General features: G+C 43.9%; 56 protein-coding genes and 1 tRNA gene (1 of these 57 cut by a window edge). 46 read left to right on the top strand and 11 right to left on the bottom strand.

Translation table 11 applies throughout. The features are described from left to right. Both AC58U0_RS22225 and AC58U0_RS22220 read left to right on the top strand, forming a co-directional pair. A protein-coding gene (locus tag AC58U0_RS22225; protein ID WP_497381142.1) for an aminotransferase class V-fold PLP-dependent enzyme crosses the window boundary here: on the top strand, positions 1-2 show a 2-nt sliver of it. Its footprint begins 1,159 nt before the window's first position; just 2 of its 1,161 coding nucleotides fall inside the window; the start codon falls outside the window, past its left edge; the stop codon is cut by the window's left edge — 2 of its three bases fall inside, at positions 1-2. Positions 3-17: 15 nt separating this feature from the next. Beyond that, complete coding sequence (locus tag AC58U0_RS22220; protein WP_497381141.1) at positions 18-509, top strand: DUF4446 family protein; 492 nt, start codon at positions 18-20, stop codon at positions 507-509. On the opposite strand, the gene yyaC is transcribed toward AC58U0_RS22220, so the two are convergent. Next, entirely contained in the window at positions 484-1,107 is a 624-nt protein-coding gene (yyaC, locus tag AC58U0_RS22215; RefSeq protein ID WP_060645518.1) for a spore protease YyaC, read from the bottom strand. The genes AC58U0_RS22220 and yyaC overlap by 26 nt on opposite strands. 97 nt (positions 1,108-1,204) lie before the next feature. On the opposite strand from yyaC, the gene AC58U0_RS22210 reads away from it, so the two are divergent. From AC58U0_RS22210 to AC58U0_RS22195, 4 genes are all read left to right on the top strand, one after another. After that, positions 1,205-1,441 carry a putative Se/S carrier protein gene (locus AC58U0_RS22210; RefSeq protein WP_057304396.1) on the top strand — a complete coding sequence of 79 codons (237 nt, stop codon included), beginning with the start codon at positions 1,205-1,207 and terminating at the stop codon, positions 1,439-1,441. An 18-nt stretch (positions 1,442-1,459) separates the two neighbouring features. Continuing rightward, positions 1,460-2,299 carry a mechanosensitive ion channel family protein gene (locus AC58U0_RS22205; RefSeq protein ID WP_497381140.1) on the top strand — a complete coding sequence of 280 codons (840 nt, stop codon included), beginning with the start codon at positions 1,460-1,462 and terminating at the stop codon, positions 2,297-2,299. Between the two features lie 47 nt (positions 2,300-2,346). After that, complete coding sequence (locus AC58U0_RS22200; RefSeq protein WP_497381139.1) at positions 2,347-2,562, top strand: DUF951 domain-containing protein; 216 nt, start codon at positions 2,347-2,349, stop codon at positions 2,560-2,562. Positions 2,563-2,631: 69 nt separating this feature from the next. Further along, positions 2,632-2,719: transfer RNA gene (locus AC58U0_RS22195), tRNA-Ser, on the top strand. A 208-nt stretch (positions 2,720-2,927) separates the two neighbouring features. Here the strand turns inward: AC58U0_RS22195 and AC58U0_RS22190 are convergent. Continuing rightward, entirely contained in the window at positions 2,928-3,206 is a 279-nt protein-coding gene (locus AC58U0_RS22190) for a transporter (RefSeq protein ID WP_497381138.1), read from the bottom strand. A 367-nt stretch (positions 3,207-3,573) separates the two neighbouring features. Here AC58U0_RS22190 and AC58U0_RS22185 point away from each other — a divergent pair, with 367 nt between their 5' ends. Beyond that, positions 3,574-4,005 carry a hypothetical protein gene (locus AC58U0_RS22185; protein ID WP_497381137.1) on the top strand — a complete coding sequence of 144 codons (432 nt, stop codon included), beginning with the start codon at positions 3,574-3,576 and terminating at the stop codon, positions 4,003-4,005. A 152-nt stretch (positions 4,006-4,157) separates the two neighbouring features. Here AC58U0_RS22185 and AC58U0_RS22180 read toward each other — a convergent pair whose 3' ends face one another. The 3 genes from AC58U0_RS22180 to AC58U0_RS22170 form a co-directional block, all read right to left on the bottom strand. Further along, a complete protein-coding gene (locus AC58U0_RS22180) occupies positions 4,158-5,516 on the bottom strand; it encodes a right-handed parallel beta-helix repeat-containing protein (protein ID WP_497381136.1) in 1,359 nt (452 codons plus the stop codon). Positions 5,517-5,658: 142 nt separating this feature from the next. After that, on the bottom strand, positions 5,659-5,931 hold the full coding sequence (locus tag AC58U0_RS22175) for a hypothetical protein (protein WP_171644215.1): 273 nt from the start codon (positions 5,929-5,931) through the stop codon (positions 5,659-5,661). Between the two features lie 33 nt (positions 5,932-5,964). After that, a complete protein-coding gene (locus tag AC58U0_RS22170; RefSeq protein WP_057304405.1) occupies positions 5,965-6,153 on the bottom strand; it encodes a YjzC family protein in 189 nt (62 codons plus the stop codon). 241 nt (positions 6,154-6,394) lie between these two features. On the opposite strand from AC58U0_RS22170, the gene rpsF reads away from it, so the two are divergent. From rpsF to AC58U0_RS22115, 11 genes are all read left to right on the top strand, one after another. Next, positions 6,395-6,682 (top strand): 30S ribosomal protein S6, encoded by a 288-nt coding sequence (rpsF, locus tag AC58U0_RS22165; RefSeq protein WP_028557223.1) that lies wholly within the window; start codon positions 6,395-6,397, stop codon positions 6,680-6,682. A 34-nt stretch (positions 6,683-6,716) separates the two neighbouring features. Continuing rightward, positions 6,717-7,202 carry a single-stranded DNA-binding protein gene (ssb, locus tag AC58U0_RS22160; protein WP_029196140.1) on the top strand — a complete coding sequence of 162 codons (486 nt, stop codon included), beginning with the start codon at positions 6,717-6,719 and terminating at the stop codon, positions 7,200-7,202. Positions 7,203-7,225: 23 nt separating this feature from the next. Beyond that, positions 7,226-7,513 (top strand): 30S ribosomal protein S18, encoded by a 288-nt coding sequence (gene rpsR, locus AC58U0_RS22155; RefSeq protein WP_029196139.1) that lies wholly within the window; start codon positions 7,226-7,228, stop codon positions 7,511-7,513. An 81-nt stretch (positions 7,514-7,594) separates the two neighbouring features. Continuing rightward, positions 7,595-7,933: a cupin domain-containing protein gene (locus tag AC58U0_RS22150; RefSeq protein ID WP_497381135.1), complete on the top strand. Its 339-nt coding sequence runs from the start codon at positions 7,595-7,597 to the stop codon at positions 7,931-7,933. Between the two features lie 73 nt (positions 7,934-8,006). Beyond that, positions 8,007-8,318 carry a MazG-like family protein gene (locus tag AC58U0_RS22145; RefSeq protein WP_029196137.1) on the top strand — a complete coding sequence of 104 codons (312 nt, stop codon included), beginning with the start codon at positions 8,007-8,009 and terminating at the stop codon, positions 8,316-8,318. A 6-nt stretch (positions 8,319-8,324) separates the two neighbouring features. Continuing rightward, positions 8,325-9,239 carry a DUF2232 domain-containing protein gene (locus tag AC58U0_RS22140; protein WP_497381134.1) on the top strand — a complete coding sequence of 305 codons (915 nt, stop codon included), beginning with the start codon at positions 8,325-8,327 and terminating at the stop codon, positions 9,237-9,239. Between the two features lie 18 nt (positions 9,240-9,257). Continuing rightward, positions 9,258-11,228 carry a DHH family phosphoesterase gene (locus AC58U0_RS22135; RefSeq protein ID WP_497381133.1) on the top strand — a complete coding sequence of 657 codons (1,971 nt, stop codon included), beginning with the start codon at positions 9,258-9,260 and terminating at the stop codon, positions 11,226-11,228. Then, positions 11,225-11,674 (top strand): 50S ribosomal protein L9, encoded by a 450-nt coding sequence (rplI, locus tag AC58U0_RS22130; protein ID WP_056838752.1) that lies wholly within the window; start codon positions 11,225-11,227, stop codon positions 11,672-11,674. Before AC58U0_RS22135 ends, rplI begins: the two co-directional genes overlap by 4 nt. Positions 11,675-12,459: 785 nt before the next feature. Further along, complete coding sequence (dnaB, locus tag AC58U0_RS22125; protein WP_029196133.1) at positions 12,460-13,824, top strand: replicative DNA helicase; 1,365 nt, start codon at positions 12,460-12,462, stop codon at positions 13,822-13,824. A 440-nt stretch (positions 13,825-14,264) separates the two neighbouring features. Continuing rightward, the gene (locus tag AC58U0_RS22120) at positions 14,265-15,551 is read left to right on the top strand and encodes an adenylosuccinate synthase (RefSeq protein WP_029196132.1); all 1,287 of its coding nucleotides are present in this window, start codon (positions 14,265-14,267) and stop codon (positions 15,549-15,551) included. A gap of 173 nt (positions 15,552-15,724) precedes the next feature. Beyond that, positions 15,725-16,387 (top strand): hypothetical protein, encoded by a 663-nt coding sequence (locus AC58U0_RS22115; protein WP_497381132.1) that lies wholly within the window; start codon positions 15,725-15,727, stop codon positions 16,385-16,387. 21 nt (positions 16,388-16,408) lie between these two features. On the opposite strand, the gene AC58U0_RS22110 is transcribed toward AC58U0_RS22115, so the two are convergent. Further along, positions 16,409-16,669: a hypothetical protein gene (locus AC58U0_RS22110; protein WP_497381131.1), complete on the bottom strand. Its 261-nt coding sequence runs from the start codon at positions 16,667-16,669 to the stop codon at positions 16,409-16,411. A 272-nt stretch (positions 16,670-16,941) separates the two neighbouring features. Here AC58U0_RS22110 and AC58U0_RS22105 point away from each other — a divergent pair, with 272 nt between their 5' ends. The 6 genes from AC58U0_RS22105 to AC58U0_RS22080 all read left to right on the top strand — a co-directional run bounded on the left by AC58U0_RS22105 (position 16,942) and on the right by AC58U0_RS22080 (position 24,268). Next, on the top strand, positions 16,942-18,486 hold the full coding sequence (locus AC58U0_RS22105) for a peptidoglycan DD-metalloendopeptidase family protein (RefSeq protein ID WP_497381130.1): 1,545 nt from the start codon (positions 16,942-16,944) through the stop codon (positions 18,484-18,486). 212 nt (positions 18,487-18,698) lie between these two features. Beyond that, complete coding sequence (gene yycF / locus AC58U0_RS22100) at positions 18,699-19,418, top strand: response regulator YycF (RefSeq protein ID WP_029196128.1); 720 nt, start codon at positions 18,699-18,701, stop codon at positions 19,416-19,418. 2 nt (positions 19,419-19,420) lie between these two features. After that, a complete protein-coding gene (gene walK, locus AC58U0_RS22095) occupies positions 19,421-21,253 on the top strand; it encodes a cell wall metabolism sensor histidine kinase WalK (protein ID WP_497381129.1) in 1,833 nt (610 codons plus the stop codon). Next, complete coding sequence (locus AC58U0_RS22090; RefSeq protein ID WP_497381128.1) at positions 21,250-22,539, top strand: YycH family regulatory protein; 1,290 nt, start codon at positions 21,250-21,252, stop codon at positions 22,537-22,539. The genes walK and AC58U0_RS22090 overlap by 4 nt, the downstream gene beginning before the upstream one ends. 35 nt (positions 22,540-22,574) lie before the next feature. Next, positions 22,575-23,402 (top strand): two-component system regulatory protein YycI, encoded by an 828-nt coding sequence (gene yycI / locus AC58U0_RS22085; RefSeq protein ID WP_497381127.1) that lies wholly within the window; start codon positions 22,575-22,577, stop codon positions 23,400-23,402. Between the two features lie 65 nt (positions 23,403-23,467). After that, positions 23,468-24,268 (top strand): MBL fold metallo-hydrolase, encoded by an 801-nt coding sequence (locus tag AC58U0_RS22080; RefSeq protein WP_497381126.1) that lies wholly within the window; start codon positions 23,468-23,470, stop codon positions 24,266-24,268. On the opposite strand, the gene AC58U0_RS22075 is transcribed toward AC58U0_RS22080, so the two are convergent. Then, the gene (locus AC58U0_RS22075) at positions 24,237-24,446 is read right to left on the bottom strand and encodes a hypothetical protein (RefSeq protein ID WP_029196124.1); all 210 of its coding nucleotides are present in this window, start codon (positions 24,444-24,446) and stop codon (positions 24,237-24,239) included. The two genes, AC58U0_RS22080 and AC58U0_RS22075, sit on opposite strands and share 32 nt — an antisense overlap. 354 nt (positions 24,447-24,800) lie before the next feature. On the opposite strand from AC58U0_RS22075, the gene AC58U0_RS22070 reads away from it, so the two are divergent. The 6 genes from AC58U0_RS22070 (at position 24,801) to AC58U0_RS22045 (ending at position 30,070) form a co-directional block, all read left to right on the top strand. After that, positions 24,801-26,024, top strand: a complete 1,224-nt coding sequence (locus AC58U0_RS22070; protein ID WP_497381125.1) for a S1C family serine protease — start codon at positions 24,801-24,803, stop codon at positions 26,022-26,024. A 130-nt stretch (positions 26,025-26,154) separates the two neighbouring features. Further along, positions 26,155-26,322 (top strand): CxxH/CxxC protein, encoded by a 168-nt coding sequence (locus tag AC58U0_RS22065; protein WP_063860151.1) that lies wholly within the window; start codon positions 26,155-26,157, stop codon positions 26,320-26,322. Positions 26,323-26,584: 262 nt separating this feature from the next. Further along, entirely contained in the window at positions 26,585-27,064 is a 480-nt protein-coding gene (gene rlmH, locus AC58U0_RS22060) for a 23S rRNA (pseudouridine(1915)-N(3))-methyltransferase RlmH (RefSeq protein WP_057303636.1), read from the top strand. A 54-nt stretch (positions 27,065-27,118) separates the two neighbouring features. Then, positions 27,119-27,721, top strand: a complete 603-nt coding sequence (locus AC58U0_RS22055) for a class I SAM-dependent methyltransferase (RefSeq protein ID WP_497381124.1) — start codon at positions 27,119-27,121, stop codon at positions 27,719-27,721. 136 nt (positions 27,722-27,857) lie between these two features. Next, the gene (locus AC58U0_RS22050; protein ID WP_497381123.1) at positions 27,858-28,319 is read left to right on the top strand and encodes a DUF8821 family protein; all 462 of its coding nucleotides are present in this window, start codon (positions 27,858-27,860) and stop codon (positions 28,317-28,319) included. 359 nt (positions 28,320-28,678) lie between these two features. Beyond that, the gene (locus tag AC58U0_RS22045) at positions 28,679-30,070 is read left to right on the top strand and encodes an amino acid permease (protein ID WP_497381122.1); all 1,392 of its coding nucleotides are present in this window, start codon (positions 28,679-28,681) and stop codon (positions 30,068-30,070) included. Positions 30,071-30,213: 143 nt separating this feature from the next. Here AC58U0_RS22045 and AC58U0_RS22040 read toward each other — a convergent pair whose 3' ends face one another. Next, the gene (locus AC58U0_RS22040) at positions 30,214-31,056 is read right to left on the bottom strand and encodes a YhfC family intramembrane metalloprotease (protein ID WP_497381121.1); all 843 of its coding nucleotides are present in this window, start codon (positions 31,054-31,056) and stop codon (positions 30,214-30,216) included. Between the two features lie 217 nt (positions 31,057-31,273). Between AC58U0_RS22040 and AC58U0_RS22035 the strand changes: the two genes are divergently transcribed. The 10 genes from AC58U0_RS22035 to AC58U0_RS21990 all read left to right on the top strand — a co-directional run bounded on the left by AC58U0_RS22035 (position 31,274) and on the right by AC58U0_RS21990 (position 46,793). Next, positions 31,274-31,915, top strand: coding sequence for a MarC family protein (locus AC58U0_RS22035; RefSeq protein ID WP_497381120.1), 642 nt, complete (start codon positions 31,274-31,276; stop codon positions 31,913-31,915). A gap of 123 nt (positions 31,916-32,038) precedes the next feature. Further along, positions 32,039-32,704, top strand: coding sequence for a TetR/AcrR family transcriptional regulator (locus tag AC58U0_RS22030; protein WP_497381119.1), 666 nt, complete (start codon positions 32,039-32,041; stop codon positions 32,702-32,704). Between the two features lie 110 nt (positions 32,705-32,814). Further along, complete coding sequence (locus tag AC58U0_RS22025; protein ID WP_497381118.1) at positions 32,815-33,492, top strand: pentapeptide repeat-containing protein; 678 nt, start codon at positions 32,815-32,817, stop codon at positions 33,490-33,492. Between the two features lie 122 nt (positions 33,493-33,614). Continuing rightward, complete coding sequence (locus tag AC58U0_RS22020; protein ID WP_497381154.1) at positions 33,615-34,841, top strand: MFS transporter; 1,227 nt, start codon at positions 33,615-33,617, stop codon at positions 34,839-34,841. Between the two features lie 139 nt (positions 34,842-34,980). Next, positions 34,981-36,210, top strand: coding sequence for a serine hydrolase domain-containing protein (locus AC58U0_RS22015; RefSeq protein ID WP_497381153.1), 1,230 nt, complete (start codon positions 34,981-34,983; stop codon positions 36,208-36,210). 429 nt (positions 36,211-36,639) lie between these two features. After that, the gene (locus tag AC58U0_RS22010; RefSeq protein WP_497381117.1) at positions 36,640-39,441 is read left to right on the top strand and encodes an S-layer homology domain-containing protein; all 2,802 of its coding nucleotides are present in this window, start codon (positions 36,640-36,642) and stop codon (positions 39,439-39,441) included. 193 nt (positions 39,442-39,634) lie between these two features. Then, a complete protein-coding gene (locus AC58U0_RS22005; RefSeq protein ID WP_497381116.1) occupies positions 39,635-41,437 on the top strand; it encodes a sensor histidine kinase in 1,803 nt (600 codons plus the stop codon). Then, complete coding sequence (locus tag AC58U0_RS22000; RefSeq protein ID WP_497381115.1) at positions 41,434-42,570, top strand: response regulator; 1,137 nt, start codon at positions 41,434-41,436, stop codon at positions 42,568-42,570. The genes AC58U0_RS22005 and AC58U0_RS22000 overlap by 4 nt, the downstream gene beginning before the upstream one ends. Positions 42,571-42,851: 281 nt before the next feature. Further along, positions 42,852-43,868, top strand: coding sequence for an SDR family oxidoreductase (locus tag AC58U0_RS21995; protein ID WP_497381114.1), 1,017 nt, complete (start codon positions 42,852-42,854; stop codon positions 43,866-43,868). A 495-nt stretch (positions 43,869-44,363) separates the two neighbouring features. Then, the gene (locus tag AC58U0_RS21990) at positions 44,364-46,793 is read left to right on the top strand and encodes an EAL domain-containing protein (protein WP_497381113.1); all 2,430 of its coding nucleotides are present in this window, start codon (positions 44,364-44,366) and stop codon (positions 46,791-46,793) included. A gap of 96 nt (positions 46,794-46,889) precedes the next feature. Here the strand turns inward: AC58U0_RS21990 and AC58U0_RS21985 are convergent, their stop codons facing one another. From AC58U0_RS21985 to AC58U0_RS21975, 3 genes are all read right to left on the bottom strand, one after another. After that, positions 46,890-48,629 carry a glycine betaine ABC transporter substrate-binding protein gene (locus AC58U0_RS21985; protein ID WP_497381112.1) on the bottom strand — a complete coding sequence of 580 codons (1,740 nt, stop codon included), beginning with the start codon at positions 48,627-48,629 and terminating at the stop codon, positions 46,890-46,892. After that, positions 48,629-49,831: a quaternary amine ABC transporter ATP-binding protein gene (locus AC58U0_RS21980; RefSeq protein ID WP_497381111.1), complete on the bottom strand. Its 1,203-nt coding sequence runs from the start codon at positions 49,829-49,831 to the stop codon at positions 48,629-48,631. The genes AC58U0_RS21985 and AC58U0_RS21980 overlap by 1 nt, the downstream gene beginning before the upstream one ends. Before the next feature lie 298 nt (positions 49,832-50,129). Next, the gene (locus tag AC58U0_RS21975) at positions 50,130-50,684 is read right to left on the bottom strand and encodes a DUF3231 family protein (protein ID WP_497381110.1); all 555 of its coding nucleotides are present in this window, start codon (positions 50,682-50,684) and stop codon (positions 50,130-50,132) included. Positions 50,685-50,785: 101 nt separating this feature from the next. Here AC58U0_RS21975 and AC58U0_RS21970 point away from each other — a divergent pair, with 101 nt between their 5' ends. The 6 genes from AC58U0_RS21970 to AC58U0_RS21945 all read left to right on the top strand — a co-directional run bounded on the left by AC58U0_RS21970 (position 50,786) and on the right by AC58U0_RS21945 (position 57,547). Continuing rightward, complete coding sequence (locus tag AC58U0_RS21970; RefSeq protein WP_497381109.1) at positions 50,786-51,493, top strand: response regulator transcription factor; 708 nt, start codon at positions 50,786-50,788, stop codon at positions 51,491-51,493. Then, entirely contained in the window at positions 51,490-52,491 is a 1,002-nt protein-coding gene (locus tag AC58U0_RS21965; protein WP_497381108.1) for a sensor histidine kinase, read from the top strand. Before AC58U0_RS21970 ends, AC58U0_RS21965 begins: the two co-directional genes overlap by 4 nt. A gap of 92 nt (positions 52,492-52,583) precedes the next feature. Continuing rightward, a complete protein-coding gene (locus AC58U0_RS21960; protein WP_497381107.1) occupies positions 52,584-53,348 on the top strand; it encodes an ABC transporter ATP-binding protein in 765 nt (254 codons plus the stop codon). Beyond that, a complete protein-coding gene (locus AC58U0_RS21955; RefSeq protein ID WP_497381106.1) occupies positions 53,323-55,206 on the top strand; it encodes an ABC transporter permease in 1,884 nt (627 codons plus the stop codon). Before AC58U0_RS21960 ends, AC58U0_RS21955 begins: the two co-directional genes overlap by 26 nt. Before the next feature lie 159 nt (positions 55,207-55,365). Beyond that, positions 55,366-56,679: an ATP-binding protein gene (locus AC58U0_RS21950; protein ID WP_497381105.1), complete on the top strand. Its 1,314-nt coding sequence runs from the start codon at positions 55,366-55,368 to the stop codon at positions 56,677-56,679. Further along, positions 56,654-57,547, top strand: a complete 894-nt coding sequence (locus AC58U0_RS21945) for a response regulator (RefSeq protein WP_497381104.1) — start codon at positions 56,654-56,656, stop codon at positions 57,545-57,547. The genes AC58U0_RS21950 and AC58U0_RS21945 overlap by 26 nt, the downstream gene beginning before the upstream one ends. Positions 57,548-57,671: the final 124 nt, after the last annotated feature.

Here is a 57,671-nt window from a genome sequence, read left to right as displayed (position 1 = left end):
AGAAAGAGGGATAAATCATGGGGGAACTGTTTGGCCTTGATGGTGGGGTCATCGTATTAGCTTGTTTCGCATTAATTGTAGTGCTATTTATTTTCATATTAGTTGTATCCATTAAATTAGCTTCCCTGCGTAAACAATATACACAAATGATGAACGGCTCAAAAGCAGAGAATATAGAACAACTCCTTATTGACATGCAAAAAGGATTGAACGAGCAAAAGGCCGAATCAATAGCGACTTCAGCCAAGGTTGAAACGATTCGTCAAGCATTGATGAAGACAAAGTCAAAAATCGCGATTCATCGCTATAATGCGTTCAATGAAGGTGGAAGTGATTTAAGTTTTACAATTGCTATATTAGATGATTATCAAGATGGAGTCATTCTAACGGGAATACATAGCCGCGAGCAAATGTATTTATATGCTAAGCCGATTCAGAATGCACAATCAACGTATACGCTAAGCCCTGAAGAAAAAGTAGCGATTAATCAAACTTTAAAGCAGCTGTAGCATTAGGTGTATAGGATTGCGTGCGACGCAAAGCTGAATGAAGAGCGTCACCAATAATATTCGCCATATTCATGACTAAGCTAAGCCGCGTGTTCTGCAGGACGAAATACTCCATAAATCCACCGACATTTACAATTCCGGTTACATGGATGTTACCAACTGGTGGCAAATCTTTATTAACACCGGCGCCCGGTTTAAGAGGTCCATCTGCAACCTGAATGCAGCCTACGCTGGATACTTGACCAAGGCAAGCATCGATGGCAACGATGAAGGGATTTTGAAACTGGTTGTTGATTTTATCCACGGTTTCAGCTAAATTCATGGCATGGACAGGCTCATCTAAAGTACCGAAAAGATGGAGGTTGCGGAGGTTGGTCGTTCGATTCAAATGAGAACCAACTAATGGTCCTAAGGAATCACCAGTCGAACGATCGGTCCCTACACATATGACAACGATTGGTTGATAGGTTGGTAGTTTGCTAAAGATGGTGTGTAAATGCTTTGAGAGAAGATAAGGAGTATCGGCATCTGTATGTTGAATCTTCAGTGGTTCTAGAACCGTATTTTTCACTCCATCGAAACCAAATTGGAATTTCATCGTATCCCTCCAAATGTTACTACTTTTTTTACTAGTATATGGAGAGATAGGGACATTTATACGTAGAAGAGGGGGACTTTCCCTGAAACTTTCAATCATGTTGCTAGCGTTCGATTCTACTCAACAAGCACTGAGGGCAGAAATGCTGCTAGAGTATGCAGATATCGAGATCGACATAAGACCAACTCCAAAAGAAATCACTGCAGGCTGCGCACTGTCTATTGAATTTCCGGGAGAGAATTTAGAACAAGTAAGAGATATTATTCATTCTGAAAGTGTTGAAATAAGAGGCATCTATTTTAAAAATGACGATAAATATGTTACGATGGAATGAAATTAAGGGGGGCTGCACATGGCCTTTGTAACTAAGTTTTTTGCAGATTTAGGTCAATGGATAAACGAACATATAACGAAACCGGAAATGATAGCTTCGATATTTTGGATTGTTGTTAAAATTATATTAATCTATGTAGTAGCTAAAATTTGCATAAAAATCGCTGACAAAACAATTGCGCATATGATTTCAGCAAGAGATAAGTCTCCGTTGAAATTTGATAGAAGAAGAACGAACACAATAGGAAGTCTCATACATAATCTAATAGCTTACACGATCAATCTCATATGCATAATGCTGATATTAGGGCAAGTGGGGTTAAATATAGGTCCTTTACTAGCTGGAGCAGGTGTACTCGGACTAGCAATTGGTTTCGGGGCACAGAGTTTGGTCAAAGATGTAATAACAGGTTTCTTCATCATCTTTGAGGATCAATTCGGAGTGGGGGATGTCATTCAGATTGATTCATTCAAAGGTACGGTGGAGGAAATCGGGATTAGAGTAACCCGGATTAAGAGCTGGACCGGTGAAGTGCATATTATTCCGAATGGGAATATCAAACAGGTCACCAATTTTTCCACTTACAATTCACTGGCCGTAGTTGATGTGACGATTCCTCTTCATTTGGATATTGATAAAGCCACTGAAATCCTCAAGGAAACGGTGAAGCAAGTTCAGCTGCTTACCGATGATATTGTGAAAGAACCTGAGGTGCTTGGTGTTCAGATGGTGGGTACGACGGATTTGAAAATTCGTATTATCGCGGAGTGCAAGCCGACAAGACAATTTAATGTCACTAGACTTCTAAATATCGAGATTAAGAAGCAACTTAATATCACACAAATAGAAGTGCTATAACCCAAGAAGATCATGTCCATAAATTCGGAAAAGGCGGTGGCAGACGAATGGAGAAGAAGCAGTATCAACTTGGCGATATTGTGCAAATGAAAAAGCCCCATCCGTGTGGCACCAATGAAATGGAAATCATTCGGATGGGCATGGATATTCGGATCAAATGTGTAGGATGTAAACACAGTGTATTAGTGCCGAGAACGAAGTTCGAAAGTAAGCTGAAAAAAGTACTCCGATCCAATACAGAGATGCAAGAAGAGTCCTCCTAAAGGGTTCAGGAAAAACACTTGCGAGAGCCTGACTTTTTTGATACAATAAGTCCTGTTCTCGCTTTTCATGGAAAGGTACCCAAGTGGTCCAAGGGGGCTGACTCGAAATCAGTTAGGCGTCGCGAGGCGTGCGTGGGTTCGACTCCCACTCTTTCCGTACAAGCTTTAAATGAAGTGGCTCCAGGATGGAGCCATTTTTTATTTCTCAAAACGAGAAAATTTCATCGGAAAAGTACCTGACTGATCCGGACTTAGAAATAATATATGTTGTTTCCAATGGAGTTTTTATATAAGTCAAAAAAGGAACAAATGCCTGAGCTTATTCAAGGCGGTTGTTCCTTTTGTGTTTAGTGCGATGTTAACTTTTAGTATAGAGTTGGGATTGGAGGACATGAAACAGCATCAATTAAGTTTGAATCGAATCCGTAAAACATCCAATATGCGCCATTCCATCGATAACCTGAAATTTCACCATATTCAACCCGAGTTGGGTAAAACCAAAAGTTATCTCCAGTCCATAACCACACATAAGTGTATTGATATTGGCAGTCAATAATATAGGATGTAGAAGGTTTTGCTGGGACGAACATAGGTGGAGGAGATTGTGGCTTTGCGGTTGCTCCTTGAGACGGCATAAATGCCATTTGATTCACTCCTTATGATGAGATATTTATTCCAGACTGGTCGCCTTCCTTTATACAATATGTAGGTGAATAACTATACGATACAGTGTAGATGCCTAATTCAGGAAGGTTGCCGCGCACATCTAGGGTATGTTACTAAGGCTAATCTTTGATAAGACAAATCAGTTAGGGGTCGCGAGCCTTGTGGGTTCGACTCCCACCCATTCCGTACTCTAATGGAACAAGATCGTGAAACAAATTAAGAGCTTTTTACGTCTATGAAGACGTAGAGAGCTCTTTTGCTTGTGTAGGTAGGGAATAAAAGGCAAGGAAAGGAAGCAAAATAACCCCATATCTAGGCATAGGTAAAATGAGGAGGCAGATCGATATGAGAATTTGGGTGATGATGCTTCTGGTGCTGGCTGTGGTCGTCACAGGGTGCTCCAAGAAGAATGAGGGGGGCATAGCAAGTCCAACTGCTGGAGTGACTGTACAGCCTTCTCCAGGGGCTTCTGCAACGCCGAGCGGGACAAGCAGTCCAACTGGGGGAACAGCAGCTACTGCGACACCAAAGGCCGGCGACAATGCGACGAAGGATGAGCCGCTTCCTAAGATAACGAAGGAACAGGCCGATAAAATAAGTATGACAGGCACCTACGATGACGTAGTGAAGCTGACAGGATCCAAAGGCAAGCTGGTTAAAGATGAGAATGGAAAGAAAACGTATGAGTTCGAGATATCCAATCAACCTGGTTATTATGTGCAGCTCGTTTTCTTTGCGGATGGGAAGATATCGGAGAAGCGAGTTTATCAGAAATAACGAGAGTAAAAAGGCCGCACACCTATTGGTTGTGTGGCCTTTTTACTTTCTTATTGGCGATAAAAACCTAATGTAGGGATCTTAGGTCGGAGACCAAAGTCTTACTTATTTAACGCGGTCGTTCATCTTTGAATGGCCTCGAAAAGGTTTTCTTATAAGGTAGAAGTGGTTGTATTAGTCCCTTTATCGAAAATTTTCTCACCGTTGCCTGAACCCACATTGCCAAAGAGAATGGTTTCTCGGCAATTGAAATCCGAGATGCGGATCGGTGCTTTGGTGCAGGTGTTTAAGCTATTACCCGTTAACTGATTGTTATCCGAGTACGAACCGCTATCTTTGCCTTCGGCAGCTAGTAAAATGCCGTCTGCTTTACAATTTCGAATAGAATTCTGACGAATTTGATTATCATAAGCATTAATGAGGACAATACCGTTATTATCTATAGCCTGGAGCTGATTATTGGATATGATATTGTGATGAGGGCGTTTTTGTTGGATGTCCGCTTGTCCTACCAACTGAATACCAATATCATCGATATCATTTATCATATTAGCAGTAATCATATTGGAGATGCAGTGACCCTTGAGGCGGATGCCGTAGGTATACCCTTTATTTCCACTTGAATTTGTAAAATTCTCAATGATGTTATCGGAAAGGGTATTATACTGACAAGGTTCTTCCTTGGGACCGGATATAAGGTCAATCCCAGACTGATAGCACTTCTGCATGCGATTTCTCGCGATGACAGAATGGCTGCTGCCATTAGACAATGTGATGCACGGTTGAAACAGCATGTTGAATTGATTTTGCACAAAATGGTGATTCTTAACATTACTGCACCAGATGCCATAACCTTGGGTATCGTAATCTAGTGTTCCGATAATGTTATCGAAGGTACAGTTCTCGACAACTACTCGGTTAGAATCAACAGATTTTATGCCATTATCAATCATCGAAAAGGTGCAATCTATGATGGTAATGTCGGCAGCTTGGTCGAGTGCAATTCCGCATTCAATGCGTGGAACCGAGGCATTTCCGAAGGATCCAATTCCTTGGAAGGATAACCCCTGGATATGTACATGTTGAACTGCAGATAAATTAAGTAGACCAAATTTATGAGTGGATGACCGAAGGATGCTGCTGCTGCCGGCCCCCATTAAGGTTATGTTCGCGCTCACGCGTAAGGGTATCTTGAGGAAGTACATGCCTGGCGGGATGTAAACTATGCCCCCTGATAGAGCAGCAGTATCAATTGCGCTTTGGATGAAAGGAGCATCGTCTTCATCATAGCGTCGGTTGCCGCGGGCTCCGAAGTCTTTGACATTATAGAAAAGAGTGGAAGAGGTTGCCGCATGCGCCTTATTGCTAGGCATGAACAAGTCCCCGGCTGCTAAGGCTATGCCTGCTGCACCAAGTGTAGATAAAAGCTTTCTGCGGCTAAAAGAGGATGTGGGAGAGGGGGTTAGATCACTAGAGCGAGACTCACGCTGCGTATATCTATTTTCGTCCAAAAAGTTCACCTCGTACGTAGATTGGTAGATATAGTAAATTATAAAGCATAGCAAGCTAGCCGGAAAGAGCAGCATACAAAAATACAAAAAACCCCTGAACATATTGTTCAGAGGTATTTCCAGTACATAAGAGTCGTTACGTTTAATGACTCCTATCCCGCCGTCTGTAGCTGACAGAGAAACGGTCAATGATATACCCAACCAAGGCCCATGAGGCGATCGTTAACGCATAAATGATGAGCATTCGAAACATGGAAATCTCATAGATGTTCGTAAATGTTGATGCAAACCATGCTGGTACACTGAGCGCGTAGAACAGCATATAGAAGGCATCATGATCATGAAATAAATAATGAACCAAGCACAAGGCAGCACCTAGGAAGGTAAACAGCCAGGTAAACGTGGTAGTTCTCATAGCTCATTCTCCTACTCATGTTGAACTTCAATTTTACTGCCGTAGATGTTTCCGATGCCATTTCCGATTGTGGTTGCTCGTTTCAGGGAAGGTATCACCCTTTTTCAGTGTCACGATTTTGGGGTTATTAATCCCCATGTGAAAAGCATTTTCGCCAACTTCGATATACTGACCGTCGTTAGGAACATGATCGCCAGCATTGAATTGTGTCCATTCACCCATGATGATCACCTCTTCTTAAGAATAACATTCATGTTTAGATTACCCCTTTGGAGGGGAAGCATGTATGAATCCCATTACCAGCTTCCTCCTTCGCAGTTTGTTAGAGAAAAACTTGTAATATGTCGCTCGATTTGCTATAGTATTCAGGTGCGAGTTTTGAATAAGAATCCTCGCTCCTTGCTCCTTCGCTTGTCTGACAAGCTTAAAGAGGAGCCGCTTAGTCCAAAAGGAGGTGAAATACATGCGCAAATATGAACTGATGTACATCATTCGTACAGACGTTGAACAAGAAGTTGTTCAATCTACGGTAGAAAAGTTCCAAGGCATCATCACGAACGGTGGGGGAGAAATCTCCAAACATGACCTGATGGGCAAACGCCGTCTTGCGTATGAGATCAAGAAGTTCCGTGACGGGCACTATGTGCTGGTACACTTCAACGCAGAACCTGCTGTTGTAACTGAACTTGATCGCGTACTTAAGATTTCGGACGAAGTTATTCGTCACTTAATCGTAAACGACGTAGCTTAATACATGCCAGTATTTTCGTCAGGAGGGTTGTTCCATGTTGAACCGTGTTATTCTTATCGGTCGATTGACCAAAGATCCAGAACTTCGTTATACGCCAGCTGGCGTAGCTGTTACACAATTTACACTTGCAGTAGACCGCCCTTTCACGAATTCACAGTCGAAAGAACGGGAAGCGGACTTTATCAATATCGTCACGTGGAGGCAGCTTGCTGAAACTTGCGCGAACTATTTGCGTAAAGGTCGTTTAACAGCAGTGGAAGGACGTATTCAGGTACGGAATTACGACAACAATGAGGGCAAGCGCGTTTATGTGACCGAAGTTATTGCCGATAATGTACGTTTCCTTGAATCCAGCAACAGCGGCGGTAATCGCGAAGAAGGCGGATCATCTAACGCAAACGCAAGCTACGGCGGCGGAAGCGGCAGTGGCAATCGTGGCGGTGGATCGCGCGAGCAGCAGGATCCTTTCATTGATGACGGAAAACCGATCGATATTTCCGATGATGACTTGCCATTCTAAAGTAGAAAGGACTGAACAAACTAATGGCTTTCCAAAAAAGAGATAACAACAGTGAAGATCGCGGCGACCGCAAATTTGCTCCTCGTGGTAAAGGCGGTAAAGGTAAACGTCGTAAGGTTTGTTACTTCACAGTAAACAAAATCAAGCACATTGACTATAAAGATATTGAAACTCTTAAAAAGTTCATCAGTGAGCGCGGGAAGATTCTTCCTAGACGTGTAACTGGTACTTCCGCTAAGTACCAACGTGCATTGACGATCGCTATCAAGCGCTCCCGTACAATCGCATTGTTGCCTTACACAACGGAATAGGGTTAAACCAAGAAGGCAGCTGTATCTAACGGCTGTCTTTTTTGTATGCCAAGAAGCAAACGACGAGGGGAGAAACCAATCGTGAAAATCCACAAAGAGCAGGCGGATCACTACATATGGGGCGATGCTTGCGACGGCTGGTACCTAGAGCGGGATGCGGATAGGACCATTATTCAAGAGCGTATGCCGGCGGGCGCGAGTGAAGTTAAGCATGTGCATCAAAAAGCGAAGCAGTTTTTCTTCATTTTAAGTGGAGAAGCTAAAATGTGGATTGATGGTACGGACATCATCCTGAAGCCGCAGGAAGGTTGCACAATCTTGCCAGGTATTCCGCACAAAATTCGTAACGAATCCTTGGAAGATGTCGAATTTCTAGTTATATCAACACCTTGGGCGCAAGGAGATCGAACAGCGCTGTAGAGGCTTTCTTTTCTTGTGCCTATTTGTGGTATAATTGACACAATAGTCATTGCTGAATGAGGAGAGATGACGGTTGCTGAATAGGGAAAAGGATGTTGACCTAGCCAGACGGGCCAAAGTCATTGAATGGCTCAAGACAGAAGTCGTAGATCATGTGGCTCATCTGCTCAAAGGTATATGGGAAGGCAGCCATGTGAAAATTGTAGATGGATTAGCCAGCTTAATTTCGAGCGGTTACATCTTAGGCAGAAGACTAGGCATTTCCTTTCACAGTTTAGACGAAGCTATTGTAGAGAAAATGAAGAAGCACCGCCAAGAGGGCCATCAACTTGAGGACTGGTACGGCGACATTTCATCGTTAGAAGAACATTTACGTAAGAGGTGAGCCCGGTTGGGGAAACGAAGTTGGCAAAGCATCATATGGAGCGCAGTGACGATCGTCTCATTGCTATCCCTAATGACGCCTTTTATTATTTTCACATTTAGTTTTCTCATGATTCCAGTTCTAATGTTATATGTAAAATCAAGCACAAGGCGTTTCGTCATTAGCTATGTGCTCAGCTTGCTCGTTGTTTATATTCTTACCCAATGGCAGGGAATATTCCTTATGTCGGTATCCCTGTTCTTCTTACCGCCTGTTCTGGTCATGGGTAACTTATATAAACGTAAAGCAGCGGCAAGATCCGTGTTGACGGCAGGAATTATCACGATTCTGGCAGAGTCTCTGGTGAGTCTTGTTATCGGGTATGCGTTCGGATTTGATCCAGTTGCCAGGTTCAAGCAATTCATGATGGAAAGTATAGCGGCCATGCCACCAGGGATCCGCGATATTTTGCCAAAAGATCAGGATTGGTATGTCAATTTCATCGTGCAAGTGATTCCTTTATATTTAATTTTTGTTGCCCTATTCTACACGTTTGTCTCCCACGGCATTAGCCGCTGGCTGCTCAACAAAACAGGAGAAGGGATTCCAGGACTGCGCCCGATGAGGGAGTGGATGCTGCAGAAATCGCTTGTCTGGATCTATTTAGTTGTATTTGTTTTAGATTTATTTATTAATCCGGCTTCCATTTCGCTGATTTCTACGCTACTAATGAATGCGATGCCGCTGCTTATGCTAGCCTTTGCTATTCAGGCGATTTGTTTTCTATTCTTTGTTGCCCATGTGAACAAGTGGAAGCCAATATTACCCATCGTGGCGATTGTTTTACTTTGCTTCATGCCTCCTTTATTTATCGTATACAGCTTATTAGGGGTATTTGATGTTGCGTTTCCAATCCGAGAACGGTTCAAGAAAAATATATAGGATTAGGAGCTAGTTCGAATGCCGAAGTTCCTTTTAAAGCGGTGGCACGGTCAACATATCGTGTGGATTTTCGTCCTACTTATCATTCTGACAGCCATTATTTATATGTTCAAATGGTGGCTGGGCCTCACAGCCTTTCTGATCTGCGGTGTATTGGCCTACTTTACGCTGCAAGCGGAGACTGCTTTTCGTAGAGAGTTAAATACGTACGTTGGTACGATTACACATCGAGTGAAAAAAGCGGGCAATGAAGTGATGAGCGGCCTTCCCATCGGAATTATTTTATATAATGAAGAGAAGCGCATCGAGTGGCACAACCCTTTTGTGGCAAAAATGCTTGAGAAGGATTCGGTCATTGGCGAGTCGCTATTTGAATTCTTCCCTGATTTGAAAAACAAAAAGGATAAAAGCGACAAAAGTGACAAGCTGGAACTGTCGATTGGGAAGTTTATTTATCAAGTGTGGATTAAGCCTGAGGAGCGGTTGCTTTATTTCCGTGAAATAACGGAGCAAGCGATTTTGGCGAAGAAGTACGAAGATGAGAAAACAGCGATCGGCATCGTAATGATGGATAATCTGGAGGAATCGACACAAGGTCTCGATGATCAGACCCGCAGTATTATGCTGGCTAAGGTGACTGGTGAGATTACCGAATGGGCTCAGAAGTACCAGCTCTATTTGCGCCGGACGTCGTCGGATCGATTCCTTATTCTTATGGATCAGAAGGCTTTGCGCCAACTGGAACAAACGCGTTTTGAAATCCTGGACGAAGTGCGGGATTTAACGATTGAAAATAAGCTTCCATTGACGCTTAGTATTGGGATCGCTTCAGGAGCTGAGCAGCTCATGGAACTTGGCCAAATGGCACAGATGGGACTAGACATGTCACTCGGCCGCGGCGGCGATCAGGTCACGGTCAAAGTCGGGCAGCGACTTTCCTTCTATGGCGGAAGAACGAATGCGGTTGAGAAGCGTACGCGGGTTCGGGCTAGAGTCATTTCTCATGCCTTGCGTGATCTCATGAAGGATAGCGATAAAGTGATCATCATGGGTCATCGGTTTCCTGATATGGACTCCGTTGGCGCAGCGATTGGTGTCTTGAAGGCTGTACAGGTAGTCGGCAAGGAAGGCTATATTGTATTGGAGGGCGTTAATCCCTCGATTCAGAAAGTCATGGAGACGATTGCTGCCGATGAGCGGCTGCATCGTTGGTTCATTACGCCGGAACAGGCGATGCAAATTACGACACAGCGCTCGCTGGCGGTTGTTTTGGACACACATAAGGCGTCCATGGTAGCCGAGCCTAAGCTGCTGCAGCAGACGCACAGGGTCGTAGTTGTCGATCACCATCGACGTAGTGAGGAGTTCATCCATGACGCGACACTCGTCTATATGGAGCCGTATGCGTCCTCAACGTGTGAGCTTGTGACGGAGCTGCTTCAATATATCAATGAAAAGCTAACCATGGAAGTGTTGGAGGCAACGATGCTGCTGGCTGGGATCGTTGTTGATACGAAGAGTTTCAGCCTCCGAACTGGAGCAAGAACCTTCGAAGCGGCATCCTATTTGCGCCGAAATGGTGCTGATTCCGCCTTAATTCAGCGATTGCTGAAGGAAGATCTCGATTCGTATATCGAGAGAGCGGAAGTCATTAAACATACAGAAACGATTTACGAACACATTGCATTGGCAGTTGCTGAGCCAAATCGCAAATATTCTCAGTTGATGATTGCGCAAGTAGCTGATACATTGTTGAATATGACGAATATTATGGCATCCTTTGTCATCGCCGAACGACCGGACGGATTGATCGGGATTAGCGCAAGATCGCTAGGACAGATGAACGTTCAGATCGTGATGGAGCGTCTGGGCGGAGGCGGGCATTTAACGAATGCAGCTACGCAGATAGATGGCACCTTAGAGGAAGCAACGAACCGATTGAAGAAAGTATTAGAGGAAATGCAGGAAGAGGAGGGACTTTTCGAATGAAAGTCATTTTACTAAAAGACGTAAAAGGCCAAGGTAAGAAGGGCGAAGTGAAAGAAGTATCTGAGGGCTACGCACAGAATTTCCTAATCGCGCAGGGACTTGCTGCTCCAGCTACACAAGGAACCGTTAAGGTGCTGGATAATCAGAAAAAAGCCGAGCAGCGCCGCAAGGATCAAGAGAAAGCCGATGCTCAGGCACTCGGTGAGAAGCTTGGTGAAATGACGGTTCAAATCAAGGCGAAAGCCGGTGAAGGCGGACGTCTATTCGGAGCTATACCAAGTAAGCAAATCGCAGAGATTCTAGAAAAGCAGTACAAGATTGTAATCGATAAGCGCAAAATCGTGCTGGAAGATCCAATTCGTACGCTTGGTGTTACGAAGGTTGCTGTGAAACTGCATAGTGAAGTAACAGCTAGCTTGAACGTACACGTGACGGAAGAGAAGTAAGAGGTAGAGTAACAGAACGTAGGTAGCGTGTTCTGGAGCAAGAGAAACAGCGTTATTGAGAAAGAACATGGATGAAGGTAAGAGTCCCTTGGAGGGGCTCTTATCTATTGTGAGGTAATACCGCGGTTGTAGAGTCTACGATCCCGGTATTTCACGCGGTTTGCTTTAAAGGACTTTATTAGATGGATGTAGAGATGTTTAAGAGATTTGTGAGCGTAAAGAGTTAAGAGATTGAGAGTAAGAGTAAAGAGTAAGCCTCCAAACCTTCTAAATTGTTTGATTGTGCTGGAAATGATAGGTTGACTAACTGTAAGTATTTCTGCATCAACATAAATGCCCACTTTGGCAGCGAAGATGTAAAAGGTGCAGTAAATTCAGTCTATACCAGTATTTCTCAGGCGATTTGATGCAGAACGTGCAGCTAATTGTTCAAACATGAAACCAATTCAGTCCGAATTGTGGATATTTGATGCACTAAATACATCATTTCTGCTCAAAATGCGAATTTAGCGGGGATTTGCTGCACTTTTTGCATATAGTTACTTTTAGCTCAAAGAGTTGTAGCAGAATGCTGTATGATGTATGACCAGTCCAATGTATAGAGTACTTGCTCTGGAGTAGCAGCCCTATGACCTTGCGAAGGAACTTAGCAATCGGTGAGGTTATGAAAGAGTAGCAGTCTAAGTAGAAGACTAAGATGAACCATGGATGTTACAGAACGATTGGAAAGCTTCTCATCCAAGACTAGTAAACTAACTAACGAAAAGAAAGGCGGGTACAGCAGCATGAGCGGAGATAATATGTTTATGGATCGTGTACCCCCACAAAATATAGAAGCCGAGCAAGCCGTACTCGGTGCTATTTTGATTCACGGCGAAGCCTTGATTACCGCCATGGAGCGGATATCAAGCGACGACTTCTATCGTGGTACACATCAACGCATCTTCGAGGCGATCGTAGAACTCGCAGAAGAGCAGGAGCCTGTTGACCTGATCACGCTTACGTCGCGCCTACAGAACAAGCAGCAGCTTGAAGAGATCGGCGGCGTGACGTATCTTTCTGAGTTGGCTAATGCGGTGCCAACAGCAGCAAACATTGACTACTACGCGGCTATCGTCGAGGAGAAGTCGATGTTACGCCGTCTTATCCGCACGGCGACCCAGATCGTCTCCAATGGCTATGCCAATGAGGACGATGTTGGGTCGATGCTCAGCGAAGCGGAGGCGAAGATCCTTGAGATCTCGCAGCGCCGCAGCTCCAGCGGCTTCGTGGTTATTCGCGATGTGCTCATGGAAGTATTCGAGAAAGTGGAGCAGCTTTACTCGAATAAGGGAGGGTCAACGGGAATCCCTTCGGGCTTCATTGACCTCGACAAGATGACGTCCGGCTTCCAGCGCTCGGACCTTGTCATCTTGGCCGCCCGTCCTTCGGTCGGTAAGACCGCGTTCGCGCTGAACGTTGCGCAGAACGTGGGCGTGCGGGCCAAGGAAACCGTCGCCATCTTCTCCCTGGAGATGGGCGCGGCGCAGCTCGTACAGCGTATGATCTGCGCGGAAGCGAACGTCGACGCGAACCGCATGCGGACGGGTTATCTCGAGGGCGACGACTGGGAGAAGCTGACGATGGCGATTGGCGCCTTGTCCGAAGCGAACATCTACATCGATGATTCACCATCGATTACGGTCGCGGACATCCGCGCGAAGTGCCGTCGTCTGCAGCAGGAGAAGGGGCTCGGCATGATCCTCATCGACTACCTGCAGCTGATTGCCGGCCGAGGCAAAGGCGATAACCGTCAGCAGGAGGTCTCTGAGATCTCCCGTACGCTGAAGCAAATTGCGCGTGAGCTCAACGTTCCGGTCATCGCGCTCTCGCAGCTGAGCCGGGGTGTTGAGCAGCGGCAGGACAAGCGACCGATGATGTCTGACCTTAGGGAATCGGGATCCATCGAGCAAGATGCCGACATCGTAGCGTTCCTTTACCGGGACGATTACTACGATAAGGAATCCGAGAAGAAGAACATTATCGAGATTATTATTGCTAAGCAGCGGAACGGTCCTGTAGGAACCGTAGAGCTGGCATTCTTGAAGCAATTTAATAAGTTCGTGAATATGGATCGAAGTCACCAGGAAGCAGCAGCCGCGCAGTATTGACGGCTGCTTTTTTTTATTTTCGCAAAGCTAACCTATTAGTTTGCACAATATCCGAACGATTATACAGGCACCTGTGTAATTGTTCGTTTTTAATTGACTTTGCTCAGGGGGACTGCTACACTAGAGACGGTGAAAAAACCTTGGTCGAATGCCTGCTTATCGTAAGGCAACTTCGAAATAAGGTCGTTTTTCATGCCGTAAGGTAGGTTCACTTCCTGCAGATGACTGCCGAAGAAACCTGGATGTTCCTTTGCGGTGAGTAAGCCCTCTGAACCGGTTCACTAAGTGTGTAACGGTATAGAGGTATTTGCATCGCCAGAGGGAAAGTACGATGGACGCTAGACGCTTTAGCGCTTTAATGAAGTCCAACTTCTCTCTGTGGTACTAAAGCCATAACGGCTCATTATGGGTGATTCGTCACCGTACGGAGGTAAGTGCATATGTCAACGGTTGTTGTTGTCGGTACGCAATGGGGAGATGAAGGGAAAGGGAAAATCACGGATTTCTTAGCGGAATCTGCTGAGGTCGTTGCTCGTTATCAAGGTGGTAACAATGCCGGCCATACGATCATTATTAGCGGGAAGAAATATAAGCTAACGATGATTCCTTCAGGTATTTTTTACAAAGATAAAGCTTGTGTAATCGGGAATGGCATGGTTATTAACCCGGCTGCGCTCATTGAAGAAATTAACTACATTCATGATAATGGTTTTACGACGACGAACCTCAACATCAGTGACCGCGCGCATGTCATTATGCCGTATCATTTGCTGATGGATGGTCTGGAAGAAGATCGCAAAGGTGATAGCAAAATTGGCACGACCCGCAAAGGGATCGGACCTTGTTATATGGATAAAGCAGCTCGTAACGGTATTCGTATCGCTGACTTGATGGATGCGGAAGAGTTCGAATTGAAGCTTAGACGAATCGTTGCAGAGAAAAATGTTGTGATTGAACAAGTTTATGGTTCACAGGGGCTTGATGTAGAGCCGATTCTTAAAGAGTACCTCGCATACGCAGAAGTCATTCGTCCATATGTAACGGATACGTCTGTTGTATTGAACCAATACATTGATCAAGGACGCAGAGTACTATTCGAAGGTGCACAAGGTGTTATGTTGGATATCGACCAAGGTACATACCCGTATGTTACCTCCTCGAACCCAACTGCAGGCGGTGTATGTATCGGTTCCGGCGTAGGCCCAACGAAGATCCACAACATCATTGGTGTGGCGAAAGCTTACACGACGCGTGTTGGTGATGGTCCGTTCCCTACGGAGTTGGACAATGAAATTGGTGCTTGGATTCGTGAAAAAGGCTTTGAATACGGTACGGTAACGGGTCGTCCACGTCGTGTTGGTTGGTTCGACAGCGTTGTTGTACGTCACGCAAGACGCGTTAGCGGAATTACAGGCTTGTCCCTTAACTCCATAGACGTTCTGACAGGACTTGAAACGGTGAAAATTTGCACAGGCTACATGTACCGCGGCGAGTTAATTGAGCACTACCCAGCTAGCCTGAAAGCTATCTCCGAGTGTGAAGCAGTATACGAGGAGCTTCCAGGTTGGACAGAAGACGTATCTGGCGCACGTACGCTGAGCGATCTGCCTGAGAATGCCAGACATTATGTGGAGCGTGTTTCCCAGCTGACAGGTATTCCAATCGCGATCTTCTCTGTAGGTCGTAATCGCGAACAAACGAACCTGGTTCGTCCAATCTACGCATAATCAAAAAAGAAATGAAGCGTAATGTTCGCTTCTTCCTGAATAACTTTAAGAAATCCTTTGGGCTGTTTTGCAGCTTAGAGGATTTCTTTTTTATCAAAAAGGGATTTAATGGAGATGATTTCGTCAATACTGGAAGGGAGGAACATGATTATGCGCCAGGAGTGATAGCGAGAATGAAATTAATAGCATGGTTAAGTAAAATCGTCATTGGAACAGTCCTAATTACATCGATAACGATGTTTACGACATGGTATGTTGTAAATATGTACGTGGAGGATATATTTCGACAATATCAGATCCCAGCTTTGGGTAAAAAGGTTCAATTTAACGAATTTGCTGCAAGATTGGCGGGGGAGCTGAATATAGTTATGCGTAGAGACGGGGGGAAGCAAGCTGCCCCAGCTGAAAGCCCTGCACCTACGAAGCCTGTTCCTAGTCTCAACCCGTCTGGAAGCCTATCTAGCCCTAGTCCAAACGATCAACTTCCCACAAGTGGAGTTAGTTCAATGGGCGGCGGAGATGCTTCCCAAGGAGCCAAGGATGATGCCATAGCCGTTATGGGAAGAGCGCGAAGTGAAGCGAACGAGCAGAAAAAGGAACTCGTCATGTCGACGGAGGATTTTGCCAAAAAGAAAGAAGCACTGTCCAGCGACGATAAGATGAAAATATTTTCTTTAGTTGTTGCCAAGCTGCCGCAAAGTGACGTGCAGAATCTATCCGTTTTGCTCGAAGATGGGATTACCACAGAGGAGTTGAAGCAAGTCAATGACACGCTTAAAAAGTACTTAAGTGAGAAGGAATTGAAGCAGCTTACAGATATCCTTAGCAAGTATTAATCCTTTCCTTACTTGGATGTATTAATGGAGCTGCCCGCCGTATTTGATAATCGTATCCTCAGCTTGGCGATAGCGTGACTTCTCAACACTTACCATGAGTGCAAAGGAGGGCTCAGCAGCAAAGCTGTCTACGGATTGAATGAAGCTGTCCGCTTGTTGATCAGAACTAGGTAATATGCCATTATCGAATTTGAGATCTATTACACCTTGCAGTTTAAGTACTTCAGCCGCTTGTTCCAAATTTTGTCTATTTAGGAATGTGGCTGCCAAATTAATTTCCATCGTTGATATCCCCTTTCAATTTTTCATGCAAATTCGTCAATCCTTGTAGTTGTGCGCATAATCTCTTGGATTTCCATACAAAAAAATGAATGTTTAGCGCCTTCTTTTGGTGATGGACACGAATCTATCACATGGATATCGAGTATTTTGTTGAAATAGGCAGAGAAAGTGTGTTAAATTTAACAAAAGGAAGACATCCTTTATGGATATTATGTCTAATCAAGGTTTATTTATGTATCTACGGATGCAAAACCGTTCAAAGGGAGAAGATCATGACAGGTTTCAGGGGAATGCGCTTTGTCATGGATCTCATCAAGAGATTCACGCCTAAGCGAGAAAGCTTGACCGGAAATGAATCAATATCAGACAAGCAGCTGGAAGAATCAACGACAACAACGACACTAACGGTAATGAAACGACATAAATGGTCCCTTGCTCTGGGAGTTAGTGCAATTGCTCTAACTGGGATAATTACGTTTACTGGACATCAATATGTAGAAGCGGGCATGGTGAATGTGTATCATGTGAAGCTGGATGGCCAAGAAATAGGTATTGTAAGTGACAATAAGATTATTGATGAATATAAGCAAAGAAAACCGCAAGAGGTTCAACAAAAATTCCCAGATGTGCATGTCGTGCTGAAAACTAACGGAGTTACCTATGAGTCTGAAAAGGCTTTCAACGTAAAATCCGATGATTCAGCTGTTTTGGCAACACTTGATAAGCTGCTTGTGCCGCAACCGGTCGGCATTGAATTGAAGGTAGATGGGAAAACCATCGCCATTGTGAAGGATCAGCAGACGGCTGATCGTATTCTTGAACAGGTAAGTGCACCCTTCGCGCCTAAAGCCAAGGAAACCGCTAAGGTAGCTGCGCTATCAACAGAGTTGGGTGAGGATATCACAACAGCACCATCGGAACTCGAGAAAGTAGAGTTTATTCAGCAAGTCGATACTAAGGAAGTTCCTATCGAACCAAATGATTTGGCTAAACCGGAGGATGTTGTTAAGAAGCTCAAGACCGGTGATGTACAGCCTGCCAAGTATACAGTTGTCGAAGGAGATTGTGTCTCCTGTATCGCGAAGAAATTAGGGATTACGAAGCAATTCATTTATGATAAGAACCCCGGCCTTCAAGATGATAAGCTGAAAATTGGCAACCAACTTGATGTAACGGTGCTCAAACCTACGCTCTCTGTTAAGACAACAGAACGGGTTGTACAGAATCAGGAGATTCAATACGACACTGAGTATGTGAAAGATGATTCACTTCGTGTAGGTGTAGTTCAACCGATAACGGCCGGAAAGAATGGGCTGAAGAAGGTTACGATTCAAGTGACGAAGGTCGACGGTTTAATGACCGAAGAGAAGCTTGTGAATGAAGAGATCATTGATAAACCTGTTATGGCTAAGGTGAAAAAAGGAACGAAAGTGGTTCAAGGTGAAGGCTCAGGGAAGTTCGCGTGGCCTGTCATTTCCCCAAGTATTTCAAGTACGTTCGGCGTGCGTTGGGGCAAGCTTCACAAAGGGATTGATATCACAGGCAACAAGAATATCATGACGGCCGATAACGGCAAAGTCACGGAAACCGGTTATAAATCCGATTACGGCAATTATATTATTATTAATCATTTGAACGGTTACGAGACGCTATATGGCCATTTGAGTAAAATTACTACCACCGAAGGTACAATCGTCGAAAAAGGCGATAAAATCGGTATTATGGGAAGTACAGGCGACTCCACGGGTGTTCATTTACATTTTGAGATTCACAAAAGTGGTAGTTTAGAAAATCCTTTAAAGTATTTAAACCGCTAATTATAGATAGAGGCAAGGCCAAACCGGACAACTCGGGGGGGCCTTGTCTCTTTTTTCCACAATAGAAAGAATAAGTTTTGATTTGCCACAGGTAGAGGGCTTCTTACTTGAATGTATGATAAAATAGAGGGTAGTATGCTGGAAATAGACTGACTTTACATGCTCGTCCCTATAGGACGAAGTCATTTATCCTTGAGTAGGCGGTGGTAGGTTTGTTTGGTAAAATTCTCGTGGTGGATGACGAACAACCGATTGCAGATATTTTGAAATTTAATTTGGAAAAAGAGGGCTACCAGGTCATCTGTGCTTATGACGGCGGAAGTGCTGTAGAGCTTGCTTTCTCTGAGCAGCCGGATCTGATATTGCTGGATCTCATGCTGCCTGTGAAGGATGGGATGGATGTGTGCCGAGAGGTTCGCTCGAAGCTGAATACTCCTATCATTATGCTCACAGCCAAAGATACAGAACTGGATAAAGTGCTTGGCCTAGAGATGGGTGCTGACGACTATGTGACCAAGCCTTTCGGCACTAGGGAGCTGCTTGCAAGGGTGAAGGCGCATCTGCGCAGACAGACGAAAGCGCAGTCGGCTCCAAGCGAGTCTGACACGCAGCGGAATGGGATGCGTATTCATGCCCTGTTTATCGATAACGACATGTACATGGTGTATAAAGATGGCACACCGCTCGATTTGACGCATCGGGAGTTCGAGCTTATTCAGTATTTGGCCAAAAACTCAGGCAAAGTCATGACACGCGAGCACCTGCTGCAGGCGGTGTGGGGCTTTGAATATTTCGGCGACGTACGAACTGTCGATGTAACGATTCGGCGCTTACGCGAGAAGCTGGAGACGGACCCGAGCCGTCCGGAGTATATTATGACGCGCAGGGGCCTCGGCTACTTAATGCGCAGTCCTAAGGCCGGAGGCTTCTGAGCATGAAGGGCATCCGCTTCTTCCAATCGATTCAAGCGAAGCTGATTATTATTTATGTCTTACTCATTCTGATCGCGATGCAGCTCATTGGCGTATATTTCTATAAGACGGTAGAGACGTATTTCAAAAATGACTTTTTGGCTTCACGCAATAGTCAGGTGACGCTGCTAGCCGGCTTTGTGGGGTCATACCTCACAGGGGATCAGGACAGCAAGAACGCTGCTGAAGGCAAGAAGACGTATGCGGATTTGAACGAATTCGTCAGCAATTTATTTTCCATTAATAATGCGGAAATTCAAATTATAGATGCGAACGGTAACGTCATTAGCACATCGGTTCCTAATCATTTGAAACAGAAGAACACGCAGCCGGAAGTTATCAGGGCGCTCCAGGGGATTAAGGATAACCAACGGATCTTCACGGATGAGGATGGTTATCGGAAGGTTATTATCGCCAAGCCGGTAGGCAGCGGTGCCCGTGTACTGGGTGCGGTATACATTATTGCTTCGATGGAAGATGTCTATAAAACGATTCGATCGATTAATCGCATCCTTATTTCGGGAACATTGATCGCTCTAGGGCTAACCGCTATTCTTGGTGTTCTTCTTACAAGTACGATTACGAATCCGATCAAAGAGATTACGAAGCAGGCGACGGCTGTCGCAGAGGGTAACTTTGACCAACAGGTTATTATTCAAGGGACCGATGAGATTGGACAGCTAGGTCAAACGTTTAATTTTATGATGAATAGGCTTAAAGAAGCGCTCTCGCTGAATGAAGAAGAGAAGGAGAAGCTCGCCTCGATCTTAACGAATATGAATGACGGGATCATTGCCACTGACGATAGAGGGCATGTCATCGTGCTTAACCGCAGGGCGAAGCAGATTCTACAGACGGAAGAGGAGACGACGCTCGGTCTGGACATATCCGAGGTGCTCGGTATTCCGATGGATACGATTCGCGGTTTCCTCCAAGGACAGGTTAGTACAACGCTGCTGGATATTCATCTCCCCGATGACGATGAGCAGCTGTCTGTACGTATTACGTTCACGCCGATTCATCGCCGAGGTGAAGGGCAGAACGGCATTATTGCGGTGCTGCAGGACGTAACGGATCAGGAGAAGCTGGAGCAGGCGAGGCGCGAGTTCGTAGCGAACGTGTCGCATGAGCTGCGCACGCCGCTGACGACGATCAAGAGCTATCTGGAGGCGCTCGATGATGGCGCGATCGAGGAGCCGCAGCTGGCTTCACGCTTCATTAGCGTTACGCGCAGCGAGACAGAGCGGATGATCCGCTTAGTGACGGATCTCTTGCATTTATCGAGGCTTGATTCCAAGCAATCGATGATGAGTAAATCATCGACGCTTGTGAGCGAGATGCTGGAGGAGGTAGCCGACCGCTTCTCTTTCCAGCTGCAGCAGCGTAAGATTCAAATTCTAATTCATGTGGAGCAGGGCGTGACCCGCTTACTACTCGATCGGGATAAAATTGATCAAGTGCTCGACAATCTCGTGTCGAATGCGATTAAGTATACGGGTGATGAAGGGGCAATTCGGCTGGAAGCGAGAAAGATCGAGAAGGATGTATTGGAAATTTCGGTTCAGGATAACGGAATTGGCATCCCGAAGAAAGATCTGTCCCGCATTTTTGACCGATTCTACCGTGTGGACAAGGCGCGTTCCCGCAATATGGGCGGTACAGGACTCGGTTTATCTATTGCCCGGGAAATAGTAAAAGCACATGGCGGCTCGATCAGTTTGGAGTCGGAACTAGGACAAGGAACTCGTGTTGTATTCACACTGCCGATTCAGCAAGAGGAGGAAGATGAGCTATGATCGAGAGTCTGAAATCCATCCTTCTTGTTGTTCTGATTGGGACGAGCTTGTACCAAAGCTTCTATCTAGCTTCGTACACACCGCCGAAGATCGAACCTATTCAACAAAGTAATTATGTTCAGACGGAAACATTAGGTAAGCAATTGGAGCTTCATGACATGCTGTTTCCTGATCAAATCATCGTTCACTTAGGCAATCAGCAGCACTCTGTTCTATATCCTAATAATTACTACTACACAAGACTGCTCGATAATATTAAGCAGCGAAGCTTTAAAGGCTTTCGCAAAACGTCGATGTATTTGGTTAATGTAAACTGGGAAGAAGTTCGAACGAAACAGCAAGGGGTTGAGATTCGATTCCGAGACGGCATCCCTTTCACGATTCTTCAGCAGCTGCTTCGTATTGAAGGCGAAATGCCGGTTGATAATGATAAAATCACGCGGATTTGGATTTACTCCAAGGGCAATAACGAGGATGTTCGTGCCTTCTTCTTTACGGATTCCCCGGGTGTTGGATACGAAGTCATCGGGGCCGATTTTACAAGTAAAGATGTGGAGAATTTCGCGGCATTTGGTGATCCGACGAATCTTTACAAATCGACAAACAGCGGGGACTACTATCTCCCAATAAAGCCGCTTCGACTGCCGAACTATATATTTAATTATAGCTTGTTGACGGCAGACCAACTGAAACAAAGCCTGTTCGTTGATCCGGGTATTACCCGATATCTCAAAGAACGCGACGGTTCTGAAATTTATACGGACAGCAAGCGCGGTTTTCAGCTAAATCGAGATTTGCGGTGGGTTACGTATTCGGATCCTGTTGCACCCGTAGAAAGTAAAACAGAGGTATTAGATGACTTGCAGGCGGGTATCAAATTTATTAATCAGCATATCGGCTGGGATGGGAAATATATCGTTTCTCGCACGCCGCAGAAGCAGTCAATCGATAATCACTCGTTCACCTTCCGACAGTACTATGAATCCTTGCCGATTATTACGCCGCAGGCTGAGGGTTATGGCTCCATGAAAATGCAAGTTCAGAAGGGGATTATATCCGGATTCGAGAGGTCGATGATTATTCCAGACCTGAAGACGGTGCAGCGGCGTGATTTCGAAATCATGTCTGGTGACGCTTTGGAAGAAAGGCTGCAGTATTATCAGAAGCGATCCAGTATTGTTTCTATTTTCCCAGCGTATCGTCCGGTAATAACAGATAAGACAGTTGTATTGACGGCAACATGGGCGTTTGAGCTGCGAGATGGCACGTATGATTTTATGGAGTAAGCAGGTTACATTTCTGAGGAAAGGTTGGTGAGATCATGAATTGGAGTCGGGCTAAAACGATTTTGATTTGTTCCTTTTTGATGTTGAATTTGATTCTTGGTTTCCAACTTTGGTCCACCAATCGTTCCAATCAGACAGAAATCGCTTTGGATACGTCAGGTACCGTAGAAGAGCTAAATAACGCGCTCCGAAACAAAAATATACGGCTAATGGATGAGTTGCCGACGGATCAACCGAAGATGAAAGTTATAACGGTGAAGTATGACGATAATATGAAGCCCAGTGAACTGAAGACGCTGAAAACGCCCATTAATATGAGTAATCTGCTTGGTAAAGGGGCTAGCAAAGAAGTTCAAGCTCAGTCTGAAATACCGAATTTTGGCTTATACCAATTAGATTCAGCGATTAGTCGAAAAGGCGTTTATGTGTTCACGCAGCTATATGGCAAGATTCCTCTCTTCGATGTAAGAGTGGAACTGAGTGAGAATAATGGAGAAATTACCAGTTACCGTCAAGTATACGTTGAAGTAGAATCAGGAGTAGAGCAAACAGAGCAAAAGCTGATCCCCGCTCAGTTAGCTGTTCGCAGCTTAGTGGACAATTATTTGAGTGATGGTGCCATTATTACGGAAGTCAGACTGGGGTATCACGGACAGCCGTATAATTCAGAAACACAACCGATGTTTCCGCATTGGCGGATTAGGATCGATAACGGAGATATTTATTATGTGCAAGCTTTCAATGGAGCGGTTGAGTCTCCGCAGAAAGAATCTGAATTGGCTCCATTTGGTACGCAAGCAGATGGTGTGAAAGCAACGGAGAGCTCTGAAAATAGCGGGGACAAGAGCAAGGATAAGAAGTAGGCAAGTGTGATAGTCAACAATGGACGGCTAGATGGATGACATGTAGGCATAGAGGAGTAGGGAAGATGGGTATGAGGTTTACGGTACTGTCGAGCGGTTCGACAGGCAATGCGACGGTGGTTGATAATGGCGAGATTAAGCTGCTGATTGATGTGGGTTTTAGCGCCAAGAAGATGGAACTGTTAATGAAGGAACGTGAGCTCGAGGCGAGCAGTATTGATGCCATTCTGGTCACACATGAGCATTCGGATCATATTAAAGGGTTGGGAGCACTGGCTCGCAAATATGATTTGCCTATCTATGCGAATGAGAAGACTTGGGAAGAGCTGGATCGTCAAATCGGTGTGATCGCGGAAGGCAATAAGAGAGTCATGGAAACCGGAGGTATCGAGGAATTCGGTACGCTCCGTGTTGAATCATTCGGAATCTCGCATGATGCAGCGGAGCCGGTGGGGTACTGCTTTTATGAAGGAGAACAGAAGTTAAGCGTTGTAACGGACTTGGGATATATGAGTGAGAAGGTTAAAGAAAAGATTGTGGATTCAGATAGCTTGGTACTGGAGACGAATCACGATGTGGACATGCTGCGCGTGGGGCACTATCCCTGGAGTATTAAGCGTCGTATTCTTGGGGACAAGGGTCATTTATCCAATGAAGCCGCAGGGGAAGCGCTCTGTGATGTGTTAACGAGCAAGACGAAGTCCGTCTATATGGCGCATTTAAGCCGTGACCATAATTTAATGGATTTGGCCAGGCTAACGGTGAATAACATAGTACAAGAGCGTGCCCCTGAAGCTAAACAGCTGCGGCTGATGGATACATATTTTGACCGCTCTACGAAATGGGATGTATTGGATTCGGAGTAAGCGCGGCGTCGAGCTCTTTGGACTTGAGCTGGATTTCCTGCGCGGTGATGAGGCCCTTATCGATTAGAACTTGAATGAGAGATGAGAGGACGAGGGACTGGTGGTAGTGACTATCTTTGAGGTCAGCGAGCTTGCCAATCATGTTAATTTCATCAAAATGGGAAGGAATACGGTTCATTCTGAGCATTCTCCTTTATTTGTCTGATTTAAAATTTCAGTTAACTCTAGTATTTCGTTAAGAGATTTGGTTTACTATTATTGTAGGCAAGAAGTGAACGAAACATTCCTATTATTTGAAAAATAACCATTTATGGCGAGATCGAAAAAGAATTTAAAGAAGATACAAATAAACAATCCAAGGAAGATCGAAAGAAAAGCAGAAGAAAAAAAACAGTCCAAGATTAGATCGAAAGAAAAGCAAAAGATTAAAATAAACAGTCCAATACAAGATCGAAAAACAACCAAAGAAAAATAAAACAATCCAAGGCGAAAGCGGCATGGCTTAACCCCCATCAGCGAGGAGGGACCCGATATGAGTTTGTTTGATGATGATTTTTATTCCACCAAAAGGTCCAAACAGCGCCAGGATACTTGGCGTCCCAAAGGGACAGGGGCATTCACAAGCTTCGCGGGTCGAAGACGGAATGTGGCCCTCATTGCTGGAGTTGGCGGAGCGTTAGCCATGCTTTTGCTGGTCGGATTAGTAGGCGGCTACGGGAAAAGTGAACCATCTGGGGCTGCGTTAGCGATACCGGCTTCTGCGGCAAAAGCCGAGGCGCATCCGATGAACAGCAACGATTCAGTCGTGGCGGCAACGGAGAAAATAAAGCCTGCTGTGGTCAGCGTTATTTCCTCGAAGAAGGATGATAAAGGACAAGAGACCGGGCTGGGGATTGGCTCGGGTGTTATTTTTGCACGGAATGGTGATAAAGTTCGAATTGTGACGAATAGTCACGTTGTTGAGAACGGGAACCAGTTCGAAATGGTTAATTTCCAAGGCGAGCATCGCAAAGCAACTCTAATCGGCCGTGATCGAATTACGGATCTGGCTGTACTGGAAGCAGATGGAAAAGATATCAAAGTGCTTGCTGAATTCGGCGACTCTGAAACGTTGCGGGCAGGAGAGATGGCGATAGCCGTTGGCAACCCACTTGGACTCGGTTTTTCACCAACCGTTACCCAAGGTATCATTTCTTCGCCAAAACGAACGATACCGGTTTCGCTGTCACGTGAAGGCACGGATTACGACTGGGAGATGGACGTTATCCAAACGGATGCGGCTATCAACCAAGGGAACAGCGGCGGACCGCTGGTGAATATCGAGGGCAAGGTAGTCGGAATCAATTCCATGAAGATATCGGATACGGGCGTGGAAGGCTTAGGTTTTGCCATTCCTATTAATAGTGTGAAGCCGATTATTGAGAGCTTGATCAAGGATCATAAGGTGAAAAGACCGTTGATGGGTGTTTCGACGCAGGAACTGCAAGCTTTTAAAGGGACGGATGTATTAAAGCTGCCTGCAGATGTTAAGACTGGAGTTATCGTCTTCGATGTGTCGGGACCTGCCAAAGAAGCGGGCCTCAAAGCGCAGGATGTCATTGTTCAATTGGATGATCGCAAGATTGACAGTACAATCTCGCTGCGGAAATATTTGTACAATGAGAAGAAAATTGGCGATAAGGTCAACGTGGTGTATTACCGTGGCGGTAAGAAGTTGACGGCGGTGGTTACGTTGGTTGAAGCGATGGATAAGTGATAAAAGATGAGCAATGAGTGATGAATGATAAGTTGATGAGTGATAGTGATAAGTGATAAATGATGAAAGATAATTTTGAAGAGACACAAGATATGCGTGGAAAGAAACATTGCGGATGAGAGGTACTTGCATGCATGTAGTTTGTAAAGATCATGTAGAAATCGCGATTGATGAGTTTGTTGATGAGTATGAGGAGGCTCCAGACATTGTGGATCTGCAGAAGACCCACTTCGCTAGCTGGGAGCCACCGACGCACTGCGAGCATTGCAAGGAGTTAGCGCGATTTCTAGTTGTATGAGGGAGGCGGAGGCCTTCCTTTTTTGTTTGGTTTGGGAGGAAAGTAGAAATACATTGGATGATATCCAATGATGTCTCATGACATCGGCGGTTGGGGTTTATTCCATTGGATTTATACAGTGGAATAGGTGGAAAATAGCCCAGAACAGCTGGTTTCGGAGCATTCTGTTGGATTAACTCCAATGAAAGAGGGCAAACAAGGTGAATGAGCTCGATTTGATTGTATTTTATCCAATTGAGCAAATGAGGGGAGATTGTCGGTTATGCATATACAGATATTAACCGTAGGGAAATTGAAGGAGCGTTATCTCGTGGACGGGATCGCGGAGTATGTGAAGCGCCTTGGGCCGTATGCCAAGGTGCAGATGATAGAGGTGCCGGATGAGAAGGCACCCGAGAACATGAGCCCTGCTGAGGAGCAGCAGGTGCGTGTGAAAGAGGGCGAGCGGCTATTAGCCAAGCTCGCTGCGGACGTGTACGTCGTGGCGCTGGCCATCGACGGCGAGATGTGGACGAGCGAGCAGCTGGCAGGCTCGCTCGACAAGCTGGCCACCTACGGGCGGAGCCAGGTGGCCTTCGTGATCGGCGGCTCGCTGGGGCTATCGAGCGAGCTGCTGCGCCGTGCGGATATGCGGCTGTCTTTTGGCCGCATGACGCTGCCGCACCAGCTGATGCGGCTGGTGCTGGTGGAGCAGATTTATCGCGCGATGCGGATAAATCGGGGAGAACCATATCATAAATAAGACAAGTTTTTTTAGTGTTCAAGTTTTTTATTAAGGCAGATAGGAGAGATACTAATGGGAAATACGGATAAGTTTGAAATGATAGCTAAAATGTATGACACTCCTGAAAGAATCGAAATTGCAAAGGTATCATCAGATGCCATTCGTGAATATTTAGTTGACGCTAAAAATAAGCATGCTATTGATTTTGGTTGTGGAACTGGTCTTGTCGGAATGCACTTGTTAAACGATTTTAATTCTATGCTTTTTCTGGATACATCACCAAACATGATTAATCAAATAAAGCAAAAAATTTCTGATTTTAATATTCAGAATGTAGATACATTGTGCTTTGATTTTGAAAAGGAAGGTCTAGCGGATTTTCATGCTGACTATATTTTTATGGCTCAGGTTTTGCTTCATATTCATGATGTTGAATTCCTTTTATCAAGGTTATTTGATGTTCTGAATGAAGGAGGACATTTACTAATCGTAGATTTTAATAAAAATGAAAAAATAGTTTCAGATATCGTTCATAACGGATTTAATCAAGATGAGCTGACTGACATTATGTCTAAAATAGGGTATAGGGATATTCATTCCAAAACTTTTTATACTGGAAGTAAAATATTCATGGGACATGATGCATCTATGTTTATTCTTGATTCTCAAAAGTAAACTTCTAAGACGGAAATTATCCGATATGAACACTATTTAACAAACAAACAATTTTGCAAGTCAAAATGTTCTCTTGAATCATTTTTGGTATAATATTTGGTAGATAAGAAATAATAAGAGAAAACGAGGGATGGAAATGTCATATATCGTTGATTTCAAAAATGTGTCTACGGTAGGTTTAGAGTCTTCACCTGTAGCAGAAGCGCTTGCTGGTTTACGTGCTAATGAAGCTCGTTATTTTATGAACAAATACGAGCATGAATTTACGGTTGTACCAGCTAGCGAAAGTCAGGAGAACCTTGATTATGTGAACCGAATTTTGAAAGAACGTGATATTGCGTTTGCAGCCAAACCTTTAGAAACGTCGCGTTTTCAAGTGGAAAATATCCAATTTACCTACGTCTTTTATGAGGATGGTCTTGCGATCAATGTCATGTATACGGTTGATGACCCTAAGAAGCGGGCCGTTGGTTTTAAGCTTTCTGAGGGGATGGAGGTACCAGCGGAGTTAGAAGGGAAGTTTAAGTTTGCTAGGCAGAAGTCTAAACTAGCTGGAACAATTCGGGGCTCGTTTTTCGTAATTAAAGGACAATATTAAGTACGACTAGGCGATCAAATATTAAGGGCATCCCAATGGGGTGCTCTTAATTTCGTCTTAGACGGATTGTTTTTTGAAACCGAGTCCCATGTATCTCTCAACCTTACCGGTGTTATGTTTTATTACTTGTTTTACTAATTTAATACAATTGTTTTCATTAGAAAAAAATATTACAATATACTTCGTCAGTGAAGTAATATAGGTTAGACGATAATCTTTCTAGCAGCTAAGAATGTTTATTAAGAAGTATAATGGTGTGGAGAGCGCTTACACATTAACCGGCAGATCTTCATACATTGTGGGCATTTCAGTTTGTCCAAAATAACAGCTAAGAGCAGCAGAGAGAAAGAGGGACTGAAGTGAAAAACAAAGAATTGAAGAGGGGTCTCGAAGCACGTCATATTCAGATGATTGCTTTGGGCGGTACAATCGGTGTTGGGCTATTTATGGGTTCCGCAAGTACCATAAAATGGACGGGTCCATCCGTTATGCTTGCGTATGCAATTGTAGGGATTTTTATATTTTTTATCATGCGTGCAATGGGGGAAATGCAGTACGTAGAACCGAGCACAGGGTCATTTGCGACCTTTGGCTATAAGTACATTCATCCTTTGGCAGGTTATACGACGGCTTGGAGCAACTGGTTCCAGTGGGTCGTTGTCGGGATGGCGGAAATCATTGCTGTTGGGACATACATGAAGTACTGGTTTCCGGATTTACCTGCTTGGATACCAGGTATTATCGCAATGGTGATTCTCGGTGCAGCCAACCTTTTCTCTGTTAAATCATTCGGTGAATTTGAGTTTTGGTTTTCCATGATTAAAGTCGTAACCATCGTTTTGATGATTGTTGCAGGGATTGGTGTGATTTTCTTTGGGATTGGCAACGGAGGCAACGCTATCGGGTTATCTAATCTCTGGCGACATGGGGGCTTTTTTACCGGTGGTTGGTCAGGCTTTTTCTTTGCACTCTCGCTGGTGATTGGGGCTTATCAAGGCGTTGAACTTATCGGGATTACTGCAGGTGAGGCCAAAAACCCACAAAAAACGTTAATGAGTGCGACTCAAAGTATTATTTGGCGTATTTTGATCTTCTATATCGGTGCGATTTTTGTGATTGTAACAGTTTACCCTTGGAATCAATTACAGGCAATCGGCAGCCCATTCGTGGCAACGTTTGCGAAAATTGGGATTACTGCAGCCGCGGGGATCATTAACTTTGTCGTCATCACGTCTGCCATGTCAGGTTGTAATAGTGGGATTTATAGCGCCGGGCGCATGCTTTATACATTAGGAGTAAATGGACAGGCACCGAAAATATTTACGAAGCTATCTCATAACGGCGTGCCCTTGCTGGGAACGATTGGTGTGCTTGTGGGATTGGGCATTGGTGTGATTTTAAGCTATATTTCACCGGAAAATCTGTTTGTCCATGTGTACAGCGCCAGCGTACTTCCCGGTATGGTACCGTGGTTTGTTATTCTGATCAGTCAAATGAAATTCAGAAAAGTAAAGGCAGCTGAATTGGATAATCATCCATTCAAAATGCCTCTCGCCCCAGTGACAAACTATGTAACCATTGCCTTTTTGCTTATGGTATTGGTCGGTATGTGGATTAATGATGATACACGCATCTCCCTTATTAGCGGGATTGTTTTCTTAAGTATTGTTGTGATTAGTTTTTACGTTTTCGGAGTTGGCAAGGCTGTTCCAGTGAGTGCTCAAACTGGTGACGAAATACGAACAGATTGATCAATAAGCGGATGCCCATAGACTGGACACTTAAAAAAAAGTGTTTCGTCTATGGGTCTCTTTTTGTATACGGATGTAAGCAGCGAGTGGATGTCGGACTATCTCACTCCCAAAAAGGTCTCTGGCGTACTTAAGTTGTGCTCTCAACCATACAGTTGTTTATCCGGAGAGTCTCCCTTTCTTATTTCTGAAGAAGGTACCAATTTTGCAAACCATTCCTTTGATTTCACAATCACAATGACAGCACCGAAACCCCATACCCATACTATACATTCGACTACCCACAACGGTAAAACTTTACCTTGATACAAGCCCGCAAAAAAATCGATTAGAGCATGAAGTATAACAGCATAAAGCAAGTACACGGCCTTTCGTGTCCGAATCCCGTACAAAACAGTTAATGAAAGTGCAATTTGGATACATATCGCCGGGATGCGCTCGAACGCGCCCAACCAATATTCACTCTGCGGTGTATGGATCAATCGGTCTTTGAGGCCTTGGAAAAGAGTAATTTGCTCGGATGGTGTTTGGGCGCCAAAAGCTTGCTCGAAGGTTCCGGAGTTAATCATTGTTGCTAATGCGATTCCTAGTATGCCTGTACCTACGCCTATTATCAATACCTCAATACCGCCATGACCTATACCTACAGCAATGCCGTCTTTGCGCTCTTGACGCTTTTTTAATAGAAACGAGAAGCCAAGCCAACGTCCCACGTTTTCAAATATACCCGCGGCTAAACCGCCGTATATGGCTACCATCCACGGATTTTTCAGCCACTCTGCCGTTGTTTGGTTACCTGAAAACATATAGACATGCAGCACTTGCTCTAATAACTGTGAGAAAACGATGAAGATAAGGATTCCTACACCGACTGCACGGTAAGAAATCTTAAGCGTACTGCGGTAATAAATGAGCAGAGAGAAAGAAATTACAATTCCTAGAATAACCTGAATGATCATAGCTGTGATTGAACCTTCACTCACCATTTGGCTTCACTCCTTATTCTTTTTGATCAAAGCAGTTGTTCGTTCATCATCTTGCTGCAGTTCCCAATTTTATGATATTACAATGATATCACATTTGGCAAATTATTCAATTTTATATACTTCCTGTGGCTGAAATAATTCGTCCTCATTAAACCGTTATGGGGGTATAATAGGTAATGCTTGTCTATTCATACATTAACAAGTCAGGAGATACAACATGGATCTTTACACATCATTTTTATTGCTAAGTCTCACTTCATTCTTCACACTTATTAATCCACTTGCCATCATGCCAATCTTTATGTCGATGACAGCCGATCTGGAAGCACAGAAGAAAGTCTATACCGCACGTAAAGCAGTGATTGTTTCATTTTTTACATTGCTTATTTTTTCAACTACGGGCGAATGGGTATTTCACTTTTTTAACATTTCAATTAACAGTTTAAAGATTGTCGGTGGGGTTATCTTTATTTTAATGGGACAGGATATGCTTCAGGCACGACTTGTTCGTACAAAGGTTGATAAAGCGGATGTCGATACATATGTAAATGATATTTCCATAACTCCGTTGGCTATTCCAATGATTTGTGGTCCTGGTGCAATAACGAATGGCATTGTTCTTATGGAATCTACGACAAATTTTATAGAAAAGATTATATTAATCGTTGTCATTGCGGTTGTACTGCTGCTTACATACATTGTTCTTGTTCATTCAACGGCTATTTATCGATGGATTGGGCCAACAGGCAATAATGTGCTAATGCGTTTAATGGGGCTCATTGTTATGGTGATTGCCATTGAGTTTATGGTCAGTGGTATTACGCCGATTATCCGGCAAATTATGAAGATTTCGCCCTAGCAATTGTGATACAAAGCACCCCAAAAAAATCAAATGATTTTTACTTTTTTTTGGGGTTGACATCAAAAGGTTGATCGGATATATTAATTACATACCAACCGAATGTATGAAAGGAAATGGCGAATGGCAAGAAATAAATATCCGGAAGAAACAATTAATCAAATCCTAACCGTGGCTCTTAACCTGTTCATTCAAAAAGGATACGAGCAGACCTCCATCCAGGATATCATCAATGAGCTGGGCGGGCTTACAAAAGGGGCTATTTACCATCACTTCAAGTCGAAGGAGGAGATCTTGCAGGCCGTCATCGAACATATGTTCAAAGGCGTTGACGAGATGTTGTCCGGCGTCCGGGACGACAATGGGCTGAACGGCCTGGAGAAGCTCCGCAAGATTTCCCGCGTCTCTCTCGACAATCCCGCCCAAAACGAAATGGCATCGGCGGCGCCGAACCTCTTACGCAATCCGAAGATTCTGGCGGCACAGATCGAGAACATCATTGAAAAAGCCATACCCGTCTATATCCAGCCCATCATCGAACAGGGTGTGCGAGACGGCTCGATCCAAACCGACTATCCAAGAGAGCTTAGCGAAGTGTTGCTGATTCTCACCAACGTGTGGCTAAACCCGGCGGTTATCCAAGCATCGCCCGAGATGATGTTGCGCAAGGTAAGGTTTTTCCATGAAATATTGAAAGGCCTGGGGCTTGAGCTGTTCGATGAGCAGATGTTTCAACGATACGAGGAACTGTTTCGTTTGTCAGCTAGAGAAGTCAGCACAAATAACTAGACTGCCGAAAGGCAGCTTATTTTTAAACTTATTCATACCATCGGTTGGTATGAATAGGTGTCCGAGTTCAATGTGTGTTAGAAAACTTATTATAAGGAGATGTGAATGTTATGAATCAGAAATTGACAATGACCTCCCGCCGGGTGGAACGGCAAGTAGTGACAAGCTTTAGCGCAAGCAACCTGACGAAAAGCGATTTTGCAGGCGTTACAGCCCATAAAGGACATTTTAATGGCAGCGCGTTGCACGGTTCCGACTTTTCTGGCGCAGATTTGACCGGCAGTACGTTCAAAGGCAGCGATGTACGCGAAGCCAATTTTGACGGAGCGAATCTGACGGACTGCAACCTATCCGTGCTTGACCTGACAAATGCAAGTTTCAATAAGACGATCCTTGTACAGACCAATTTCAGCAAGTCTAAGCTTGACGGAGCCAAATTCAAAGGAGTAAGACTGACCGACGTCACGCTAACGATGATCGATCTTAGAAAAACGATTTTTGAAGGTTGTTTATTTGATGGGGTTGACTTCAAGTACTCCGATCTGAGCGGGAAGCGTTTGGACGGACAGACGTTTATCGGCGTCAAGTTTGAGAAAGCTGCATTAACCGACGTTTCGTTCAAGGGCGCTACATTGAAAAATGTTTCTTTCCAGCCGGGGTTTATGTTGAGTAAAAAGTACTATCGTATGATCAAGACCATCTGCTTTGACGGCGCGACGATGGATAAACTGACCTTTGCTCAGCTCAAAGGCATGGATGCCAATTTGTCAAACGTTACAGTCATTTAAGGGAGCTTGTCGAACATAAGAACGGTTTGACCGTTTCGGATCCTTCTATAGTGAAAGAACAGAAGCGGATTCTTTGATAGAACCGCGGTTAATAAAAGAAAGGTGGAGAAAACATGTTGGCTTTGTTTAAAAATCGCGCCGTAGCATCGATCTTGAGCTCCAATGTACTGCTTCAGCTCGGCATTTGGGTCCGAAATTTTGCCATCCTGCTTTACGTAACCGAAATCACCAATAACGACCCGCTGTACGTATCTCTCATCTCGATAGTCGAATTCGCTCCGATCTTCCTCTTTTCGATCATTGGGGGCACGTTCGCGGACAGATGGCGTCCCAAGCGGACGATGGTCATTTCAGATTTGCTTTCGGCGTTATCCGTCGGTGCCGTGCTGTTGGCGTTCATATGGGGAGACTGGAAGGCGATTTTTTTGGCGACGCTCGTCTCGTCCATCTTGTCGCAGTTTTCGCAGCCGTCGGCCATGAAGCTGTTCAAGCAGCATGTTTCCGAAGAGCAGCTTCAAAGCGTTATGGCGATGTTTCAATCGCTTGTGGCGATCTTTATGGTGCTCGGTCCGATCATCGGAACGTTCGTCTATCAACGCTTCGGCATTGAAATTTCGATCGGAGTCATGGGTGCGATGTTTCTGCTGTCTGCATTGGTGCTTACTTTCCTTCCTAAGGACAAAGAAAAAGAAGCATCGTCCGGCAGTACGCATTTCATGCGCGAGCTGGCGGACGGCTTCCGGTACGTTTGGGCTAGCAAGGTGCTCAAGGCATTGATCGGCACCTTTATCATGGCCGGTCTGGCTTTTGGCTTGACACAGCCGCTAAACATCTTTGTCGCCATCGAAAATTTAGGAAAGTCGAAAGAGTTTCTGCAGTGGATGCTCATGGCGAACGGAGCGGCGATGCTCGTCGGCGGCGGAGCGGTCATGGCGATCGCCAAGAAGGTTTCCCCGCAAAAGCTGCTGGCGATCGGAATGTTCGGCAGCATGATCACTACGATCGGAGTCGGATTGTCGGAAAACGTGATTGTTACAATGGCGCTTATGGTTTTCGGCGGCTTCTTATACCCCTGCATTCAAACCGGTATCAATACGCTCTTTTTGCAGAACACGGAAGAAGCGTTTGTTGGACGCGTAAATGGTGTAATGCTGCCGATGTTTATGGGCTTTATGGTCATCGGATTGTCGCTGTCGGGAATCTTGATGAAAGGGATCTCGCTTCTCGGCGTATTCACGGCAAGCGGAATATTGTTCTTGGCCGGTGCGCTGTTTCTCGTGCCTTTATTTAAACTCGGCCGGAAGGAAACGAAGACCGTAAGAGAAGCTCCAATCAAAGGAGGTTTGTGAAATAGTTAAAGAAGGAAGACGCTATCTAGAACTTAACTTAGATATTACTTTAAGGAAAACGCCACCGGGAGAGAATTTGTACTTTAAAACAATAGGAATGATAAAAAAGTAAAGTGAGGGATACGAAATGGAAAAGATGATGGGACAAAGAAACAGAGGCTTCTCCGAAATAGGGCTGCGCAAAATGAGCGACGTGCTGTCACGGCACGTCGAGTCCGGGAAGATTCCTGGGCTCGTCGCCCTGGTGAGCCGGAACGGTGAGACGCACGTCGAAGCGCTAGGTACGATGCGCCCTGAAGGTGGCGCGCCAATGCGCCGGGAGACGATCTTCCGGATGGCGTCCACTACCAAGATGGTCGCGGTCGCGCCGGTGATGATCCTGCTCGACGAGTGCAAGATTCATCTGGATGATCCAGTAGACACATGGCTGCCTGAACTAGCAATTCGGCAGGTGCTGAAACGGGCCGACGGCCCACTGGACGACACCGTGCCGGCGCGTCGGCCGATCACCGTACGGGACCTGTTGACCTCCACGTTCGGGCTCGGAGTGGATCTGACTTTGATGGGCTCCCCAATCCAAAACGCGATCTTCGAGAATGGATTATTCGACACACCAGGGATGGAGTTGCCCGAGCCCGATGAGTGGATGCGCCGCCTGGGCACACTCCCGCTGTGCTACCAGCCCGGAGAGCGATGGCAGTACCACGTCAGCAACGAAGTGCTCGGCGTGCTCGTTGCGAGGGTTACGGGGCAGCCGTTCGAGACGTTCCTGCGTGAACGCATCCTCGATCCGCTGGGGATGAAGGACACCGGCTTCTACGTGCCCGCAGGCAAGATTGACCGACTGCCGCCCGCCTTCAACCCCGATCCGCAGACCGGAGAGTTCATCGTGTGGGACGAGGCTGCAGGCGGACGCTACAGCAAGCCTCCCGTGTTCCAAGCAGGCGGCGGTGGGTTGCTCTCAACCGTCGACGACTATCACGCGTATTTACAGATGCTGCTGAACCAAGGGATGCACGGTACCAAACGGATCCTGTCCCGGCCCGCCGTCCAGCTGATGACCACCAACCGCCTCACACCCGAGCAACAAGCATTCCGAGACGACCTGGCCAAAAATAACGTCCATTTGTCTCACGGCCAAGGTCTGCACGGCGGCTGGGGCTTCGGGATGGCGGTACGCACTTACCTCGGCGACTACGCGTCCATCGGCCAGTTCGGCTGGGACGGCGGAACCGGCACCTCGGCGTACGCCGACCCGGACAAACAGCTTACCGGAATCCTGCTCACCCAGGTTGGGATGTCCACTCCGGATGCGATGCGGGTTATCCAAGACTTCTGGACCACGGTCTACCAGTCAATCGAAGACTAACACCGATGGTTCATTACTAACGGGGAAATTTAATAAAACAGTAGCAGTCTCAGGACTTTATTTTCTCGTCTCTTTGGCTGCTGCTTTTCTTATTAATGGGCATGGGGTACCGCCATGGAAAGACCCCTTGATCGGGGAAATGGATTTTGAGCACGTGACCTTTCAGCAGCCCAACAATCCGGAACTAAAGATTATGATTTATACCGCGTCGCCATCCACTATAGAGCTTTTGAAGAGTATCCTGGGAATCTAGGAAATTTGTTGCTGTCACTTAAAAGAAAGGATGGTGCTAACCCATCCTTTTTTGCTTTGAGTTGCCCTGCTAGAGAGCTAGGGCATAAGAACCAACGCTACTGTCGAAGTTTGTCATTTTGCCGTCATTGGCGTGTGATAGGGTAGTCTCTATACGATATAAGTAGGAGGCACATCATGAAGAATAGGTTATTCAAGAAGGTAGTACCATCTCTAGTTATGGCAAGTCTATTGTTTTCTTCGACGGGAGTAGCTTTGGGTGCATCGGCATCAGCAACGCCGGACATTAAGGGACATTGGGCGGAAGATCAAATATCTGCATGGATGGATAAAGGATTCATTAAAGGGTACGACAATGGTAGCTTCAAGCCAGAGAATCAAATTTCACGAACAGAATTCCTTGCTTTGGTTAATCGATCTTTCGGATTCACAGATGAGGCAGAAATTTCGTATAGTGATGTTTCAGCTGGAGATTGGGCATATCCTGAGGTTGCAAAAGCATTAAAAGCAGGCTACATTACAGGCTATGCAGATGGCACTATAGGTGCAAACAAGGCAATCAGCAGACAAGAAGTTGCGGTGATTGTCGATCGTCTTTTAGGACTTTCTACAACAGAAGGCGCAGCGAAATCTTTTACAGATTCGGGTACCATCGCAGTATGGGCAAAAGGATCCGTAGATGCAGCCGTTGCTAAAGGGATTTTGCAGGGCTATGCAGAGGACAACTCCTTTAAGCCAAGTAAATCTATTACGCGCGCAGAGGCTGTGGTTACTCTAGAGCGTGCGGTTGCAGCTAAAGTTACGGTTTATAACTCAGCAGGAATATATGGGCCAGCAAAAGGGACAGAAACAATAAACGGCGATGTTGCCATTAATGTAGCGGGTGTAACCTTACAAAACTTAGAAATTAAGGGCAAGCTCTTATTCGCGGCTGGCATTGGCAGTGGAGAAGCATTCTTAAATAACGTAACTGTAAAAGGCGACACTACCGTAAATGGAGGCGGCATTAACAGTCTTCATTTTAAGAATTCTAAGTTGAATAAAATGATCATTAAGTCTTCTAAAGGAACTGTACGTGTAGTTGCTGAGGGGTCAACAACGGTCACTCAAGTGAATGTATCTTCACCAGCAGTTATTCAAGAAGACGGTGCAACGGGGAGTGGTTTCGGAGATGTAACCCTGAACAAGGATTTACCCGATGGTTCTGATGTATCCCTAAAGGGTACCTTCGACAATGTCGTTGTTCTTGGGGACAAAGCAAACGTTGAGTTGCAGGAAGGCACAGCAATTAATAAATTTAAAACAGATACGGATACAACTGTAACTGGAAAAGGAACAATCACTACAGCTGAGTTGGGTAAAAATTCAAAAACAACCTTTGAAACGAAGCCAACAACAACTACAGTGGACGGAACGGTTCTGCCAAATTCGCCATCACCGTCGTCAGGAGGAGGTTCAACACCAACACCACCTGTAACGCAAAAGGGAACTGTTATAGGATCTGTTTACAAGGATATATCACGTAATGAGCCAATCGTTAATGTTACTGTTAGTGTGTACTCGGGAATCCAAGGTAAAGGATCTGTAGTTGGTACAGTAGCAACGGGTTCCAATGGGATGTATTCCATAAACAATGTCCCGGTGGGAGATTTTTATTTAAAGTTTGCAAAAGCAGGATATACGGATTTAACCGTTACTCCTTCGAATCATAAGGTTAATGAAAATGCTTCAACAGTTGTTTCAGCCGTTTATATGTACAGTAATTTGGTTAAAGGGTTTGTAAAGGATACAAGTCTTAACCCAATAAGTGATATTGAATTGTATTTTTACGATCAAAGTAATTCTGATGGTTATAAATTTACTACAAAAACCGAACCTGATGGATCCTTTTATTTGTATAATGTTCCGGAAGGTAATTCCATATATGTCTATATAGGGCATAATCATTTCACCTTTTTTGATGTTGATTCACCAATAGGTTTGATTTCGGCAGACGGAGAAACAAATATCAATATTGAGCTAATCGATAGAAGATTAAAAACTTTGACTTTAAGTGGTATTACTTTTGGCGAAGATTACAAAGCGACCGTACCATTTAGTGTGACAAGCACTGAAGTTTCGGCAACAACGATGGATCCCAAAGCAAACATTAAGGATGGATTGGGAACCCGGTCCCTCAAAGTAGGGCATAATTCAATTGAAGTAACTGTAGCCCCAATAAGTGGTGGGGGTTACAATAGTACCTTCACGATTGAAGTTTATAGAGAACCTGGCGCCGCCCAATTGGCAGCTGTAAAGGTGATCGAAAACTATGAAGGAGAAGATATAGACTTTGTAGATGTTCTAAACGTAGCAACTGGATTAGATACAGCTATTGGTGCAAACACACGGCCTTATATTGATGCCGTAGTAGCCGCAGCCCCTGGCGCATTAGATACATTTGAAGAAATTGCTGAGTTAATAGAATTTGTAAATCACAGAGAAGATAAGAGGTTAAGCTCCTTGGAGCTAACTGATGTAACATTAGACCCTGCATTTTCTCCGGATATTCTCGAATACACAGCAAGCGTACCGTCTAATGTGACAAGCACAACAATATTAGCTACACCGATGAATGTGAATGCAAATGTACACTTAAATTATGAACTAGGAATAAAGAAGCTGGATGAAGGGCATATGAATCAAGCCCAAATATATGTAAACCCGGAAAGTGGAGGGTATTATGATATCTACACGGTAAATATTTTTAGGGAATCAGGAGCAGAACAATTGGCTGCTATTGCAAAAATTGAAGCAGTAACGGTTTCTGCTGAATCAATCTCAATAAGTGATCTAAATAAAGCAGCCGGGTTAGATACAGCTATTGCTGAGAATTTAGCAGCTTATAGGAATGCTATTGTAACCGCAGCCGCTGGCGCATTAGATACAGTGGAAGAAATTTCAAATATGATAGAAAATGTAAACGAAAGCTTGTTATAAAATTGCAAAGTGTAAGTAAAAATGTCCTTTGGGTGAATTTCTCCTGAAGGACATATTTATGCTTGCGGTTGAAAAGTAGGGAACTTCTATCATTTCGAGTTATTTCGACAGGTTTCTATGTTTTTTTCATTCGCTTCTGATAACATAGAAGTTGCAGTATGAATGATTAAATCCTGCACGGGGGCTAGCATCTATGAGCAATTTGTATTTATCCTTACTACTAATGGCAGCTACCTGCTGTTCATTGGTTATAACGTACCTCTCTTGGAAAAGAAGAGAGCTTCCTATTGCTATAAGCTATGGCTTGGGTTTGTTAGCAGGCGCATTTTACACATTCGGATATGCTTTTGAAATTGTCAGTACGACTTTAGAACAAATACGTTTTTGGCTGCGAATTGAATATATAGGCATTCCTTTTGGTACTATTCTTTGGTTTGTTCTTGTTCTGCAGTATACAGGACGACAAAGGTATATTAACAAATGGGTTATTGCTCTGCTCATGATCGTTCCCGTTATTACCTTTGTAGCTCATAATACGAACGAATGGCATCACCTATTTTATAAAAGCATGACATTAAATTACTCAGAAGGATTCCCACTGGTTACTTTGGAAAAAGGACCCTTATATAGGCTTCATGTCGCTTACTCCTATACTTTTTTTGTAGTAGGTATGGGTTTACTGATTGAAATGTTCCGTAAAGCAACGCCCCGTATGAAGAAGCAAATAAGCTTTATGATTATTGGATCTTGGGGCCCTTACGGCTTTACGCTCGTTTATTTAAGTGGCGTTATTTACATGCCAATTGATATATCACCCTTCGGATTTCTTTTCTCAGGCGTGTTTTATATGTGGGGCATTTATCAATTTAACATGCTGAGGTTAGCCCCCCTGGCGCTGCAAAAAGTGTTCGCGTCGATGCAGGATGTGGTCCTGGTGTTTGATTTGGACAACACACTAACTAGCTTTAACCAGTCAGCCAATCGAGTCATAGAAGGCATAAATCACAAATGGATTGGTCAGCCGGCTGTTCAAATATTTAATCAGTACCCTGATCTGATTGAGAAAATCATGCAAGGACCCTCTTTGGAAAGCAAAATCCAAATTTCAGGTCAAATGGATGAACAATTTTATAATATACATATGTCCTTTATTAATGATAAAAACCAAAAGCCCGTTGGTAAAATGCTTTTGTTAAGTAATGTAACGGAAATGGTGCGCTCAGAGGAGAGACTGCTTGAAAATGCAAGACAGTTAAGTGAACTGAATACGTTCAAAGATAAGATGTTTAACGTAGTTGCTCATGATATTCGCGATCCTCTTGCCGTACTCATCAATTTGATGGAGCTAATGGAGGAAGAGATGCAGGCCTGCGGCGAGAACCATGAGGAAATTGTACATGAAATGGGCCAACAAATTCAGAATACATTTACTCTGGTTGAAAGCTTGTTGGATTGGTTTCGGAGCCAAAGGGGAGGCATGGTTTTTCATCCGGTTGAAAGGGATCTAGCTCACGCAGTTCAGACCAATTTGCGATTGCTGCTAGTTCGCAGCGAGGGTAAGCATATCCAAATGATATCCGACATACCAATGGGTACGTTTGTTTATGCGGATAAAGAAATGCTCGATTTAATTATCCGAAATCTGCTTTCCAATGCCATCAAATTTACAGACTCCGGGGGCGCCATCCGATTAAAAGCCGATCGCAGGGATGACAAAATGATTGTATCTGTAAGCGATACAGGGGAAGGAATATCTTCGGATCAAGCCACTACATTGTTACAGGAAGCCTATCCGATTTCTTCAGCGGGAACAGCCGGGGAGCGGGGCGTCGGTTTGGGACTCACCTTATGTAGGGAATTTGTCCGCTTAAATGGGGGAGAAATTTGGTTTGACAGTACACCCGCGCAAGGAAGTACATTTTATTTCTCTATCCCTACTCCACCTGAAGCTGTATCTAAGCTAACAGGCAGCATGGAAGGGATGGTGGTGAGATGAAGGTCATCATAATCGATGATGAGAAGGCGATGCATTTAATTATGAAACGGATGCTTGCCAAGGTTACGGATTTGGAACTTGTAGGCAGCTTCATGGAGACCGCAGCAGCGTATTCTTATGTGATGAATCATGAAGTGGATTTGATCTTTGTAGATATTAGCATGCCGAGGGAGAATGGATTAGAGTTTGCCCAACGGGTGCGGGAAAGCGGAAGAGAAACGAAGATCGTTTTTATAACATCGCATAAAGAATATGCTTTATTTGCCTTTGACGTCTATGCTTTCGACTATATCGTGAAACCGGTTATACAAGAAAGACTTCACAAAACAATCCAAAGAGCATTCGCGGAAAAACAGTCCGAACAGTTATTAGAAGCGAAGCAGGATCCTACCTTCAATGAAGTTAAGTTCTATTGCCTTGGTGGAATCGATATTCAAAGTACAGAGGGTGTAAGGGTCAAATGGAAATCTAGTAAAAGTGCGGAGCTTTTTGGATATCTGCTATTACATAAAGGGAGACTTGTATCTAGAGCGAGGCTTATTGAAGATATGTTTGGCGACATGCCCCAGAAGAATGCCGAAATTTATTTAAATACGACCGTTTATCAGCTTCGCAAAGTATTGGAAACGTATGGACTGAAGGAGAATCTGCATTCCGACAACAATCATTATGCACTTAGTCTAATCGATGTGCGTGTCGATATCCTGAGCTTTGAAGAGGGCTATAGGAAGATGCCCTTAGTGGATGAGTCAAATATCGAGCAAGCGATAGAGCTTGAACAGCTTTATAGGGGCGATTTATTTGGAGATCGCGCCTTTTCTTGGGCATGGAACGAGGTCGAGCGGCTATCGTTAATGTATACTTCTTTTACCCAGCGATTGTGCGTCGCCTTGTTAAACAGAGGGGAGACGAATGCGGCCATCCGACTATTGATGAAGCTCATTACCCATAACGAACTGGATGAAGAATCTATTATGCTGCTTATGAAGGCGTTGTCCTTACAGAAGAACAAAGAGGCTATAACCCAGCGATATATGCAGTATGCAGAGACTCTTCATAAAGAAATCGGAATAGAACCATCCCGTGAGGCTGCTGATTTGTACTCGCAGCTGCTTTCCGAACTGAATTCGTAAAATATTAATGGAGAAGGTAACGGCATATTTGCACCTAACAAACAATCCACTAGAGCAGAAGCTTTGACAATTGTTCTGCATGCTTTACAAGCAAATCCGGACCTTAATACTCTTTTAAACTCAATTAAATAAATATCTAACTTGGGCATGTGGGTAAGATTACCACGTGTCCTTTTTTCAAGGCTTCTAAGGGAGGTTTTGTAATAGCAACGTCGAATGTTTGTGTAACTAGCTCTGCAAAACCGAATCGCATATATCCAAATTAACGGAGGTGGCTTTATATGAGAGCGCTATTTATCGGAGGTACAGGGACGATCAGTTCTGCAATCACCAAGCAGTTGTTAGAAAAAGGATGCGAGCTTTATCTTCTAAATAGAGGCACAAGGAATGAGGACTTGCCAACGGGCGTAAATATTATGAAAGCAGATATTAATGATGAAAAGCAAGTATCTAAGCTTATTGAGAACTTGGAGTTTGATGTCGTTGCGGATTTCATAGCATTTGAACCGGCTCAGTTGGAAAGAGATTATCGCTTATTTAAGGGTAAAACGAAACAATTTATGTTTATAAGCTCTGCCTCTGCCTACCAAACGCCGTTGTCCGACTATAGAATTACAGAGGGAACCCCTTTATCAAATCCCTATTGGGAGTATTCCAGAAATAAGATTGCGTGTGAAGAATATTTAATGAAACAGTATCGTGAGACTGGCTTTCCGATAACGATCGTAAGACCAAGTCACACTTATAGTGAACGTTCGATTCCACTTGGCGTACATGGAAGCAAGGGTACCTGGCAGGTTGCTAAACGAATGCTGGACAACAAACCCGTGATCATTCATGGAGATGGCACTTCCTTGTGGACCATGACACACAATAGTGATTTTGCTAAAGGTTTTATTGGTTTAATGGGCAATATTCATGCGATGGGTGAGTCCGTTCATATTACTTCAGATGAGACGGTTACCTGGAATCAAATTTACGAGGTAATTGCTGATGCTCTTGGAGTAAAGCTCAAAGCTGTCCATGTTGCATCTGAATTTCTGGCTGCCTGCAGTAAGGAGGATTACAGGGGCGGGTTGCTAGGAGATAAGGCAAATTCAGTCGTATTTGATAATTCAAAGCTGAAACGACTTGTTCCTGAATTTGTTGCAAGCACGCGATTTGATCAAGGGATTAGGCAAACGATCGCATATATTTTAGCCCATCCTGAACATCAAACAGAGGATAAGGAATTTGATAGTTGGTGTGACAAGGTTATCTATGCATTGGATGATGCTGTAAGGAAAATAACGGAATAGGTCATGCCAAAGGTAGGGATCAGTCATGTATTGGTTATTTTTAATCATTATTTTGATATGCATTCTAATTTTTATGTTCATGTTTGCACGCAAGGCTAGAGATAAAATGGAGACAAGAAAGGTAGTTCAATTATCACTTAAACAAAAAAAGAATTCGGCGAATAAACAAACTTGTAGCTTTTGTCGAAAAAAAGCCAAACGTCTTTATTTTTATTCATCAGAAAGCGGTCAGGTACTAGGCGTATGTGAGCAATGTAAACCACAAGCGGAGCGACGAGCTTTGATGAGAATATAATCAGTTAGGAAGACATTCGTTGGTGACATATAATATTCAAAGAACAGGTCGGGAGAACGTTTTCCTGGCTTGTTTTTTTATGTTCTTTTCATAAAGCTAGAATTATTCAAGCAGGGAATAGAAGGAAACTAGGCGAATATATTAGTCGAATATAATTGGATATTGTCGTTTTCTGAGACAAATAAGGAGATTTAATATTCATGATGGAGACACTCTCAAACACCTATGACTTCCCCTTAGTCGTTCTTTCTATTATTATCGCAATAATTGCTTCGTTTGCAGCATTGGATCTAGGAATCCGTATACATAAAGCTAAAGGTAATGCACGTTACATATGGTTATCTGGCGGAGCCTTTGCTATGGGGATGGGCATTTGGTCTATGCATTTTATAGCTATGCTTGCGTTCCATTTGTCTATTCCGGTTACCTACAATGTAACGCTGGTCATTGTTTCGATTATTCCTGCAATTTTATCGTCGGGGCTAGCACTATATATTGTAAGCCAACCTTCTATGCGCAAATTTCAAGTAATCACGGGTGCCCTTTTCATTGGGACTGGAATTGTTTCTATGCATTATACCGGTATGGAAGCCATGGTTATGGAAGCCGCAATTACGTATAATCGTTTTCTATGGGCTCTTTCTGCCATCATCGCTATTGTCGTCTCATTAGTAGCGTTGCTTCTATTGTTTTTGGCAAAAGAAAACTCGAATAAACCGGGTTTTGGGTGGAGAAAAGCAGGAAGTGCCCTCATTATGGGGGTAGCTATATCGGGTATGCATTTCACGGGGATGTCGGCAGCATCGTTCAAACACGATCATCAACATATCAGCGTGTCGGGAGCATCGTTCGATAATACCCTTTTAGCATATTCGATTGGAATTGGCATGCTGATCATTTTGGGATTGGTGTTTATCAGCACTTTTGTTGAAAACCGTTTTGAATCCCAATCTTTAGGGTCAGAAAGAAAATTCCGATCCGTGATCGAGTCCGCTAACGACGCCATTATTTTAGCCGATAGCAAGGGTACCATTATTTCATGGAACACCGGAGCCCAGCTTATTTTTGGGTATCAAGAAAAAGATGTTTTAGGTAAAATGCTGCAAATCATCATACCTGAACGATATAGGGAAGCTCATAGAAAAGGAATGGAACGTTACCTTACCACACACGAACCTCACGTTATTGGGAAAACCGTCGAATTACAAGGATTAAGACAAGACGGAAGTGAATTTCCAATCGAACTTTCTATTGCTGATTGGGTAGAAGAAGGAAATACCTACTTCAGCAGCATCATTCGAGATATTACGGAACGCAAAAAAGCCGAAGAAAAAATCAATCAAATGGTATATCTTGATTCTTTAACGGGACTACCGAATCGACGCTTACTAAATGATCGCCTCACGCAAGCGTTGGATCAGGCAAGTGAAAATAAACAGATCATAGGGATTATGTTTATCGATTTGGATCGATTCAAATATATCAACGACACGTTAGGACATGCCATGGGTGATCGTTTATTGATTGAGGTTGCCAAGCGGCTTCGAGACTGCATGGGTAAAACGGATACAGTTTCACGCCAAGGTGGAGATGAGTTTATTGTGCTCCTCCCCAATACGACTTCTGATGAGACTATGAAAAAAGCCCAAAATATAGTCAACTTATTCACGCAATCGGTTGTGTTAAGTGATCACGAGATGTTTGTAACCCCATCGATTGGGATCAGTTTGTATCCATCCGATGGCCGGGATATAGAGACCTTGATCAAGAATGCGGATACAGCGATGTACCGTGTAAAAGAGCAAGGTAAAAATAATTTCCAATTTTATACGCCCGATATGAATGAAGCGGTATCTCAAAAAATGAAGCTAGAGATGGGACTCCGCAAAGGTTTGGAACGCGGTGAGTTTAAGGTTTATTATCAACCGCAGATTGATGTCATTTCCGGTAAGGTAATTGGTGTAGAAGCCTTGATCCGCTGGCAGCATCCGGAGTGGGGAAATATCCCTCCCGATGAGTTTATCCCTTTGGCGGAGGAAACTGGATTAATCATTCCAATAGGCGAATGGGTGCTTTATGAGGCATGCCACCAAAATAAAGTTTGGCAAAATGCAGGTTATCCTCCTTTACGCATCGCTGTAAATATTTCTTCCCGTCAATTTCAGCAAAATAATTTAGTTGAGATCGTCAGTAAAACTTTAAAAGAAACGGAACTAGACCCTCAATATCTTGAGCTTGAACTAACAGAAAGCATCATCCAAGATTCGAAGTATGCAATTACGACAATGCAAAAACTAAAAGCCATGGGTATTCATCTATCCATTGACGATTTTGGAACAGGCTATTCTTCTTTAAGCTATTTGAAGCTTTTCCCCATCGACAGCTTAAAAATCGATCGCTCTTTTACAAGTAATATCTTTGAGGATTCAAAGGATGCAGCACTTGTTCATACCATTATCGATATGGCGCACAATCTGGATTTAAAAGTGATTGCGGAAGGTGTTGAAACGCAGGAGCAGTTACATTTCCTTAGGCAGAGACAATGTAACGAGGCACAAGGATACTTTTTTAGCCGACCAGTATCCGGTGAAGAACTATCCATATTCCTAAAGAAGCATTCGTCATCATAGAACAAATGGTTTGGTGAACATTTGAGAAGGTGACGCTCGAACAAAAAGACTGGACAAGTATAAACTTATCCAGTCTTTTTGTTTATGCCGTACCCGTTATTTTTTAACCAGATCCTCAATGGAAGTAAGGTTCATATATTTCGGTACGACTAGACCGAGCTTGGTTCCGATCAGGTTGGGTCCCAAGTCCTCGAATTTACCTTTAAACTTCTCATAATAATCTTTATGCGTGGTTGGCAACCAAGCTGCCACCATGGCGTCCGCGTCCCCGCTAGCGATACCCGCCCACATGGGTCCTGCCTCCACCTGAAGCATATCTACTTGGTATCCCAACTTGCTCTCCAATACGTATTTAACCACATTTGTACTCGCAATTTCGGAATCCCATGCGACATAGGCAAGCTTTAACTTCTTCCCTTCCACTTTGGGAATACCGTTAATCCATGCATTTACTTTATCCGGGTTAGTCTCCACCCACTGTGAAGCGGATTCCTCTGGTTTCTGGCCGTCTTTGATTTTCGCCATCACCTGCTCCATATCAGCAGGTTTCCACTGAAAATTATCGAGGAATTGGTAGGCCGAAGGCTGATCGGTTTGCAAATGGAGACGTACAATTGAGTGAATCTCTTCATCTCCGCCGAATACATTCTTCGGATCCGCCAAATATTTTAGATCGTACTTAGAAAACATCCAGTGAGGTGTCCAGCCGGTCACAATGATGGGCTTGCCTTCCTTATAGGCTCTATCCAAGGCAGCTGTCATAGCCGTACTAGATCCTTCAATTAGCTTCCAAGAGGTAAGATTATAGGCCTTAAGCGCTTTTTCAGAAGCATTCATTAAGCCGGAACCGGGGTCAATGCCAATAATGCTGTAACCCACCTGGTCTCCGACAAAAGCACTTGTCGAAACAGGGGCCTTCTTCCCAATCGCTATAAAGACAGCAACGATGCAGAAAGCAGCTACGGCTGCGATTGTTATTGGCTTCTTAAGTGCAAAAGACTTGTTCCCTCTTCTTTTCTTGCCAATAACGCTCTGTGTCAGTCGATCCAGCAAGATCGCCAAAACGACAACAGCCAGTCCAGCCTCAAATCCTTGTCCCGTCTTCAATTGCGTCACCGCCCGGTATACGTCGGCTCCGACACCTTGCGCTCCAATCATTGAAGCAATGACCACCATTGACAAAGACAGCATGATGGTCTGGTTAATCCCAGCTAATATAGTCGGCAATGCCAGTGGAAATTGAACTTTAAAAAGCTTCTGAGCCGGGGTTGACCCAAATGCATCCGCAGCTTCCACTAAATCAGCAGGTACCTGCAGAATACCAAGGTTCGTTAAACGAATGGTCGGCGGGATAGAGAAAATAACCGATGCAATAACGCCTGGAACCACACCAAGGCCGAAAAAAGTAACCGCTGGGATGAGGTAAACAAACGCCGGCATCGTCTGCATAAAATCCAGCACCGGGGTCAGTGTACTCCTCACAGAGCGATTTCTGGCACACCAGATTCCGAGCGGCAGCCCAAGAATGATGGAAATAAGGGCAGAGGTTAAAACCAAAGCCAATGTGTCCATCGTGGGGTCCCAGTATCCGAGATTCAGGATTAGCAGCAATCCAAGCACAGTAAATAGCGCCAGCCGCCACTTGCCGAAATAATAAGCAAGGAGTGTTAGCAGTAGGATAACAACAATAGCGGGGAAGGCATGAAATAGGAAAGTGAATCCACCTACGATCCCACTAATGATGGAAGAGAAGAAGTCGAAGAGGAATGCTAAGTTAGTATTCAACCAACGGATGAAGGATTCCACCCAGCGGTCCAAAGGAATTTTAGGCAGCATTAGGGGTTCACCTTCTTGTCAGTAGTATCCTGGGTGCCGGCAATGGCAGCTAGAACGGCGCCGCGAACAATAATGCCTAGTAGACGTCCCTTTTCATCGACCACAGTAACTGGAATTTTGGCAGTACTAATAAGCTCGAAGCATTCATTCAAATGGATCTCAGGCGGGACGGTAGGCACATCACGGACAACGATATCCCCAATCGATTTACCACCTTGAACAGCCATAGCGGCATCTTCTGCCGTAATGGCGCCAATGAGCCGTTTTGCTTTGTCCACAACGTACAGGTTCGATATGCCACTATCCTGCATTAACTGCAAAGCAACCCTTGGTCCGCGTTCCAGAGTGATTGTTTCTGGCCTGCGCATCACGTATGCTGCCGTTAATACTTTGGACAGATCGACATCCTCTACGAATCGCTGCACATACTTGTTCGCAGGATTCATTAATATTTCTTCCGGAGTTCCAATTTGGACAATAGAACCATCTCTCATCAGAGCGATCCTGTCACCGATTCGCAAGGCTTCATCCAAATCATGCGTAATGAAAATAATTGTTTTTTTCATTTTATCCTGAAGCTCCAGCAGTTCATCCTGCATATCCTTACGAATTAAAGGATCCAATGCGCTGAATGCCTCATCCATAAGAAGGACATCTGGATCATTCGCTAAAGCGCGCGCTAGTCCAACCCGCTGCTGCATGCCTCCGCTCAGTTGATCGGGACTGCTGTCCTCTAATCCTTTTAAACCAACAAGCTCCAATGATTCGAGCGCCTTTTGCCGATTGGCCTGCTTGGAGCCGCCTTGAATCTCCAATCCAAACTCCACATTCTCAATGATCGTTTTATGCGGGAACAACGCGAATTTCTGGAAAACCATGCTGATCTTTCTTCGCCTGACTTGACGAAGCTGTTCATGGTTCATCGACACAATATTCTCGCCATCAATAAGAATTGTTCCAGAGGTGGGCTCAATAAGACGATTCAATAGACGGACGAGCGTAGATTTACCGCTTCCTGACAATCCCATAATGACGAAGATTTCGCCCGCCTGAATGGTGAAATTAACCTTGTTGACACCAATGGTATGCTTCGTTTCTTCGTATATTTTCTTTTTGGACCATCCTTTATCAAGAAGGAAGAGAGCCTTCTGAGGATCTTGTCCGAATACCTTCGTCAAATTATTGACTTCAACAATGTGCATGGTTACCTCCTGTTGTTTAGTTGAAATCAGACTACCTTAAATCAGAAATTTCCTCTCCGATCAAAAAAGCCGTAGTAATAATATAAACATAAAGACAGGAATTGAAACACGAGGTCCTAAAAGGGAGAAGAAGTGCGATAGTATTTGATGCCGGGATTCTTGGAAAGGCGTAACAGGCGAGTTGTGTGCAAGTGGTTATTAATATTCACAGATGAGAGGTGGATTGGCGAAACGGAGCTCTAAATATTTAAGGGGCTTCCCTAAGTGTTTAAAATCTAAAAGGTGGCCCCATGAAGTGTTAAGTTGACGTTTGTTGGGAACCGGGTGGAATGTAATAAGGCGGTATTTTAATCCACCCGTGTTTCATCATTAATTGTTTTAGTTTTGCCCCCAACATCACTTTTTCCGCTTGGAATTGAAGAAACATCAAGCCGAAATCGGTCCGAATCGATTCGGCATTGGCACCTGCGGCACGGAGAATCAAACTAACGATTTTAAGAGATAATTCGTTGGCAAGAACTTCATCCGTCAATTTAACACCAAGCGGAATACTGTTAGGATCCGAGTGCGGCATATTTTCATGAGCAGGAGGTAAAGTAATTCCTTCCTTAAGCATGAATTCATAGAGGCGTTCACGTTGACTATGATTGAGTTCCAAATCGTCCTTGAGCATGGCTTTTAGATCCTCATCACTCGTGGTGTTTATACCCGCTTGAACAGTTGCTTTGGCTATTTCAAGGCCCGCTAAGTAAATCCAACAAGCCATCACCTCTCCTACATGAAGAGGTTGGGGTTTTTCTTCATCTGTTAAAGATTTAATTGTAGTAATTGCTGCTTCCAATATGCCAACCATGATGATTCCTCCTGATATTGTCATTTATTTGGATATTGTTTACTTGGCAGTCTTTTTTATTCATACTAAAAGTGTGCCGCCAATCAGAAGGAGAGACAGATATGCAAACAATTATGATAGTAGAAGACGATCCTAAAATTGCTGAGCTCTTGCAGTCATATATAAAAAAATACGGCTATAACGTCATATCTGTAGCTGATTTTGATCACGTAATGGATGATTTTCATAAAAACAGGCCGGATCTTGTGCTTCTCGATATCAATCTACCCAGCTATGACGGGTATTATTGGTGCCGGCAGATTCGTACGCAATCGATCTGTCCTGTGATATTTATATCAGCGCGAACAGGTGAGATGGATCAGGTCATGGCGCTGGAAAATGGCGGAGATGACTTTATAACGAAGCCGTTTCATTCTGAAATTGTGTTAGCGAAAATTCGCAGTCATCTTCGGCGTGCATACGGGGAATATGCGGTGAAGGTTGGTGAGCGGGTATTGGAAAGAGATGGACTTAAGCTTTATCCAGAAAGGCTGGAATTCCTATTCGGTACAAAAGCTGCTTCACTGACGAAAAAAGAAGCCGACATCATCGAAAGTCTGATGGAGCGCTATCCGCGCGTATCTGGCCGTGAAGATTTACTTGAAAAGCTATGGGACGATCAAGCGTACATAGATGAAAATACGCTCAATGTAAACATTACACGCGTTAGGAAAAAATTTCTTGAGCTAGGCATAGAAGATGCGGTGGAAACGGTAAGGGGCGCTGGATATCGTCTGAACGTTACATGGACGAAGGCGGGAGATCAATGAAGTTATTTATCAAAGAGCATTCTCTATTGTTGGTCTTGCAGATTATTCAATTTATCACGATTCTAGGCATTTACTGGCTTGATGGATATCGCAATACGGCACCGGCTCTGTATGCCATTTTCCTTGGATTCTTCTTTCTTGGATGCTATCTGTTATATCAATACTACAGTCGTCGCAGTTTCTATCAACGCCTCAGCAACCCACTTGAGTCACTGGATAATTCCTTCCAGAAAACGGAGCAAACCCCTGTGTCCGAAGCTTTTAATAAGCTGTTGAGAAATCAGTATAAGCATTACCAGCAACAAATCAAAACGGCAGAGCATCGACAAGAGGAGCATCTGAAGTTTATGGACCAATGGGTACACCAGATGAAAACACCTCTGTCCGTCATCGAACTCACAGCTCGAAACTTGGATGAACCGGATTCTTCCTATATCCGCGAAGAGACGGAGCGAATGAAGACGGGGCTAAATACGATTCTGTACATGGCGCGCCTTAGAACCATTGAGCAGGATTTCCATGTCAAACCTGTCGTTCTGTCCAAAATCGTGAATGAAGTGAATCAGGAAAATAAACGGTTCTATATCCGTAATCAGGTTTATCCTCAACTGCAAGAGATAAAGGAAGGAATCATCGTAGAGACGGATGAAAAATGGCTGTTTTTTATGCTTTCACAACTTGTCAATAATGCGGTGAAGTATTCAGCAGGAAAAAGTAAAAAATTGATCATTTCCCTATACGAGAAAGATAAAGAAGCGATACTAGAGGTTACTGACTTCGGAGTGGGCATCCCGGATACCGATAAAACCCGTATTTTCAACCCTTTTTACACAGGGGAAAATGGGCGTAAATTCAGAGAATCGACCGGAATGGGTCTTTATTTAACGAAGGAGGCAGCCGAACATCTTGGGCATCGGATAGAACTTGATACGAAAGTTTCTGAAGGTACGACATTTCGAATTATTTTCGTGTCATCGCAAAACCTTACATCGGTGTAAGGAAAGTGAAAGATGAATCAATAGTTGGATTCGATCGATAGCGGTACACTAATCACAGATCGAATGATGATGATTTGAAAGGGGCTTTCGTGATGCTGAATGTGAAGCAAGCTAGTAAAATCTATGAGGGGAAGATCGCTTATCGCGCTTTATCGGATATCGATTTAACCATTGAATCAGGTGAATTTGTTGGCATTATGGGTCCGTCTGGAAGCGGGAAAACAACTTTGCTTAATATGATCGCAACCATAGACGAACCGACAACTGGCGAAATTTTAATTGCTGGTCATAATCCGCATCATCTAAGTAAAAACGACCTAGCTAAATTCCGCCGGCGTGAGCTGGGATTTGTGTTTCAAGACTTTAATCTCCTACATACGTTAACCGTTGAAGAAAACATTGTCCTACCTTTGACATTGGACGGGAAAAAAGTCAGCGAGATGAAGCAAAAAGCAAATGAAATTGCCAAGAAACTTGGGATTACAGATATTATGAAAAAGCGCACGTATGAGATATCTGGCGGGCAGGCGCAGAGAGCGGCAGTTGCCAGGGCGATGATTCATACACCTAAGCTATTGCTTGCAGATGAACCGACAGGAAATCTGGATTCAAAGGCATCTAAAGATGTTATGGAAATGCTTGAATCCATCAATCAAACCGAACAGACAACGATGATGCTCGTAACGCATGACCCTCAAGCAGCCAGTTATTGCAACAGAGTCGTCTTCATCCGAGATGGAAGGTTTTATTCCGAAATTCATCGCGGCGATAATCGTCAGGTTTTCTTCCAGAAGATTATCGCTACACTCTCTTTATTGGGAGGTAACGCAAATGACCTTTCGTCAATTCGCGTTTAATAACGTCACTCGCAATAAGAGGCTATATGCGGCTTATTTTCTGAGCAGTATGTTCATGGTGATGGTATTTTTCACTTTTGCCATCTTTGCTTTCCATCCGGCGCTGAACGGGGAAGCGGTAAATTCCAAAGCAACCTTTGGTCTATATGTGGCTTCAGGCATCATTTATGTCTTTTCTTTTTTCTTCGTTATGTATTCGATGAGCTCTTTTTTGCAGTCTCGCAAGAAAGAATTTGGGCTATTGATGATGCTAGGCATGTCCACAAGACAAATCCGTTCGATGGTATTTTGTGAAAACATGCTAATCGGATTTTTCGCAACAATAGGGGGCATAGCTCTTGGATTAGTCTTTGCAAAAGGAATTCTACTTACAGCTGAAAACGTTCTGATTATCGGAACCGAGCTGAATTTCTATATGCCATTGAAGGCAATGATCATGTCGTTTGTATCTTTTACTATTTTGTTTCTGTTCATTTCATTTGTTGTCTCTTATGTTCTGCGCAGCGGAAAGTTAATCAACCTGATTAAAGGAGATAAGAAGTCCAAAGGAGAACCAAGGGCCTCTGTTTTTTTAACCTTAACAGCCATTGCATTGCTCGGGATAGGTTACTTCTTTGCTTTGATCGCGAAAGGATCCCTTGTCTTCGTTGTTATGGTGCCAGTTATTATTGTGGTCATCATAGGTACCTATCTGTTGTTTACCCAATTAAGTGTTTATGTGATTCGCAGTCTAAAGAACAGGGATTCCATCTTCTGGCGGAAAACAAATATGCTGCTGTTTGCTGATCTTTCGTTTCGAATGAAGGATAATGCAAGAACGTTTTTCATGGTTGCCATCATTTCAACCGTAGCCTTTAGTGCTATTGGATCACTTTATGGATTTCAATCATTAACCACAGGTTCAACGAAAGAGCAAAACCCCTACACGTTAACCTATACGGCAGACAAGGTCGACAGTAAGGATAAGGAAGAGAAGGATATCGCTTTCATTGATGGACAATTAGGCAGCAAGCAAATCGAGACCGTGAAGGCTCAAGCCATACTCAGTTACTATCGTGTAAATGATCAAAAGACTCCTACATTGATCACCAAGCAGTCAGATTATAATCGCTTTGCTAGCTTAATTGGCGTCAATAAAATCAACCTGCAAGACGGACAGTCGGCAGTCGTTCATTTTGAAAGAATGGGGAATAACCGAGATGATAAACAGCTGAAGCAACCTATTAAGCTTCAATCAGGCATAACCCTCCAGCCTAATGTCATCGTCAGTTCAAGAGTATTTACGGAAATGTATGATTATTATATCGTCAAAGATGATGCCTATGAGCAGCTTCCAGATTCAATTGAACAAAGAAGGTTTCATGTATGGCAGGCGAAAGGGAACCAGGAGCAGGCCGTTATTCAAGCAGGCGAAATTTTAACGAAACAGGTTGGAAGGCATGCGCTGTCTGCTGTTGATTACGAAGTATATGATTTAAATAGAACCTATGGACCGGTGCTGTTCATTGGATTGTTTATCGGAATTGTCTTTTTCGTTTCGGCCGGAAGCTTTCTATATTTCCGCCTCTATACGGATTTAGACGAAGATAAACACAAATTTAAAGCCATAGCTAAAATGGGTTTGACTGAAACCGAATTGAAAAAAGTGCTTAACAGGCAAACAGCGATTCTTTTCTTCGCGCCGATTGTAGTAGCGCTTGTCCACGGGGCTGTGGCACTTACGGCATTATCGCATATGTTTAGTTATAATTTGTTTACAGAGTCCGCCATTGTACTATGCATCTTTGCCGCTATACAAGTTGTCTACTTTTTCATCGTTCGCTTTTTCTATACGAAACAAATTAAACTGGCCATTTAAAATTTAGCCGTCATTTGCGTGCGAGGTGAATCCAAGCATGAATGACGGCTAAACTTTTTTTCAAAAGAGGGGTCATGTATGCTAGTATAAAGCATTAGAATTTAAGTTCATGAGTAACGGATAAATTCAGACTTCCCTCAAGTAGGTGCGAATCGAAAGATGCAGAATTTAGTCAAAAACGAAAGATTGCAAATGATCGTAATCGCTATAGCTACGGCAACCGGAGCACAATTCAAGATAAATCCCTTTAGCAACGATTATTTTCGCATTGGTCTTGGTGTTAGTATCTTTTTGTTTTTTTTATTGCTTATGCCGCATCTACCTTATGTAAAAACGGGTATCCTAACGGGTATCCTTAGCATGATCGTTCAATCTGGAGATTGGATCACTCATGTTCATTCCTATACGATCCTGGAGAGCTTGCAGAATAATGTGGCAGCCGGTTGTTACTATGTCATATTTGCTTTTGGCATGAGTAAGCTTCGACAAAGATTGAAAGAACTTCACCCTCTCATGTTAGGTGGATATATCGCATTAATTGACTTCGTTTCTAATGAAACGGAGTTATTATTGCGTGGGGTATTCCTCGGTACGAATACCTTTTATTTTAAAGAATGGTTCCTTATAATGGTCATAGCCGTCGTACGCAGTTATTTTGTAATCGGTCTGTACAACAGCATTGTTATCAGTCAGATGCGGTTTCTACACGCGGAGCAGGAAAAACGGATGGAGCAGATGCTGAACATCAACTCTGGTTTGTATGGAGAAGCTTTTTATTTGAAAAAAGCCATGGATACCATAGAGGGGATTACCGCGGATAGCTATGACCTCTATCGGAAATTAAATGAAGATAATCTCAAAGGCTATAGTCAGCGTACGTTAGGCATTGCCCAACAAATCCATGAAGTAAAGAAGGATTCTCAACGTATTTTGGCAGGATTATTGAAATTGTTCGATAGTGAAGTTGTTGTTCATATGAGCCTTTCGGAGATCATGCACTTTGTCGTAAAAGGAAATCAAGAATATAGCGAAATGTTAAGGAAAAAGGTTATCATTGAAAAAGAGCTGGCATTTAATCTGAACACGACGCACTATGTGCCTTTGCTGACAATCATAAATAACTTAGTTGCTAATGCGGTAGAAGCTATAGATAAAAATGGAACCATACATATTCGGGTCTTTGAAAAAGAAGAAGACGTCTATTTTATCGTCATAGATTCCGGAAAAGGAATTCCTGATCATAAGAAGGAACTTATTTTCGAACCTGGTTACACGACTAAATACAATGAAGAAGGGATAGCAGCAACCGGAATCGGTCTTTCTCATGTACGCGATATTGTTCATTCCTTTGGGGGGAGTATCGCAGTAGCATCACCCGAGAAAGCAAGCGGTACTCAGTTTGTTGTTCGTCTCCCAATTACAAGTCTAATTAAAGAGGGTAGAGTCGATGGCACTTTCAATTATGATCGTTGATGATGATGTCGTTTGCAGAAGTATGCTGCAAGATATTATTGATGAATGCGGCATTGGCGAGGTTATGGGGACGGCGGAAGGTGGAACGGAGGGGGCTCGAATGATCCTTAAATCGAAACCGGATGTCGTGTTGATTGATCTGTTGATGCCTGATCAGGATGGTATTGAGACAATCACGCAATTAAAAAACAGCGGGTATGACGGAAAATTTATTATGATTTCACAAATTGAAAACAAGGACATGGTAGGGGAAGCTTATCAAAAAGGAATCGAGTTCTTTATTCATAAGCCGATTAATCGCGTGGAAGTAGAGCACGTATTGAGCAAGGTTAATGAGCAGTGGAAATATGAGCGGTATGTTTCTGAGATCAAGCAATCTTTAGCCAAATTGGATATCGCTGCACCGTCCTCTCCCCGCAAAGAACGAAAAGTTCGTGATGTGGTGAAGACGATTCTAATGGATTTGGGAATCATCGGTGAGATTGGCAGTAAAGACATTATAGCCTTAATGGAGAATGCCATCGAACATAGAGAAGCAACGAGTTTTCCCCCTTTAAAAGAATTGTACGAGTCTGTCGCCCACACCTATAAACAAGGCCAGAAAGATATTGAGAAGGAAAGTAAGGCGATTGAACAACGCATTCGACGGACGATCATGGCTGCTTTGAATAATATGGCTTCCATTGGTTTAACCGATTATAGTAATCCTAAGTTTGAATATTATGCGCCGCTGTACTTTGATTTTCAGGATATTCGCATGAGGATGAAAGTCATGGACGAAGATCTGCAGCCTGATAAAGGAAAAGTAAACATCAAAAAGTTTTTACAGGTTTTTTATATGGAGACCCTAGAAAAATTAAATAGTTGAGCAAGGAATTCAACCTCTCAAGTCTGGAGATAGTAAGGACTGGAGGTTTGGATTCTTTTTTTATTTCATTGTGATATATCATCACATGAAAAAGATACCCATACGAAATGTAATCGGATACAAA

The organism is Paenibacillus sp. J31P190, assembly GCF_059692075.1.
The sequence above is the reverse complement of the archived record's forward strand: the minus strand, read 5'-3'. Positions and strand labels throughout refer to the sequence as shown.

Coding starts and splice junctions, on each gene's coding strand:
- AC58U0_RS22035 (WP_497381120.1), top strand. CDS start 31,274: ATGGATCTTTACACATCATTTTTATTGCTAAGTCTCACTTCATTCTTC.
- AC58U0_RS22025 (WP_497381118.1), top strand. CDS start 32,815: ATGAATCAGAAATTGACAATGACCTCCCGCCGGGTGGAACGGCAAGTA.
- AC58U0_RS21960 (WP_497381107.1), top strand. CDS start 52,584: ATGCTGAATGTGAAGCAAGCTAGTAAAATCTATGAGGGGAAGATCGCT.
- rplI (WP_056838752.1), top strand. CDS start 11,225: ATGAAAGTCATTTTACTAAAAGACGTAAAAGGCCAAGGTAAGAAGGGC.
- dnaB (WP_029196133.1), top strand. CDS start 12,460: ATGAGCGGAGATAATATGTTTATGGATCGTGTACCCCCACAAAATATA.
- AC58U0_RS22090 (WP_497381128.1), top strand. CDS start 21,250: ATGATCGAGAGTCTGAAATCCATCCTTCTTGTTGTTCTGATTGGGACG.
- AC58U0_RS21975 (WP_497381110.1), bottom strand. CDS start 50,684: ATGGTTGGCATATTGGAAGCAGCAATTACTACAATTAAATCTTTAACA.
- ssb (WP_029196140.1), top strand. CDS start 6,717: ATGTTGAACCGTGTTATTCTTATCGGTCGATTGACCAAAGATCCAGAA.
- AC58U0_RS21955 (WP_497381106.1), top strand. CDS start 53,323: ATGACCTTTCGTCAATTCGCGTTTAATAACGTCACTCGCAATAAGAGG.
- yycI (WP_497381127.1), top strand. CDS start 22,575: ATGAATTGGAGTCGGGCTAAAACGATTTTGATTTGTTCCTTTTTGATG.
- rpsF (WP_028557223.1), top strand. CDS start 6,395: ATGCGCAAATATGAACTGATGTACATCATTCGTACAGACGTTGAACAA.
- AC58U0_RS22010 (WP_497381117.1), top strand. CDS start 36,640: ATGAAGAATAGGTTATTCAAGAAGGTAGTACCATCTCTAGTTATGGCA.
- walK (WP_497381129.1), top strand. CDS start 19,421: ATGAAGGGCATCCGCTTCTTCCAATCGATTCAAGCGAAGCTGATTATT.
- AC58U0_RS22105 (WP_497381130.1), top strand. CDS start 16,942: ATGACAGGTTTCAGGGGAATGCGCTTTGTCATGGATCTCATCAAGAGA.
- AC58U0_RS22135 (WP_497381133.1), top strand. CDS start 9,258: ATGCCGAAGTTCCTTTTAAAGCGGTGGCACGGTCAACATATCGTGTGG.
- rlmH (WP_057303636.1), top strand. CDS start 26,585: ATGCATATACAGATATTAACCGTAGGGAAATTGAAGGAGCGTTATCTC.
- AC58U0_RS22075 (WP_029196124.1), bottom strand. CDS start 24,446: ATGAACCGTATTCCTTCCCATTTTGATGAAATTAACATGATTGGCAAG.
- AC58U0_RS22220 (WP_497381141.1), top strand. CDS start 18: ATGGGGGAACTGTTTGGCCTTGATGGTGGGGTCATCGTATTAGCTTGT.
- AC58U0_RS22185 (WP_497381137.1), top strand. CDS start 3,574: ATGAGAATTTGGGTGATGATGCTTCTGGTGCTGGCTGTGGTCGTCACA.
- AC58U0_RS22080 (WP_497381126.1), top strand. CDS start 23,468: ATGGGTATGAGGTTTACGGTACTGTCGAGCGGTTCGACAGGCAATGCG.
- AC58U0_RS21980 (WP_497381111.1), bottom strand. CDS start 49,831: ATGCACATTGTTGAAGTCAATAATTTGACGAAGGTATTCGGACAAGAT.
- AC58U0_RS22190 (WP_497381138.1), bottom strand. CDS start 3,206: ATGGCATTTATGCCGTCTCAAGGAGCAACCGCAAAGCCACAATCTCCT.
- AC58U0_RS21995 (WP_497381114.1), top strand. CDS start 42,852: ATGAGAGCGCTATTTATCGGAGGTACAGGGACGATCAGTTCTGCAATC.
- AC58U0_RS22205 (WP_497381140.1), top strand. CDS start 1,460: ATGGCCTTTGTAACTAAGTTTTTTGCAGATTTAGGTCAATGGATAAAC.
- AC58U0_RS22210 (WP_057304396.1), top strand. CDS start 1,205: ATGTTGCTAGCGTTCGATTCTACTCAACAAGCACTGAGGGCAGAAATG.
- AC58U0_RS22055 (WP_497381124.1), top strand. CDS start 27,119: ATGGGAAATACGGATAAGTTTGAAATGATAGCTAAAATGTATGACACT.
- AC58U0_RS22040 (WP_497381121.1), bottom strand. CDS start 31,056: ATGGTGAGTGAAGGTTCAATCACAGCTATGATCATTCAGGTTATTCTA.
- AC58U0_RS22200 (WP_497381139.1), top strand. CDS start 2,347: ATGGAGAAGAAGCAGTATCAACTTGGCGATATTGTGCAAATGAAAAAG.
- AC58U0_RS21985 (WP_497381112.1), bottom strand. CDS start 48,629: ATGCTGCCTAAAATTCCTTTGGACCGCTGGGTGGAATCCTTCATCCGT.
- AC58U0_RS22000 (WP_497381115.1), top strand. CDS start 41,434: ATGAAGGTCATCATAATCGATGATGAGAAGGCGATGCATTTAATTATG.
- AC58U0_RS22065 (WP_063860151.1), top strand. CDS start 26,155: ATGCATGTAGTTTGTAAAGATCATGTAGAAATCGCGATTGATGAGTTT.
- AC58U0_RS22005 (WP_497381116.1), top strand. CDS start 39,635: ATGAGCAATTTGTATTTATCCTTACTACTAATGGCAGCTACCTGCTGT.
- yyaC (WP_060645518.1), bottom strand. CDS start 1,107: ATGAAATTCCAATTTGGTTTCGATGGAGTGAAAAATACGGTTCTAGAA.
- AC58U0_RS22170 (WP_057304405.1), bottom strand. CDS start 6,153: ATGGGTGAATGGACACAATTCAATGCTGGCGATCATGTTCCTAACGAC.
- AC58U0_RS22110 (WP_497381131.1), bottom strand. CDS start 16,669: ATGGAAATTAATTTGGCAGCCACATTCCTAAATAGACAAAATTTGGAA.
- AC58U0_RS21950 (WP_497381105.1), top strand. CDS start 55,366: ATGCAGAATTTAGTCAAAAACGAAAGATTGCAAATGATCGTAATCGCT.
- AC58U0_RS21945 (WP_497381104.1), top strand. CDS start 56,654: ATGGCACTTTCAATTATGATCGTTGATGATGATGTCGTTTGCAGAAGT.
- AC58U0_RS22050 (WP_497381123.1), top strand. CDS start 27,858: ATGTCATATATCGTTGATTTCAAAAATGTGTCTACGGTAGGTTTAGAG.
- AC58U0_RS22030 (WP_497381119.1), top strand. CDS start 32,039: ATGGCAAGAAATAAATATCCGGAAGAAACAATTAATCAAATCCTAACC.
- AC58U0_RS22175 (WP_171644215.1), bottom strand. CDS start 5,931: ATGAGAACTACCACGTTTACCTGGCTGTTTACCTTCCTAGGTGCTGCC.
- AC58U0_RS22115 (WP_497381132.1), top strand. CDS start 15,725: ATGAAATTAATAGCATGGTTAAGTAAAATCGTCATTGGAACAGTCCTA.
- AC58U0_RS22015 (WP_497381153.1), top strand. CDS start 34,981: ATGGGACAAAGAAACAGAGGCTTCTCCGAAATAGGGCTGCGCAAAATG.
- AC58U0_RS21990 (WP_497381113.1), top strand. CDS start 44,364: ATGATGGAGACACTCTCAAACACCTATGACTTCCCCTTAGTCGTTCTT.
- AC58U0_RS21965 (WP_497381108.1), top strand. CDS start 51,490: ATGAAGTTATTTATCAAAGAGCATTCTCTATTGTTGGTCTTGCAGATT.
- AC58U0_RS22070 (WP_497381125.1), top strand. CDS start 24,801: ATGAGTTTGTTTGATGATGATTTTTATTCCACCAAAAGGTCCAAACAG.
- rpsR (WP_029196139.1), top strand. CDS start 7,226: ATGGCTTTCCAAAAAAGAGATAACAACAGTGAAGATCGCGGCGACCGC.
- AC58U0_RS22120 (WP_029196132.1), top strand. CDS start 14,265: ATGTCAACGGTTGTTGTTGTCGGTACGCAATGGGGAGATGAAGGGAAA.
- AC58U0_RS21970 (WP_497381109.1), top strand. CDS start 50,786: ATGCAAACAATTATGATAGTAGAAGACGATCCTAAAATTGCTGAGCTC.